Annotated in this window: 42 protein-coding genes and 3 tRNA genes (1 of these 45 running past the window's edge); 21 read left to right on the top strand and 24 right to left on the bottom strand. The window is 46.4% G+C overall.

Annotation, left to right across the window (positions count from 1 at the left end; all coding sequences use genetic code 11):
• The first annotated feature begins 41 nt into the window (after positions 1 to 41).
• The 4 genes from FS373_RS20090 to FS373_RS20075 all read left to right on the top strand — a co-directional run bounded on the left by FS373_RS20090 (position 42) and on the right by FS373_RS20075 (position 2,158).
• Positions 42 to 117, top strand: a tRNA-Lys gene (locus tag FS373_RS20090).
• Between the two features lie 55 nt (positions 118 to 172).
• Positions 173 to 248 (top strand) — tRNA-Lys (locus FS373_RS20085).
• Between the two features lie 56 nt (positions 249 to 304).
• Positions 305 to 380 (top strand) — tRNA-Lys (locus FS373_RS20080).
• Positions 381 to 1,003: 623 nt separating this feature from the next.
• Positions 1,004 to 2,158 carry a DcaP family trimeric outer membrane transporter gene (locus FS373_RS20075; RefSeq protein WP_144046180.1) on the top strand — a complete coding sequence of 385 codons (1,155 nt, stop codon included), beginning with the start codon at positions 1,004 to 1,006 and terminating at the stop codon, positions 2,156 to 2,158.
• A gap of 95 nt (positions 2,159 to 2,253) precedes the next feature.
• On the opposite strand, the gene FS373_RS20070 is transcribed toward FS373_RS20075, so the two are convergent.
• The 3 genes from FS373_RS20070 to acs all read right to left on the bottom strand — a co-directional run bounded on the left by FS373_RS20070 (position 2,254) and on the right by acs (position 6,458).
• Entirely contained in the window at positions 2,254 to 2,523 is a 270-nt protein-coding gene (locus FS373_RS20070; protein WP_013051073.1) for a GrxA family glutaredoxin, read from the bottom strand.
• 62 nt (positions 2,524 to 2,585) lie between these two features.
• Positions 2,586 to 4,364 carry a DEAD/DEAH box helicase gene (locus tag FS373_RS20065; protein ID WP_152830425.1) on the bottom strand — a complete coding sequence of 593 codons (1,779 nt, stop codon included), beginning with the start codon at positions 4,362 to 4,364 and terminating at the stop codon, positions 2,586 to 2,588.
• Positions 4,365 to 4,505: 141 nt separating this feature from the next.
• Positions 4,506 to 6,458, bottom strand: coding sequence for an acetate--CoA ligase (gene acs, locus FS373_RS20060; protein WP_144046182.1), 1,953 nt, complete (start codon positions 6,456 to 6,458; stop codon positions 4,506 to 4,508).
• Positions 6,459 to 6,635: 177 nt separating this feature from the next.
• Between acs and FS373_RS20055 the strand changes: the two genes are divergently transcribed.
• From FS373_RS20055 to FS373_RS20045, 3 genes are all read left to right on the top strand, one after another.
• Entirely contained in the window at positions 6,636 to 10,058 is a 3,423-nt protein-coding gene (locus FS373_RS20055; RefSeq protein ID WP_152830424.1) for a PAS domain-containing hybrid sensor histidine kinase/response regulator, read from the top strand.
• Between the two features lie 120 nt (positions 10,059 to 10,178).
• Positions 10,179 to 10,808: a fumarylacetoacetate hydrolase family protein gene (locus tag FS373_RS20050; RefSeq protein WP_144046183.1), complete on the top strand. Its 630-nt coding sequence runs from the start codon at positions 10,179 to 10,181 to the stop codon at positions 10,806 to 10,808.
• Positions 10,809 to 11,137: 329 nt separating this feature from the next.
• Positions 11,138 to 12,427, top strand: a complete 1,290-nt coding sequence (locus FS373_RS20045; RefSeq protein WP_144046184.1) for an NAD(P)/FAD-dependent oxidoreductase — start codon at positions 11,138 to 11,140, stop codon at positions 12,425 to 12,427.
• 89 nt (positions 12,428 to 12,516) lie between these two features.
• Here FS373_RS20045 and FS373_RS20040 read toward each other — a convergent pair whose 3' ends face one another.
• Entirely contained in the window at positions 12,517 to 13,176 is a 660-nt protein-coding gene (locus tag FS373_RS20040; RefSeq protein WP_144046185.1) for a response regulator transcription factor, read from the bottom strand.
• 223 nt (positions 13,177 to 13,399) lie between these two features.
• Complete coding sequence (locus FS373_RS20035) at positions 13,400 to 13,828, bottom strand: acyl-CoA thioesterase (RefSeq protein WP_152830423.1); 429 nt, start codon at positions 13,826 to 13,828, stop codon at positions 13,400 to 13,402.
• Between the two features lie 498 nt (positions 13,829 to 14,326).
• On the opposite strand from FS373_RS20035, the gene FS373_RS20030 reads away from it, so the two are divergent.
• Together FS373_RS20030 and FS373_RS20025 are read left to right on the top strand one after the other, a co-directional pair.
• Positions 14,327 to 17,725, top strand: coding sequence for a glycosyl hydrolase family 18 protein (locus FS373_RS20030; protein WP_152830422.1), 3,399 nt, complete (start codon positions 14,327 to 14,329; stop codon positions 17,723 to 17,725).
• Between the two features lie 270 nt (positions 17,726 to 17,995).
• On the top strand, positions 17,996 to 19,168 hold the full coding sequence (locus tag FS373_RS20025) for a lytic polysaccharide monooxygenase (RefSeq protein ID WP_144046188.1): 1,173 nt from the start codon (positions 17,996 to 17,998) through the stop codon (positions 19,166 to 19,168).
• A 71-nt stretch (positions 19,169 to 19,239) separates the two neighbouring features.
• Here the strand turns inward: FS373_RS20025 and FS373_RS20020 are convergent, their stop codons facing one another.
• Together FS373_RS20020 and FS373_RS20015 are read right to left on the bottom strand one after the other, a co-directional pair.
• Positions 19,240 to 20,304: a 3-deoxy-7-phosphoheptulonate synthase gene (locus tag FS373_RS20020; protein WP_144046189.1), complete on the bottom strand. Its 1,065-nt coding sequence runs from the start codon at positions 20,302 to 20,304 to the stop codon at positions 19,240 to 19,242.
• Between the two features lie 165 nt (positions 20,305 to 20,469).
• Positions 20,470 to 21,282: a pyruvate, water dikinase regulatory protein gene (locus FS373_RS20015; RefSeq protein WP_144046190.1), complete on the bottom strand. Its 813-nt coding sequence runs from the start codon at positions 21,280 to 21,282 to the stop codon at positions 20,470 to 20,472.
• Positions 21,283 to 21,408: 126 nt separating this feature from the next.
• Between FS373_RS20015 and ppsA the strand changes: the two genes are divergently transcribed.
• The 4 genes from ppsA to FS373_RS19995 all read left to right on the top strand — a co-directional run bounded on the left by ppsA (position 21,409) and on the right by FS373_RS19995 (position 28,074).
• Entirely contained in the window at positions 21,409 to 23,778 is a 2,370-nt protein-coding gene (gene ppsA, locus FS373_RS20010) for a phosphoenolpyruvate synthase (protein WP_144046191.1), read from the top strand.
• A gap of 116 nt (positions 23,779 to 23,894) precedes the next feature.
• Positions 23,895 to 26,951: an FAD-binding and (Fe-S)-binding domain-containing protein gene (locus tag FS373_RS20005; protein ID WP_152830421.1), complete on the top strand. Its 3,057-nt coding sequence runs from the start codon at positions 23,895 to 23,897 to the stop codon at positions 26,949 to 26,951.
• A gap of 119 nt (positions 26,952 to 27,070) precedes the next feature.
• Positions 27,071 to 27,523: a DUF1285 domain-containing protein gene (locus tag FS373_RS20000; RefSeq protein ID WP_152830420.1), complete on the top strand. Its 453-nt coding sequence runs from the start codon at positions 27,071 to 27,073 to the stop codon at positions 27,521 to 27,523.
• Positions 27,524 to 27,654: 131 nt separating this feature from the next.
• Entirely contained in the window at positions 27,655 to 28,074 is a 420-nt protein-coding gene (locus FS373_RS19995; RefSeq protein ID WP_144046194.1) for a MarR family winged helix-turn-helix transcriptional regulator, read from the top strand.
• Positions 28,075 to 28,599: 525 nt separating this feature from the next.
• Here the strand turns inward: FS373_RS19995 and FS373_RS19985 are convergent.
• Together FS373_RS19985 and FS373_RS19980 are read right to left on the bottom strand one after the other, a co-directional pair.
• On the bottom strand, positions 28,600 to 28,944 hold the full coding sequence (locus FS373_RS19985) for a hypothetical protein (RefSeq protein ID WP_152830419.1): 345 nt from the start codon (positions 28,942 to 28,944) through the stop codon (positions 28,600 to 28,602).
• Between the two features lie 206 nt (positions 28,945 to 29,150).
• Complete coding sequence (locus tag FS373_RS19980) at positions 29,151 to 30,185, bottom strand: Glu/Leu/Phe/Val dehydrogenase (protein ID WP_322619538.1); 1,035 nt, start codon at positions 30,183 to 30,185, stop codon at positions 29,151 to 29,153.
• 252 nt (positions 30,186 to 30,437) lie between these two features.
• Between FS373_RS19980 and FS373_RS19975 the strand changes: the two genes are divergently transcribed.
• A complete protein-coding gene (locus FS373_RS19975; protein WP_152830417.1) occupies positions 30,438 to 30,881 on the top strand; it encodes a DUF4826 family protein in 444 nt (147 codons plus the stop codon).
• A 109-nt stretch (positions 30,882 to 30,990) separates the two neighbouring features.
• On the opposite strand, the gene FS373_RS19970 is transcribed toward FS373_RS19975, so the two are convergent.
• The 6 genes from FS373_RS19970 to FS373_RS19945 all read right to left on the bottom strand — a co-directional run bounded on the left by FS373_RS19970 (position 30,991) and on the right by FS373_RS19945 (position 36,719).
• Positions 30,991 to 32,115 (bottom strand): cupin domain-containing protein, encoded by a 1,125-nt coding sequence (locus FS373_RS19970; RefSeq protein ID WP_144046198.1) that lies wholly within the window; start codon positions 32,113 to 32,115, stop codon positions 30,991 to 30,993.
• A gap of 86 nt (positions 32,116 to 32,201) precedes the next feature.
• On the bottom strand, positions 32,202 to 33,572 hold the full coding sequence (gene purB / locus FS373_RS19965; RefSeq protein WP_144046199.1) for an adenylosuccinate lyase: 1,371 nt from the start codon (positions 33,570 to 33,572) through the stop codon (positions 32,202 to 32,204).
• A 27-nt stretch (positions 33,573 to 33,599) separates the two neighbouring features.
• Complete coding sequence (hflD, locus tag FS373_RS19960) at positions 33,600 to 34,214, bottom strand: high frequency lysogenization protein HflD (RefSeq protein WP_144046200.1); 615 nt, start codon at positions 34,212 to 34,214, stop codon at positions 33,600 to 33,602.
• Positions 34,215 to 34,217: 3 nt separating this feature from the next.
• Positions 34,218 to 35,348 (bottom strand): tRNA 2-thiouridine(34) synthase MnmA, encoded by a 1,131-nt coding sequence (gene mnmA, locus FS373_RS19955; RefSeq protein WP_144048926.1) that lies wholly within the window; start codon positions 35,346 to 35,348, stop codon positions 34,218 to 34,220.
• 135 nt (positions 35,349 to 35,483) lie between these two features.
• Positions 35,484 to 35,960, bottom strand: a complete 477-nt coding sequence (locus FS373_RS19950; protein WP_144046201.1) for an NUDIX hydrolase — start codon at positions 35,958 to 35,960, stop codon at positions 35,484 to 35,486.
• Positions 35,961 to 35,999: 39 nt separating this feature from the next.
• Positions 36,000 to 36,719 (bottom strand): rRNA large subunit pseudouridine synthase E, encoded by a 720-nt coding sequence (locus tag FS373_RS19945; protein ID WP_322619537.1) that lies wholly within the window; start codon positions 36,717 to 36,719, stop codon positions 36,000 to 36,002.
• Between the two features lie 383 nt (positions 36,720 to 37,102).
• Here FS373_RS19945 and FS373_RS19940 point away from each other — a divergent pair, with 383 nt between their 5' ends.
• Positions 37,103 to 39,328 carry an NADP-dependent isocitrate dehydrogenase gene (locus tag FS373_RS19940; RefSeq protein ID WP_144046203.1) on the top strand — a complete coding sequence of 742 codons (2,226 nt, stop codon included), beginning with the start codon at positions 37,103 to 37,105 and terminating at the stop codon, positions 39,326 to 39,328.
• A 147-nt stretch (positions 39,329 to 39,475) separates the two neighbouring features.
• Here FS373_RS19940 and cspD read toward each other — a convergent pair whose 3' ends face one another.
• A complete protein-coding gene (gene cspD / locus FS373_RS19935; protein WP_005500728.1) occupies positions 39,476 to 39,682 on the bottom strand; it encodes a cold shock domain-containing protein CspD in 207 nt (68 codons plus the stop codon).
• Between the two features lie 244 nt (positions 39,683 to 39,926).
• Here cspD and clpS point away from each other — a divergent pair, with 244 nt between their 5' ends.
• Both clpS and clpA read left to right on the top strand, forming a co-directional pair.
• A complete protein-coding gene (gene clpS / locus FS373_RS19930; protein ID WP_144046204.1) occupies positions 39,927 to 40,235 on the top strand; it encodes an ATP-dependent Clp protease adapter ClpS in 309 nt (102 codons plus the stop codon).
• Between the two features lie 37 nt (positions 40,236 to 40,272).
• Entirely contained in the window at positions 40,273 to 42,531 is a 2,259-nt protein-coding gene (gene clpA, locus FS373_RS19925) for an ATP-dependent Clp protease ATP-binding subunit ClpA (protein ID WP_144046205.1), read from the top strand.
• Between the two features lie 105 nt (positions 42,532 to 42,636).
• Here clpA and infA read toward each other — a convergent pair whose 3' ends face one another.
• From infA to aat, 3 genes are all read right to left on the bottom strand, one after another.
• A complete protein-coding gene (gene infA / locus FS373_RS19920) occupies positions 42,637 to 42,855 on the bottom strand; it encodes a translation initiation factor IF-1 (protein WP_005500725.1) in 219 nt (72 codons plus the stop codon).
• 138 nt (positions 42,856 to 42,993) lie between these two features.
• The gene (locus tag FS373_RS19915; RefSeq protein ID WP_144046206.1) at positions 42,994 to 43,707 is read right to left on the bottom strand and encodes an arginyltransferase; all 714 of its coding nucleotides are present in this window, start codon (positions 43,705 to 43,707) and stop codon (positions 42,994 to 42,996) included.
• The gene (aat, locus tag FS373_RS19910) at positions 43,697 to 44,407 is read right to left on the bottom strand and encodes a leucyl/phenylalanyl-tRNA--protein transferase (protein ID WP_322619536.1); all 711 of its coding nucleotides are present in this window, start codon (positions 44,405 to 44,407) and stop codon (positions 43,697 to 43,699) included. Before aat ends, FS373_RS19915 begins: the two co-directional genes overlap by 11 nt.
• A 55-nt stretch (positions 44,408 to 44,462) precedes the next feature.
• Between aat and FS373_RS19905 the strand changes: the two genes are divergently transcribed.
• Positions 44,463 to 44,945: a glycine zipper 2TM domain-containing protein gene (locus tag FS373_RS19905; protein ID WP_152830416.1), complete on the top strand. Its 483-nt coding sequence runs from the start codon at positions 44,463 to 44,465 to the stop codon at positions 44,943 to 44,945.
• A gap of 72 nt (positions 44,946 to 45,017) precedes the next feature.
• Here the strand turns inward: FS373_RS19905 and FS373_RS19900 are convergent, their stop codons facing one another.
• The gene (locus FS373_RS19900) at positions 45,018 to 45,389 is read right to left on the bottom strand and encodes a hypothetical protein (RefSeq protein WP_152830415.1); all 372 of its coding nucleotides are present in this window, start codon (positions 45,387 to 45,389) and stop codon (positions 45,018 to 45,020) included.
• A 276-nt stretch (positions 45,390 to 45,665) separates the two neighbouring features.
• Here FS373_RS19900 and FS373_RS19895 point away from each other — a divergent pair, with 276 nt between their 5' ends.
• Complete coding sequence (locus FS373_RS19895; RefSeq protein ID WP_144046209.1) at positions 45,666 to 46,418, top strand: Nif3-like dinuclear metal center hexameric protein; 753 nt, start codon at positions 45,666 to 45,668, stop codon at positions 46,416 to 46,418.
• 86 nt (positions 46,419 to 46,504) lie between these two features.
• Here the strand turns inward: FS373_RS19895 and FS373_RS19890 are convergent, their stop codons facing one another.
• On the bottom strand, positions 46,505 to 47,683 hold the full coding sequence (locus FS373_RS19890) for a serine hydrolase domain-containing protein (RefSeq protein ID WP_152830414.1): 1,179 nt from the start codon (positions 47,681 to 47,683) through the stop codon (positions 46,505 to 46,507).
• Positions 47,684 to 47,970: 287 nt separating this feature from the next.
• Between FS373_RS19890 and FS373_RS19885 the strand changes: the two genes are divergently transcribed.
• Positions 47,971 to 48,612, top strand: coding sequence for a Type 1 glutamine amidotransferase-like domain-containing protein (locus tag FS373_RS19885; RefSeq protein WP_152830413.1), 642 nt, complete (start codon positions 47,971 to 47,973; stop codon positions 48,610 to 48,612).
• Between the two features lie 90 nt (positions 48,613 to 48,702).
• On the opposite strand, the gene FS373_RS19880 is transcribed toward FS373_RS19885, so the two are convergent.
• The 3 genes from FS373_RS19880 to pdsR form a co-directional block, all read right to left on the bottom strand.
• Positions 48,703 to 49,881: a cystathionine beta-lyase gene (locus FS373_RS19880; protein ID WP_144046212.1), complete on the bottom strand. Its 1,179-nt coding sequence runs from the start codon at positions 49,879 to 49,881 to the stop codon at positions 48,703 to 48,705.
• A 158-nt stretch (positions 49,882 to 50,039) separates the two neighbouring features.
• Positions 50,040 to 52,436 (bottom strand): proteobacterial dedicated sortase system histidine kinase, encoded by a 2,397-nt coding sequence (gene pdsS, locus FS373_RS19875; protein ID WP_229381165.1) that lies wholly within the window; start codon positions 52,434 to 52,436, stop codon positions 50,040 to 50,042.
• Positions 52,437 to 52,485: 49 nt separating this feature from the next.
• Positions 52,486 to 53,178, bottom strand: a complete 693-nt coding sequence (gene pdsR, locus FS373_RS19870) for a proteobacterial dedicated sortase system response regulator (RefSeq protein WP_144046213.1) — start codon at positions 53,176 to 53,178, stop codon at positions 52,486 to 52,488.
• 288 nt (positions 53,179 to 53,466) lie between these two features.
• Here pdsR and pdsO point away from each other — a divergent pair, with 288 nt between their 5' ends.
• Positions 53,467 to 53,994: the 5' portion of a sortase-associated OmpA-like protein PdsO gene (gene pdsO / locus FS373_RS19865; protein ID WP_185977017.1), read on the top strand. 210 nt of this gene lie beyond the right edge of the window; only the first 528 of its 738 coding nucleotides appear in the window; its start codon is at positions 53,467 to 53,469; its stop codon lies off the right edge, out of view.

The raw sequence follows: 53,994 nt of genomic DNA, 5'->3' as shown, positions 1-53,994 counted from the left end.
TTGCTTCAAGGCAAATGAATTCAGAAAAGCAATACCAGAAAGGGCCGTTAGCTCAGTTGGTAGAGCAGTTGGCTTTTAACCAATTGGTCGAAGGTTCGAATCCTTCACGGCCCACCACTTCTGAGGTGGATTTGCTTCAAGGCAAATGAATTCAGAAAAGCAATACCAGAAAGGGCCGTTAGCTCAGTTGGTAGAGCAGTTGGCTTTTAACCAATTGGTCGAAGGTTCGAATCCTTCACGGCCCACCACTTCTGAGGTGGATTTGCTTCAAGGCAAATGAATTCAGGAAAGCAATACCAGATAAGGGCCGTTAGCTCAGTTGGTAGAGCAGTTGGCTTTTAACCAATTGGTCGAAGGTTCGAATCCTTCACGGCCCACCACTCCTTGGTGGTCACCTTAACTCTGGTTCAAATCGATTTTCCTTTCTAAAATTTAGTTCTTATATAATCTACCCAATTAGTGATTCAGAAAAGCAATGCCAAAAAGGGCCGTTAGCTCTGTTGGCTTCTTATAAGTGCTTGGTTGTATATGAAAAGGCAGTTGGCTTTACTCATTAGGCCAATTGGTCGAATTCTTCATTTTAGGCAGCAAGAAGCCACCACTTTTTTAGTGATCCCCCTAATTCTGGTTTAAATCGATTTTCCTTTCTAAAATGTTAGCCCTTACATAATCCACCCAATTAGTGATTCAGAAAATTAAGCAATGCCAGAAAGAGCCGTTAGCTCAGTTAATGGTTTTTTATAGGAGCGCAGCAGTCTTGGTATTAACTCTTATTACATACAAGGGGGCGAATCCTTCACGTTCGAATAGTTCAAAGCCTTGTACTTAACGCTACAGCATTTCAGAGATAGCATCTCAAAGAGAGTGCCCGATAAAAGCGGTAGCTTATTACTTCAGATCTCGCTGTTATACTTTTGTCTTATAGACGTATTGCCAATGTTGTTCGATTGTTATCTAGTTCATATTATTGTAAATAATATAATAATGTTACGGGAGAGAGATAATGAGACAAGCAAAGATGAGCCTTGTGGCCATGGCGACTATGCTAGCAGTCAGCTCAGGGGCACAAGCAGGTGATACAGAGTTTAAATTTGGAGGTTATGTCAAAGCTGATGTGATGTTCAGTGATTACAGTAATGGCGCTCCTGATTCCGGTAACCTGTCCAGACAGTTCTATGTTCCTGGTACCATATATGGTGATGCTAGTAACGGCAATGAAGTTGTAGACTTTCAGGTTCGTGAGACCCGTTTCAATTTTAAGACCAGCACAGATCTCGACGGCCATAAACTCACGGGTTTTATCGAACTCGATTTTATGACCCATACCGATGGTAATGAGCGAGTATCTAACAGTTATTCTCCTCGTATCAGACAGGCTTTCGTCAGTTTTGACAACTGGACAGTGGGTCAAACCTGGACAACTTTCCAGAATCCCGGAGCACTTCCTGAGAACCTGGACTTTGTCGGTGCAGCAGAAGGTACACCTTTTGTTCGTCAGACTATGGTGCGTTATACCAATGGCGGCTTCCAGTTCGCGATAGAGAACCCAGAAACCACAGTGAACAGTTATGCTGGCAGCAGCGGATCAAGTTCCCGTATTACCAGCGGCAGTGGCATGGTACCAGATTTTGTGGCTCGATATAATTTCAAGACTGAAGGCGGCGCGAAATTCACCGTTGCGGGCTTGGCGAGACAGCTAAACGTTGAGATAGATAATCTCGATACCCAAGAGATGGGTTATGGTGTGAGCTTCACAGGGGTCATTCCTGTTGGTGACGATGACATTAAGCTCTCTGCTACCGCTGGCGATGGTTTAGGCCGTTACATGGCGCTGAACTATGCTAACGCCGGTGTATTAGATGCCAACGGTGAAATTGAAACCATCAGCTCTTATGGTGGCTTTGCTTCATATCGTCATTGGTGGACTGATCAGTGGCGCTCAAGCTTCACGCTTTCGGGCTTTAAGGCTGACAATAATGAAGCACTAACGGGGGGAGGGGTAAACAAAGAATCTTATTCTGCTTATGTAAACTTACTCTATTCACCGGTTAAGCCTATGACAGTGGGTGTCGAGTATATGTATGCAGAGAACACCAAACAAAATGGGGATAATGGCGAGTTAAATCGTGTCATATTCTCTGTGAAATACGTGCTCTAATATCAATCGATACATCCGTTTATAAAACAGTAAGATCAAAAAAGGAGGCTTAGGCCTCCTTTTTTAGTTGAGAATTGAGAATGCAATCTTATACGTTAAGCCGGAGCTGAAAGTAATTGATTGTCTCTGACATACTGTTCAAACTCAGTGCAACCACCGACATGTTCTTTGTCGATGAAGATCTGTGGGACAGTTTCAACAGGCTTACCGACTGTTTTTTCAAGATCCGCTTTGCTAATCCCTTCTGCATGGATATCGATATACTTAAACTTAAAGTCATCGCGAGCTTCAACGAGTTGCTCAGAAAGTTGTACCGCTCTAACACAGTAAGGACAGCCTGGACGGCCAAAGATTACGACAAACATATTAACTCCTGAAAATTTAGTCGCTACTTTTATACCATAATCGTGCTTAAATTGCATATTCTCTATTGAAGAAACTTATTCTCAGTTTGGTAGCGGCCTTGATAATCGAAGAAGGTTTCCTGCAGATCCCAACCCTTTTTATGCTTTTTGAGTAGCAACATATCTGGTTTACGAAACAGGTCTCGGGTTGCAATAACTTCTTGTACCTTGCTGTATCTTGGATGCTTTAGCCCAGGTGTTCTGGTGTGCGACAATACGAATATGGCATAGAAAGCGCGGATCTGCGCTTTGGTTTGAAAATTGAAGTACTGACAAAAATCGTTACCGTCGGTGTCTATGTATCTGATTTTTAGTCTGTCCTTATCCTCTTCGAATAACATGGCGTCACATTTAAACAGATGATGATGTTTCTGCTGCAGTACCTCTTTGAGGCGTTTATCGGGATCGATCAGCACGGCATCGCAGCTATGACAGATCTTAGCGGCAATATCATTTTCTTCACCGCAGTTTGGGCAGACTTTAGATCTAAACCTGAAATCACATTGCTTCTTCTGGCCACCTTGTTCGATTAACGCCTGACAGCGTCTACCGAAGTGCTCGATGATGTCGCCATCGTCATCGACCAGGCCCCAGAAGATATTAGCGAAATCGCACACTGGGCAATGTACCTGTACAGGAACAGATTTACTGTTCGGTTTATTTTGACCCACTTCAGGAAAGTAGAGATCGTAGCCGTTAGCGGCATAGTCAATGATGAGGCACTCAGATTTTCCCTCGCATATTCTCAAGCCCCGACCGACCATCTGCTGGAACAGGCTCACCGAAGCTGTCGGACGTAGAATGGCGATAAGATCCACATGAGGCGCATCGAAGCCTGTGGTTAATACCGCGACGTTTATCAGGTACTTAATCTTCCTGGCCTTAAATTGCTCAATCAGGCTATCGCGCTGCTCGGTACAGGTCTTGCCTGTGATCAGCGCGGCTGACTCTGCAGATAAGAGTTTGAGTATCTCTTCGGCGTGGCGTACTGTGGCGGCAAAGATGATCACGCCTTGTCTGCTAGCGCCTATCTGCACCAGTTGTTTAACGATGGCCGTGGTTGCTCGGCCGCAATGGCTGAGTAGGTCATTGACTTCGGCTTCCTGATATTGGCCGCTAGTTGAGGCTTTAAGGGAACTGAAATCATATTGGGCACTGAGACCATCGAATATTTTAGGTGTGCTCAGGTAGCCGCGTTTTATCAAGGGGCGCATGGGGAGCTCGAAGATGCATTGCTCAAACACCGCCTTGTCCAGATTGCCAACCTTGCCATGATAGTGGTGACGATAGATCCAACCGAGATCGAGTCGGTAGGGGGTTGCTGTGAGTCCCAGCAGCCTGATTTTGGGATTGATGCTCTTGAGGTGTGTTAGCAGCTGTTGATATTGGCTGTCTTTATCCTGACTTATCCTGTGACACTCATCTATGATCATCAGGGAAAATGGGCTGCTAAACTTCTCCGGCGCTCTTACCGCAGATTGAATGCTGGCGACTATGGTTTTGTCTTCGGTGGATTTTTGCTTCAAGCCGGCAGAGTAGATCCCGGCGGCCGTGGTTAATATGCCGACTTTCTCGGCATTTTGTGCAACCAGTTCTTTGACATGGGTCAAGACCAAGACTCTGCCATTGGCGATTCGGGCCAGCTCGGCAATCACTATGCTTTTACCCGCTCCCGTAGGTAGCACCAGTACTGCTGAGTCCGGGCTTGCCTTGAAGTGTTTTACCGCCGAGTCGACCGCTTGTTGTTGATAGTCTCTTAATTGCACAAAAATCTGCTGTTCAAAATACCGATGGCAAAGCATATCAGTGGGATGATTGAGTCGCTATGTTTCCCGTTAATTAATTTGCCACTCATTAATTTTATTGGGACAATAAAAAGCCCCTCATGTGAGGGGCTAGCAAGATTACTGTCTATCTTCGAATCATGACTCGCTGTAAATCAGTTATTCGCTGCGGTTCAGACGAGACTCAATCAAGACATCGATCACAGCCGGATCGGCTAGTGTCGATGAGTCACCTAAGTTGGTCACTTCATTGGCTGCAATCTTTCTCAGGAAACGGCGCATGATCTTACCCGAACGAGTCTTAGGCAGGCCGCCAGCCCATTGAATGAGATCCGGTGTCGCCAGGGCGCCAATCTCTTTTCTCACCCATTTTCTCAAGTCTTGGCGAAGCTCTTCAGATTCTACCGTGCCTCTGGTTAGCGTGACATAAGCGTAGATACCTTGACCCTTGATGTCATGGGGGTAACCCACAACAGCGGCTTCTGCCACACTTTCATGTGAAACTAAAGCGCTCTCTACCTCGGCGGTGCCGAGTCTGTGGCCAGATACGTTGATCACATCATCGACACGTCCCGTTATCCAGTAATAACCGTCTTCATCACGTTTAGCGCCGTCACCGGTGAAATACATGCCGCGGAAGGTCTTGAAGTAAGTCAGTGCAAATCTGTCATGATCACCAAAGACGGTACGCATCTGTCCGGGCCAAGAATCGAGTATAACCAGGTTGCCTTCGGCTGCACCTTCTATGATGTTACCCATGTTATCGACAAGGGCTGGTTGTACGCCGAAGAAGGGGCGGGTAGCCGAGCCAGGCTTGGTATCGATGGCGCCAGGAAGCGGGCTGATCAGAATACCGCCGGTTTCGGTCTGCCACCAGGTATCGACGATTGGACACTGCTCGTGACCTATGACTTCGTTATACCAGCGCCAAGCTTCTGGATTAATGGGTTCACCCACGGATCCCATGATGCGCAGTGAGCTGCCATCGAATTTATCAAATTGTTCCTTGCCTTCTGCCATCAGAGCGCGAATAAGAGTCGGTGCGGTATAGAGTATGTTGACTTTATGGCGATCGACAATTTCACCCAAACGAGAAGGTGTTGGGTAGTTAGGTACCCCTTCGTGGATCAGTACGGTTGCGGCATTGGCAAGCGGGCCATAGACCATATAGGAGTGACCGGTGATCCAACCCACATCTGCGGTACACCAGTAGACTTCACCGTCTTTGTAATCGAACACATATTCATGGGTCATGGACGCGTAGACCATGTAACCACCTGTAGTATGTAACACACCTTTAGGATTACCGGTTGATCCCGAAGTATAAAGCAGGAATAGAGGATCTTCGGCGCCCATCTCTTCGGGTACGCAATGCTCAGAAGCTGTTTCCATGACAGTATCCCACTTGATGTCACGGCCTTCTTCCCAGTTGATATCACCACCGGTACGCTCGAGAACGATGACACGCTCTACACAAGTCACATCAGGGTGTGACAGTGCCTGATCTATATTGGCCTTGAGCGGAATAATGCGACCTGCACGCACGCCTTCATCGGCGGTGACGATAACCTTAGAGTTACCATCTATGACGCGTGTGGCAATGGAGTCCGGTGAGAAACCACCAAATATCACTGAGTGAACCGCACCAATGCGAGCACAGGCCAACATGGCAACGGCAGCTTCCGGGACCATAGGCATGTAAATGGTGACCACATCGCCACGTCTCACACCTTGGCTTTTTAATGCATTGGCAAACTTACACACATCTTTGTGTAATTCACCGTAAGTAATGATGCGTTGATCTTTAGCATCATCGCCTTCCCAGATAATGGCGACCTTGTCGGCATTTTTTTCAAGGTGACGGTCTAAGCAGTTGGCTGAGGCGTTGAGTGTGCCGTCATAGAACCAATTGATTGACAGGTTATGATCGTCGAATGAGGTTTTCTTTACCTTAGTGAAGGGCTTAATCCAATCGATGCGTTGGCCGTGTTCTCTCCAGAAACCTTCAGGATTCACAATCGACTCTTGGTACATCTTTTTGTATTTTTCTTCGTTTATATGTGCGTTTGCAGCGATTTCGCTGGGAACTTTATAGAGAGACTGCGTGCTCATGGGGCTTCCCTTATATCTAATGAGATTGGGTTCAGTATGTAGGTTTCGGGGCTATTTGCTCTATTAGACCTTGGTCTAGTACAAAAATATCCTTTGTTTTTAGTCTGTTGTCAATAAACTCATGTCTGGATTTAATCTTCTATTTAACGCACAATGAGCATAAAAAATGAGAGTCATATGAATCTGACCATAGTGGTTGGCGTTATTGCCGTTTTTTATGTTTGTCTGCTCTTCCTGCTCGCGTGGGGGGCGGAGCGTTGGTTCAGTAAAATAACCAAGAAGATCCAGGTGTGGATCTATGGCTTGAGTCTGGCTGTTTACTGCTCATCCTGGAGTTTTCTCGGCACTGTTGGCCAGTCGGCCCAAGACCTCTGGTCTTTCTTGCCTATATTTATCGGCCCCATCCTCATCTTTACCTTAGGCTTTGGCCTGCTGCGAAAGATGGTGATTGTCTCTAAAACCCATAACATCACTTCGGTGGCGGATTTTATTGCCGCCCGATATGGCAAATCTCAACTACTCGCGGTAATCGTCACCTTAATTGCGCTATTTGGCATCATGCCCTACATCGCCTTGCAGCTTAAGGCCATGGTATTTAGCCTTAATCTGTTTCAGCCCGATGACTCTCCCTTCGATGGTGCCCAGATATCCTTGATTATCACAGCTGTACTGGCCGTGTTTGCCATCTTATTTGGTACCAGAAAACTCGATGCTACCGAGCATAATCCCGGCATGATGTTGGCCATAGCCTTCGAGTCTTTGGTCAAGTTAGCGGCATTTTTACTCGTCGGTGCGGTGATAAGTTTTGGTTATTTCGATGGTTTCGGTGATATCTGGCGCCAGGCGGCGGAGCGAAACTTGATCAGCGAGCCCAGCCTCAGAGTGGAGTCCCTGATGCCTCAGCTCTTGGTGGGAATGGCGGCTTTCCTGTGCATGCCCAGACAGTTCCATGTGATGATGGTGGAGTGTATGGATGAGAAAAGTCTATTAAAGGCCCGCTGGATATTTCCCATCTATCTATTGCTGTTTGGCTTGTTTGTCGCGCCATTAGCCTTAGCTGGAAAGCTGATTTTAGGGGATTCGGTAGCCGCCGATACTTATGTGATTAATTTGCCTTTAGCCTTAGATCAACCCATGTTGGCCGTTGTGGCCCTGCTCGGTACACTTTCGGCTGCGACCGGCATGGTGGTGGTGGCAGTGGTGACCATCAGCGTGATGGTGAGTAACGAATGGTTGGTGCCTATCATGTTACGCACCGGGAAAATTAAGCAGAAAAATTTCAGTCAATTTTCTCAGTTTTTACTCAATGCCCGCCGCTTGTCGATCATTGTCATCTTAGGCTTAGGTTATTTCAGCTATCTCACCTTTATGGACAGCGACTCCCTCTCGGCGCTGGGGATGTTATCCTTCGGCGCTTTCGCTCAACTGGGGCCTGCGCTCATAGGTGGTATGTATTGGAAGCATGGCAATCGCTCTGGGGTGTTACTTGGTTTGCTTGTTGGCTTCGGTCTCTGGTGTTACATCTTAATCAAGGGAGCGTATGATGCCAGCGGTGTGTTTGGTAGTGACTTTGGTCTGCTGGAGACGATTAATCCCAATGTAAGAGATATTTTAACCGCCTTACTCGCCAACTTAGCTTGCTATATCTTAGGCTCTATCTGGTTTAGGGCTGGGGTATCGGAGCGTATTCAAGCCAGTGAATTTGTTACTCCCGGGGAGTTGAAGAATAGCAGCAGCCGCAAGGGAGCACCCATCTCTCAGCAAGATCTTTTGATCCTGGCGAGCCGCTTCGTTAGCCCGACTCGCGCCTATGAGAGTTTTTCTCGATTTTCCGAAGAAGCAGTGAAGAGTGACAGTTGGCATAAGGCGGCTCCTGCCGAGCTTATCGCCCACACTGAGCATATTCTGGCAGGGGTATTAGGCGGCTCGAGTGCAGCCTTGGTGATGGATTCTGTGTTGCAGGGCAGGGATCTGGCACTCGATGAAGTGTTTAATCTGGTCGATGAAGCCTCTTCCAAGATAATTCTCAGCCAAGACATGTTGCGCGGCGCCATAGAACACGCCTATGAAGGCATGAGTGTGGTGGATAAAGACTTAAATCTGGTCGCCTGGAATCATAAATACTCTGAGCTATATCAATACCCGCCAGGTTTCCTCAAAGAGGGAATGCCCATCAGTGAGGTGGTGCGTTTTAACGCCGAACGTGGTTTTTGTGGTGTGGGTGAAATAGAGGATCAGGTTAATAAGCGGGTGCAGCACATGATAAACGGCACCGCCCATGTGTCGGAGCGAGAGAGGCAAGACGGCAAGGTGATCAAAATACAGGGCAATCCTATGCCGGGTGGTGGTTTCGTGATGACCTTCACCGATATTACTCAGTATCGTGAGCACGCTAAGGCCCTGCAGGAGGTGAACGATTCTCTGGAGGCGAGGGTGAAGGAGAGGACCTATGAGCTGGCGATGTTAAACAGTCAGTTATTGGAGTCTAAAGCTCAGGAAGAGATGGCTAATGCCTCTAAGAGTAAATTTTTGGCAGCAGTGGGCCATGACTTGATGCAGCCCTTGAATGCGGCGAGATTATTTACCGCCTCCTTGTCTCAATATCCAAACTTAGATCAGGAGAGCAAGACGACACTCTCCCATGTAAACAGCTCGCTCAAGATTGCCGGTGAGCTGCTCACGGATTTGCTGGATATCTCTAAGTTGGATTCGGGTGTGGTGGATGTCAATCGTCGTGACTTTGCTATCTCAGAACTGCTCGATGGCTTGGCGGTAGAATTTGCTGCCATGGCCCAAGATTATCAGATCAAGTTCAGTATGGTGCCAAGTATAGCCTCCGTTAACTCAGATCTGAGTCTGCTCAGGCGGGTATTGCAAAACTTTTTGACCAATGCCTATCGCTATGCCAAGGGTAATCGCGTCTTGCTAGGCTGCCGTCATCGGGGAGATTATCTTGAAATCCAGGTACTGGATACGGGGTGTGGTATCGATGAGAGTGAAATTTCGGAGATTTTCAAAGAGTTTAAGCGTTTGGATAACCCCACCAGTAAGAGCGTCAGCGGCCTGGGTCTTGGTTTAGCGATTGCCGATCGGATCAGCAGAGTATTGGAGCATGAGATCAAGGTGGATTCAATTCTTGGTCAAGGTTCAGTTTTCTCAATCAGAGTCCCTATGGGCAAAACAATTACTGAGACGCAGGTGAAAAAAACGGCGGCCATGATCCAGCCTTTAGCCGGTGTTAAGGTATTGTGTATCGATAATGAAGAAACAATTTTAGCGGGGCTGGAGAGTTTACTCAGCCGTTGGCAGTGTGAAGTGATCTGTGCCACCGATCTTGCCGATGCCAGGATTAAACTGGGTCTCAAGGGGGTCGCACCAGACATCGTATTAGCCGATTATCATCTGGATAATGATGAAAATGGTGTCGATGCTATGGATGGCATACGTGCCCTATATGGTAGCCATCTTCCCGGCGTACTTATTACTGCCAATACCAATAAAGAGCTGGTGGATGAAGTTGAGCGTAAAGGGTATCGCTATATGGCGAAGATGGTGAAGCCCGCCGCGTTGAGAGCCTTAATTTCGAGTCTGGTTAAATAATACCAAGATTGAGGGCTGAATATGCCAGCTTGCAATGTGATCGTCAGCTCTTATCGAGTCGTCCTTTTATGAAGGTGTTTTGATAGAATAATGTGGGCCTATTTTTTGGAGTGGAGCTAGATGAATACAGTAGTCGTCAATAATAGAGTTACAGTCGATAAAAGAGTGGTAAGGCCTTCGAAAGTCGTGTGTGTGGGACGCAATTATGTCGAGCACATTAAGGAACTCAATAATGAGGTACCCGATGAGATGGTGCTATTTGTTAAGCCAAATTCGGCGATCTCAACTGAGTTGGTGAGTTTTCATCAAGAGGCGATACATTATGAGGCCGAGTTATGTTTTGTGGTTGAAAATGGACAATTTAGTGCCGTAGGTCTTGGGCTAGACCTCACCAAACGTGGTTTGCAGAGTCGGCTCAAAGCCAAAGGGCTTCCCTGGGAGAGAGCCAAGGCATTTGATGGCTCTGTGGTATTTTCTGAATTTGTTGCCATTGAGAGTGTAAGTGAGAGCCTGACATTCGAGCTGATGATCAATGATGTAAGAATACAAGTTGGCACTATCGCGTTAATGCTGAATAAACCCGAGCAAATCTTGGCCGAGATACAGAGTTTTATGAGTTTAATCGACGGCGATATCGTGATGACTGGCACGCCGAAGGGGGTTGGAGTCGTTAACAGAGACGATAAGTTCAACGCTAAGCTTTACGATAAAGAGCTGTTACTGACACAAGCTTGTTGGACGGCTCAATAAGTCCCGTATTCTACCTTCTTTAAAATTGTTTAAGCCTGTTTAAGGCAAGACGCTCAGTCTCGCCTTTCTGTCGACTGCTTTCTGTTGCTACTTTCTGTTATTAAGAAGTGCCCACTTACGTAAAAAATAAATGACTCTAACTAGGGCCTTTATGTTTGAACTGCCTTCACATGGCCTTGAAGAGGTCATGTCTCTCGCTATTTGTAAAATATTTCAATCAGTGTGTTGACGAAAAAATAGCCTGGTATATACTTAAATTTTTTACGCGTGTAAAAAATGTAAAACAACCGAAACAGAAAGATTTGCCTTAGCAAACAGACGGAGAGCCTATGCCAGAACAACGCTGTGATTCTTACTACAACGCCACCATCAATGATGAAACACATTATCCTCGGCTGGAGGAAGACATTCGGGTCGATGTGGTCATCATAGGCGGCGGGTTTACCGGCGTTGCGACTGCGGTGGAGCTAGCGGAAAAAGGAATAAAAGTTGCCATCCTAGAAGCGAACAAGATAGCTTGGGGCGCTACCGGGCGTAATGGCGGCCAGGTGACCGGCAGTTTGTCCGGTGATGCCGCCATGACGAAACAGCTGCGAAATAGCATAGGCACCGAAGCGGAAGATTATGTCTGGGATCTCAGGTGGCGCGGGCATGAGATCATCAAGAGCCGGGTAGCCAAATATAATATCGACTGCGATCTCAAGTTTGGTCATCTGCATACCGCTTACAAACCTGCTCACATGGCAGAGATGGAAAAGACTTATGAAGAAGCGCTCTTAAGAGGCATGGGTGATGAGGTGCATCTGTTGTCGAAGCAGGAGATCCCTGACTATCTGGAGACGCCCCTGTACCATGGCGGACTACTCAATAAACGCAATATGCACTTACATTCGGTAAACCTGTGTATCGGTGAGGCGCGGGCGGCAGAGATGCAAGGTGCATTGATCTTCGAGCACTCGGCTGTCATTGATATCTGTGATGGTGACTTAGCAGTAGTCAAAACTGAGCATGGCTCCATCACCGCCAACAGCGTACTATTAGCGGGAAATGCCTACCATAAACTGGCACGCAATAAACTCAGTGGCCTCTTGTTTCCCGCATCTTTGGGCAATTGCGCCACGGTAAAGCTCTCTGCCGATGTCGCTAAGGCGATAAATCCTCATGATGTTGCTGTGTACGACAGTCGGTTTGTGCTCGATTATTATCGAATGACGGCGGATAACCGGCTTATGTTCGGTGGTGGTACAAATTACTCGGGACGGGACTCTAAAGATCTGGCAGCTGAATTACGCCCGGCAATTGAGCGGACATTTCCTCGTCTGAAGGGAGTCGATATCGAGTTCGAATGGACAGGTATGGCCGGTATCGTGGTTAATCGTATTCCACAGCTGGGTAAAGTATCGGCTAATGTTTTTTACTGCCAAGGATACTCGGGTCATGGGGTGGCCACGTCCCATATCATGGGGGAGATCATGTCCAAGGCAATCATAGGTCAGCTAACTGAATTTGACTTGTTTGCCGGGATGAAACATATCCGCATTCCCATGAATGAATGGCTGGGCAATCAGGCTATGGCACTGGGGATGACTTACTACCGGATGATGGAACATTTTCGTTAATGTCCCCACATTGAGTTTCTATGCTAATCCATAAACTAAAAAGCCAATCTAAATAGATTGGCTTTTGCTTCAATTACGTCTGAGTTTGACTAGAGCTCTACTTTTTCCATCTCTAACTGCTGCAACGAGATAACGGCTTGGGTGCGATTTCTCACGCCTAACTTACGAAATATCGCTGTGGCATGAGCCTTGATTGTGGCTTCCGATACACTTAAGTCATAGGCAATTTGCTTATTGAGTAAGCCTTCGGCAAACATCTGCAGCACCTTGTATTGTTGTGGAGTGAGATCGGCAAGCTTACTGGCCACAAGAGCGGTAGCATCTTCCTTTATCTCCTGTATCTCGGCATGATCCGGTAACCAAATATCCCCATAGAGTACCGAGGCCAAGGCGGCAGCCAGTGTTTCCATCGAAGATGACTTAGGAATAAATCCTGAGCTACCATAATGGACGGCACGGCTGATGGTCATATTATCTTCATGGGCGGAGATAACGATGACTGGAAGATCGGGAAAGTGGGTTCGCAGATGAATAAGGGTCGAATACCCGTGGGAGCCAGGCATCTGAAGATCTAACATGACTAAATCATAGGCCTGCTGTTTATTTTCAAGCAGGCTCTGAAGTGCATCGGCACTGTCTGCTTCGAACCAGTTGGTGTTTGAGAAGGGACCACTCAAGGCTTGTCGTAAGGCGTTACGAAACAGCGGGTGGTCATCGGCAATAATAATGTTTAAATTTTCTAGCTTCATGGCTTTATATTTTATTTCGTTGCGCGTGAAGATTACATCAATGTAACAGAAAAAGTATGGGGGGGACTATTGGTTTATGGGTATTTGGCGGTGATTTAGCCTTAAAGCCCGATTTTATTCGACTTCGGTCTAACTAGAGGCATACGGAGTTTCAGGGGATGAAAACTATCGGGACAATAATCTGGTCATCAAGGCAGTGATTATTGTCACCGCCTTTTATGATTTATGACCCTTGCGTCCAGACTTGGGTGGGTTGTCTGTCATCATCTATGGCAACGAAGGTGAAGACGCCTCGAATAGCATGCTCTCTGTGGTCTCTATACATGTCTTCGACAAAGATATTCACTTCGACTTTTAAAGAGGTATTACCCACATGGATAACCCTGGCGATGATTTCGGCCAGGCTGCCAGCAGGAATAGCCTTTTTAAAGTCAATCCTGTCCGAGCTCACTGTAACCAGAGGCTTACGGCAGAAGCGAGTGGCGGCGATAAAGGCGGTTTCGTCCATCCAGGCCAAGGCTTCGCCACCAAAGAGGGTGTTGTGGTGGTTGGTGATGGACGGAAATATGGCCTTGATGACACGGGCTTCGGATTGTTCTATACGGGCATTCATCATTGGTGAGCGAGATTCGGGCGTTTGGGATAATGGCATACGGCAACCTAAGGTTATGCTAGTTCAATATTGGCGGAATATAGGCGGAGAATTATAGTGAAACTTCCTGTCTAAAGGAATCATTATTAAACGAGTGTTTTATTGCCGTTTTTAAAACCGATTATCTATGATTTAGCGGTGTCATTTGTTAAAAAATAAGCTGATATTGAGCTTATTTAACCTGAGTTGATTGTATTTAAAATAATAAATACGCATCTATTTCGCATAGTTCATCGCTTGTGGCGTATTTGTTAGTCTTTGAAAAATAAATGAAAAGTTAGCTAAGTTATAAGAGGTGATTTTATTATTATATTAAACTAATAAACAAATTCAGAATATGAGTGTAGTTTAAATAGTATCCAAACCACTTCATAACCAATGGCTTGAAGTGAGCGGGTGTAAATACCGATGAAGTTATCTTGCCGTTATGGTTGTTGAGTTTTGTTGTCTCTGTATTTAGGTATTTCGGTACAACTAAATAATAATAGGAATAATCAAATGAGTAACAAAACTGCATATTTGGGCAGGCGGCACCGCCTCGCTTTATTAATAAGCACATCGCTTTTGAGTCAAGCCGTGGTCAGCCAAGCTTACGCTGTCGATTGCCAAGGGGTCGCACCTTGGCTAGCCGATACCGTGTATGCCAGTACCACACAGGTCACAGAGAAAAATACCCTCTTTCAAAATAAATGGTGGACCACCAACGAGTCACCAGCGGATGCCGGTGAGTGGGGGGTGTGGGGGGTGTGGGAAACCTTAGGTCAATGCGATGGAGCCTCAAATCAAGCGCCTGTGGTGAACATACTCGCGCCTCAAGCAGGTAGTACAGTCAACCTAAATGATTCGATGGTGCTTAACGCCGAAGCGACCGACAGTGATGGCACGGTAGACAGCTTGATGTGGACGGCGAACAATATTCCGGTGACCAGCCCTTGGTTAGCACACCTTCAAGGCGCCGTGGTATTGAAGGTCACCGCTACCGATAATGATGGTGCATCGACTGAGCAGCTGGTTAATATTACTGTGGTGAATAACCAGAATTTATCGCCTGAGACAGCTATTATTTCGCCAATTAATGACAGCGCTGTCACATCCGGAGACTCGATTCTTATTACTGCAAATGCATCGGATCCCGATGTTGGCGACAGCATAGCTAAGGTTGAGCTGCTTGTTGACGGCGTGGTTGTGAGCACAGATACTAGCGATCCCTATGAGTTTAGCTGGATTGCTAGCTATGCGGGAGATCATAGTCTGCAATCGCGTGCATTTGACTCTCAAAATGACAGCGCTGTCTCTGCGTCAGTCAATATAAACGTTACAGCGGCCAATCAGCTGCCGAGTGTTGAATTAACCTCTCCGAGTGCCAATTTCAATTTGGTTGTCAATGGTGAACTGTCTATCGGTGCCAATGCCTTGGACAGTGATGGTGATATCGTCTCGGTGAGCTTCTTCGCCAATGGTGTCTTGATAGAAACAGACACCCTAGCGCCGTATTCGACTCTGTATAGCACAGCGCAAGTGGGCGATCTGTCTATTACGGCCGAAGTGACCGATAACCTGGGGGCGAGTGCGCTTTCGAGTGCCATTCTTGGTTATGTGGGTGATAGACCGACAAGCCATGAAGCCTGTCGTCCCGATGGTTTAGAAGGGGATTCAGTTTATTGTGATATTTATGATGAAAATGGTCGTGAGAAGATGGGCGCCGATCATGCGCGCCGCGTAATTGGTTACTTTACCTCCTGGAGAAATGGTACCAACGGCCAGCCAAGTTATCTGGTGAACGATATTCCATGGGATAAGATCACCCATATTAACTATGCATTTGCCCATATCGATGGCAATAACAAGGTATCGGTTGGTGATCCAAACAGTTTGGAAAACCCCGCAACCAGCATGACTTGGGCGGGAGTGGTCGGCGCCGAGATGGATCCTGAGTACAGCTATAAGGGACATTTCAACCTGCTTAATAAGTATAAGAAGTTGCATCCTCAGGTGAAGACCTTGATCTCAATCGGTGGTTGGGCCGAGACCGGTGGCTATTTCGATGATACTGGTAACCGTATTGCCAGTGGTGGTTTCTATGAGATGACCAAGACACAAGCTGGGATCAATACCTTTGCCGATTCTGTGGTGGAGTTCTTGCAAACCTATGGTTTCGATGGCGCAGATATTGATTATGAGTATGCCACCTCGATGGCTAAATCCGGTAATCCCGATGACTTTGCCGTCGCCGATCCGCTCAGAGCGACCCTATTTGCTCAGTACGACACCTTGATGAAAACCCTGCGTGAGAAGCTTGATACTGCCGGTAAGCAAGACAATAAGCACTACATGCTTACTGTTGCCGCCCCTGCATCTGGCTATTTGCTGCGCGGCATGGAAGCGTATCAGATGACGCGATTCCTCGATTACGTCAACATTATGAGTTATGACCTACACGGTGCCTGGAACGATTTTGTCGGCCATAACGCCGCGCTTTATGATACCGGCGAAGATGCCGAGCTGGCATTTTGGGATGTGTATTCGACTGCGCAATATGGTGGCATTGGCTACCTCAACACCGACTGGGCCTATCATTATTTCCGCGGCGCCATGCCAGCGGGCCGTATTAATATAGGCTTACCTTACTATACCCGAGGTTGGCAAGGAGTCACTGGTGGGTTAAACGGTCTGTGGGGTAAGGCGGCATTACCTGATCAAGCCTCTTGTCCATCGGGTACCGGTGAAGGCGACAATAATTGTGGTTATGGTGCTCAGGGGATAGATAACCTCTGGCACGATCTTGATAAAAACGGCAACGAGATGTTCGCCGGATCTAATCCCATGTGGCATGCCAAGAACCTGGAACAGGGCATAACCGGCAGTTACCTTGCCAGCTATGGCCTAGATCCTATCAATGATCCTGCCGATGAACTGACGGGAACTTACGAGCGTCATTACGATAATGTCGCCCAGTCTTCCTGGTTATGGAATCCATCAAAGCAAGTCTACCTGTCTACCGAAGATGAGCAGGCGATGAATACTAAGGTTCAGTATGTGGTCGACAAAGGTATCGGTGGCGTGATGTTCTGGGAGCTGGCCGGTGATTTTGACTGGTATCCAGAGCGTAACTCTGGCCAAGGCGAGTATTTCATCGGTGAAACGATGACAACGATTGCCTACGATAAGTTTGCCAGTGCGACGCCTTACGGCAATACCGTCAGCAACTCTCCTGCGCTGGCTAACGCCTTAGCCTTGAGCGCGAACTTGTCGGGTTACAAGGTGGGTGACAGTAATTATCCCATTACGCCGACACTCACCATCAGCAACAACAGCCAGAGCACTATACCTGGCGGTGCCGTGTTTGAGTTTGATATCTCGACGTCGACGTCATCTCAAATAAGCGATCAATCGGGCATGAACTTAGCGGTTGTTACCGATGGGTCAAACGCGGCTTCGGGTAACGTCGGCGGCCTGGAAAATGATTTCCATCGGGTTCGCTTTACTTTGCCTAGCTACAAGTCTATCGCGCCTGGTGCCGATTTTGGTGGCACGATTAAGTATTACTTACCTGTGTCTATGCCTTCGAACTTCACCGTGTCATTTGATGGGGTTACCTATGACTTTGGTCAAGCAGGGAGCACAGTGCCGGGTGAATGTGAGCTGGATCCAACGGCGCCGGGTTGTGGTGATACCACACCACCAATATCTGATTCATGTCGTGATGCCAATATCGAACCGTCCGTTATCCCGGCTTATCCGAACTTCCCTCAAACAGACTGGGCGGGAAATCCCAGTCACGCCACTGGTGGAGACAGGATGAAAGATGAGACGGCCGTATTCGTTGCGCTTTGGTGGACCAATGCCAAGCCAAGTGCCTCGAGCGGCGATTGGGACTTTGTTTGTAACCTGAACTAGGTGATGAACTAAGTCATTAACTGCGTAAGTCATCAACTGAATCAGTTTTTTAATTAAATAACTGATTGGCTAAGCCAGTATTTGAGTGAACCAAACTAAAGGAACGGTTCGCTTAAATACTGACTCCAGATCGCTGCAATGGACCTAAGTCGCGACAGAGCCGCTTATTCAGGCAATCAGTATCAGGCCAAGTGGTGGCTTTTCCCTTGTATTACCCGTTTTTGATTGAGGCAGACTCAGTGGTACTGCCTAATCGATGAGTGAGAAACAATGAAAAACTCAATTCAAATTATCATCAGTCTCGGCCTGACAATGGCCTTGCTAAGCAGTCAGCTCGTTCAGGCTCACGGTTTTATGGAAAATCCTAAGGCGCGTCAGCAGTTTTGTGTCGAAGCGGGGGGCTATTGGTGGCCCGAAGACGGCTCGGCCATCCCGAATCTGGCTTGCCGGGTGGCTTTTCTTGCCAAGGGCACTAAACCTTTCGTGCAAAATAACGAATTCTCGGTCAATGTTATCGATTACCACAATATCGAAGCGGTAAAACTGGCTATCCCGGATGGTCAGCTCTGCGCCGGTGGAGACATTGACAAGTCCGGCATGGATATCGCCTCACCATACTGGCAGCGTAGCCTGATCACCCCGGACAGCGAGGGTCATGTGACTGTGACTTTCGATGCTCATACTCCCCATAACCCCAGTTTCTGGGAGTTTTACCTGTCCGCCCCCAGTTTCGATGCTGACACGGAAACTCTGAGTTGGCAAAAACTCGCGCTTATTGCCGAGGTGAGCGATGTTGCTGTCACCAGTCTCGATGGCCGTAATGTGTATCAGATAAGGGTTCCTTTTCCTCGAGACCGCCTTGGTGCTGCGACCTTGTATACTCGATGGCAGCGTGAAGATGCCGCTGGTGAAGGTTTTTACAATTGCAGTGATATTACCATAGTAAATGAGACTCAACCTTTGGAGTGGACCGAGTTAGACCAATATATCGTCAACGGTTTAACGGCTAATGAAGGTGATGAAGTCTGGTTCCGTCTGTTTAGCCCCCAGGGGGATGAGTTGGTGTTTGAGAAAATTACGGTAGAGCAGTCAAACCTGGCCACTGAGATATGGGCTAAACAGCTTTCACAGCAAGTGTCGGCTCAATATTTTTCAGTAATACAAGTGGGAGTTAAATCTAGTGGTGATGCAATTGTCTATTCAGAGGATCTGGCTCTTAATAAAGTGTGGGTTAACCAGTTAGGACTCACCTTCAGGCTGGATGTGAAAACGCCCACTGAGCCACCTAAAACATGCACTCAGTCTCCATGGGATGAGTCTGGTACCTATAACAGTGGCGATCTCGTGGTATATGAGTCACTCAGCTATCAAGCCAAGTGGTGGACTCAGAATGAACTTCCATCCGCGTCGGGCGTGTGGCAGTTATTGGGAGCGTGTCAATGATCTTGATGGATTTTTAGATCAAAAAAAGGCTTCTTAGCAATGCTGAGAAGCCTTTTTTACGGGATTAGCCTTTACGAGCTAAGTTTATTTATTCTGTCTCTCGACGCTTTAGCGAGAGAGCGAAGCAGTTTCTCTGAGTCTTCCCAATGCAAACAGGCATCTGTGATGCTCTTACCATAGACCAGCTCCTCACCAGGGATCACCTTCTGGTTACCCTCTTCGATGAAGCTTTCGGCCATGATACCTGCGATAGCCGTCGAGCCTTCATTCATCTGTTTGATGATGCTGTCGGCGACGATGAGTTGCTGGGCATGTTTCTTCTGGCTGTTGCCGTGGCTGAAGTCGACAACCATACGATGGGAAACACCTAAGCTTTTCAGTTGCTCTGCAGCGGCATTAACGTCTTCGGCGTGATAGTTAGGTTGCTTACCACCCCGTAGAATGATGTGGCCAAATGGGTTACCACTGGTGCGATAAACCGCCATGGCGCCATCTTTATCCGGAGAATAGAAGATGTGCGGCTCTTTCGCAGCGCGCACGGCATCGATGGCAATATTGATGTTGCCGTCGGTGCCATTTTTAAAACCAACCGGGCAAGATAGGGCCGATGCCATCTCACGGTGAATTTGACTCTCTGTGGTGCGCGCGCCGACAGCGCCCCAGGTAATGAGGTCGGCGATATACTGACCGTTCACCATATCGAGGAATTCGGTTGCGATAGGCAACTTGAGTTCGGTAATTTTTTGCAATAATTCACGGGCGAGACGAAGTCCCTTGTTGGCGTTGAAACTGCCGTCGAGATCGGGATCTGAGATGAGTCCTTTCCAGCCGACTGTGGTTCTGGGCTTCTCGAAGTAGACGCGCATCAGGATACACAGATCGTCTTTCAGCTCCATATGCAGTTTTGCCAAGCGCTCCGCATATTCTACGGCCGCCTTGGTGTCATGAATTGAGCAGGGACCTATAATAACCAGCAGTCTTGGGTCTTCACCGGTTAAGATAGCTTCGACTTCGCGTCTCTGTTGAACCAGGTAGTCGGCAGCCTCTTGGGTGAGGGGATATTCAGAAGCTAATTTAGCCGGAGAAATTGCCTTACATAATAAAGTGGTGCGTAGTTCGTCTGTTTTAATGGTCATTCATTGTACCGAGCGTTCGTAAGGGCATTTAGCCTGATTGCTTCGGATTATAACGAATAGTTTAAAGATGCACAGCGCCTTAATCACGAAAAGTGAGGTTAATTTCGGCTCTCTGTGCATATAAGTTGCCAAATAAGTGAATATTTAAGCAGTTTCAGCCCTACATCAGAACATATGACGTTTCAGTCCGGTGACATCGAGGATCTTAGTGGCTATCTCTTCGACCGAATGATTGGTGGTGTCGACGTAGGGGATACGCTCGCGTTTGTACATCATCTCTACCTCTTTAACTTCGATACGACATTGACGCAATGAGGAGTAACGGCTGTTCTCCATGCGGCTCTGGCGTATCTCATGGAGGCGTACCGGATCTATGGTTAGACCGAATAGTTTTTTCTTATTTCGTTTGAGCTCAGGGGGAAGTTTGAGGTTATCCATGTCATCTTCGACAAAAGGATAGTTGGCGGCTTTAATACCGAACTGCAGCGAAAGGTAGAGGCTGCTTGGGGTCTTACCACAACGAGACACACCTAATAGAACTAGATCGGCACTATCTATGTTCTTTAATGTCTGACCGTCATCATTATCCATGGTGTAATTGATGGCTTCTATTCTGGCCTCATAGCCTTCATTATCCTTGCCGTGAGTTCGATGAACCACGGGAGAGGCTTTCATTCCCAATTGTTTCTCCAATGGGGCCACAAAAGTGTTCAAAAAGTCATAATCTATGCCTTCACTGCTGAAGATGATGTCTCGAATCTCAGGTTTGACGATAGAATGGAAGACTAAGGGACGTTCACCTGTTGTAATAAAACAATCATCTATTTGGGCTTTAATTGCTTGAGCTTTAGCTTCTGTTTCGACGAATGGAATTGTAAGTGCATCAAATTCAACGGGAAACTGTGAGAGGACTGCATGGCCAAACACCTCTGCTGTGATGGCGGTACCGTCTGAAATATAGAAAACTTTACGTAACATTTTGACCTCTTGTAGTAATAAAATTACAAATAAAATTATAGATTTACGCTTGTTGCGATGGAGTGTAAAATGCCGCTGCCCTCCTGTGAAGGGGCCACACTGAAATAAACTTGCGGAGATAGAACTGTGCAGCAATATGTACTCTGGTATCAAGAATTAGGCATGGGTGACGTCAACAAGGTCGGCGGTAAGAACGCTTCTCTTGGAGAGATGATTAGCAACTTAGCTAATGCAGGCGTTCAAGTGCCTGGCGGTTTTGCCACCACCTCTTACGCGTTCAACGAATTCCTTGAACAAAGCGGACTGAACCAGAAGATATACGACATTCTAGATATTCTAGATGTAGATGACGTGAACGCACTCGCTACAGCCGGTGCACAGATCAGACAATGGGTGATAGATACCCCATTCCACCCCGAATTTGAGCAGGCCGTAAGAGATTCTTACGACAAGCTTTCCTCTGAAACTAAGGATGCATCTTTTGCGGTTCGCTCATCGGCGACAGCAGAAGATATGCCCGATGCTTCATTTGCCGGTCAGCAAGAAACCTTCCTTAACGTTAAAGGCTATGACGCGGTTCTGGTAGCGATGAAGCATGTATTTGCCTCCTTGTTCAACGATCGCGCTATCTCTTATCGTGTTCACCAAGGTTACGACCATAAAGGTGTCGCCCTGTCAGCCGGTGTGCAGCGCATGGTTCGCTCTGACACCGCCGCTTCTGGTGTTATGTTCACCATGGACACCGAGTCAGGCAATAATGATGTGGTATTTATTACCTCTTCATTCGGCCTGGGTGAAATGGTTGTTCAAGGTGCGGTTAACCCGGATGAGTTTTATGTCCATAAGCCCATTTTAACGGCCGGTCATCAAGCCGTTGTTCGCCGCAATATCGGTAGCAAGCTCATTCAGATGGTGTATTCCGATGATGAGGCCCATGGCAAGCAAGTCAAGATTGAAGACGTTGCCGCCGATAAGCGTCGTCAGTTCTCTATCAATGACGATGAAGTCATGGAACTGGCTAAACAGGCCATGGTCATCGAAAAGCACTACGGACGTCCAATGGACATCGAGTGGGCTAAAGATGGCAATGATGGCAAGCTTTACATCGTTCAGGCTCGCCCTGAGACTGTGCGTTCTCGTGAAGATGTGCAGTTGATTGAGCGCTATCATCTTAAGACTAAGGGTGAGGTACTCTGTGAAGGCCGCGCCATCGGTCATAAGATAGGCAGTGGTGTGGCTAAGGTTCTGTCTTCAATCGCAGACATGGATCAGATTAAAGAAGGTGATGTACTGGTTACTGATATGACGGATCCCGATTGGGAACCTATCATGAAGCGCGCCAGTGCCATTATCACTAACCGTGGTGGTCGTACGTGCCACGCGGCGATCATAGCCCGTGAATTAGGCGTGCCTGCTGTCGTAGGTTGTGGTGACGTGACTGAGCGTATTAAGACCGGTCAAAAAATCACAGTTTCTTGTTCTGAAGGAGATACTGGCTTTATCTATGAAGGTATCCAGGACTTCGAAGTCACTTCATCTCGTGTAGATTCTATGCCTGATCTTCCAATGAAGATCATGATGAACGTGGGTAACCCGGACAGAGCGTTCGACTTTGCCCGTCTTCCTAATGCCGGCGTTGGTCTTGCACGTCTTGAGTTCATCATCAACCGCATGATAGGTATTCATCCTAAGGCGCTACTCGAGTTTAACCAGCAAGATGCTGCGCTTCAGGAAGAGATCAACGAGATGATAGCGGGTTATTCATCGCCGGTTGAGTTCTATATTGCGCGTCTGGTTGAAGGCATGGCGACTATCGCATCGGCTTTCTATCCGAAGAAAGTGATTATTCGTATGTCTGACTTTAAGTCGAACGAGTACGCTAACTTGGTCGGTGGTGATAGATACGAGCCTGAAGAAGAGAACCCTATGTTAGGTTTCCGTGGCGCTAGTCGCTACATCTCTGATTCTTTCCGTGACTGTTTCGCACTCGAGTGTGAGGCTATCAAGCGTGTGCGTAATGAAATGGGTCTGACTAACGTCGAGATCATGATCCCATTCGTTCGTACTTTAGGTGAAGCGGCTCAGGTGATTGAACTGCTTAAAGAGGAAGGTCTGGAGCGCGGTAAAGATGGTCTTCGCGTCATCATGATGTGTGAACTGCCTTCTAATGCACTGCTTGCCGAGCAGTTCCTCGAGTACTTCGACGGTTTCTCTATAGGTTCTAACGATTTGACTCAGTTGACGCTAGGTCTGGATCGCGACTCAGGTATCATCAGTCATCTGTTTGATGAGCGTGACGAAGCTGTTAAAATCCTGCTGGCTATGGCCATTAAAGCCGCTAAGGCTAAGGGTGCTTATGTCGGGATTTGTGGTCAAGGACCTTCAGATCATGCCGATTTTGCTGCCTGGTTAGTGGAGCAAGGCATCGATACTGTTTCACTGAACCCCGACACTGTGATCGATACCTGGCTGTATTTGGGTAAAGCACAGAGTTAATTATTCTTTACATAGAATAAGCTAATCTTAAAAGCCGCTATATAGCGGCTTTTTTTTGTGTCAGATTTTTATATAATAGCGGTATAATTACATAAATATAATAGACAGAAACATATATGTTACCTAACGCTAAGTTGCCCAAGTTATCACATGAAAACACCCTCGAGCCTGAATACCTTGCCTTCTTAATCGCACTCGAACGCAGTGAGTTCAGCGGTGACATAGACAAGCGTTACAGTGCACGCTTAGCTCAGGCAACCGATAACTCTGTCTATCAATTTCTACCCCAGGCTGTTCTTTACCCCAGAAATCAACAAGATGTTGCCCTTGCCCTTTCGCTTGCTTCACGAAAAGAGTTTGATAGCGTGGTATTCAGTGCTCGTGGTGGCGGCACCGGCACCAATGGTCAGTCACTGACCCATGGTTTGATTTTAGATCTGTCCCGCTACCTCAATAGCGTGCTGGAGATCAATGCCGAGGAGGGCTGGGTGAGGGTAGAGGCCGGTGTGGTCAAGGATGCCCTCAACGATGCGCTCAAGGATCATGGCTTCTTTTTTAGTCCAGATCTTTCCACCTCCAACCGTGCCACCATGGGGGGCATGATAAATACCGATGCTTCCGGGGCTGGCTCGCTGGTCTATGGCAAGACTTCCGATCATGTACTCGAGCTATCCAGCGTGTTATATGATGGCAGCGTATTGAATACTTATGCAATTAAGCGTGAAAAACTGAAAAATGTCGAAGCGCTCACTAATAACCCACTAGGTCAGCAATTAATCGCTAAGATTGCCGATATGTGCAGTGTCAATCGTGGTGAGATAGAAACGCGTTTTCCTAAGCTCAATCGATTTCTCACCGGCTATGATCTAAAAAATGTCTGGAATGATGAACTCACCGAATTTAACCTGTCGCGTATTTTAACTGGCTCCGAAGGGACCTTGGCGGTGATCACCGAGGCTAAATTGGATATTACGCCTCTGCCTGATGTCCGCATGATGGTCAACATCAAGTATGACTCGTTCGAATCTGCGCTGCGTCATGCTCCCGAGCTGGTTAAAGCCAACGCGACAGTGGTAGAAACTGTCGATTCTAAGGTCCTCAATTTAGCGCAGCAGGATATTATCTGGCATTCTGTCTCAGACTTGATTAAAGATGTTCCTGGTAGTCGTATCGATGGCCTGAACATGGTGGAGTTTGCCGGTGAAAGAGAAGAGGTTGAAGCGAGAGTATCAAAACTTATCTCCAGCCTAGATGCCCAGCTAGCGGCAGGTTCTTGTGGCTTACTTGGTTATCAGCAGACCAGTGATAAAACCAGTATCAATATGATCTACGCCATGCGTAAGAAGGCGGTTGGCTTGCTAGGGGCGATGAAGGGGCGACGTAAGCCCATAGCCTTTGCCGAAGATACCGCCGTACCGCCGGAGAAGTTAGCCGACTTTATCATGGAATTTAGAGCCCTGCTCGACAGCCATCAGCTTCAATATGGCATGTTCGGTCATGTAGATGCCGGGGTATTGCATGTGAGGCCGGCGCTGGACATGTGTGATATCAATGACGAGAGGTTATTGAAGCGAGTTTCCGATCAAGTCGCTGAGCTAACCCTTAAATATGGCGGCCTTATGTGGGGCGAGCACGGTAAAGGAGTGCGCGGTGAGTATGGCCCGGCGGTATTTGGTCAGCATCTGTATGGCTTGCTCGAAGAGGTGAAGGGATTGTTCGATCCCCATAATAAACTCAATCCCGGCAAGCTGGTGGCGCCTAAAGGCACTGGTGCCTTGATCTACAATGTCGACAGTGCCAAACGTGGCAGCCTAGATCGACAGATCCCGATACAGACTCGAAATGCATTTCCCGATGTGATGAACTGTAATGGCAATGGCCTGTGTTTCAACTACAGCAGCTATTCACCCATGTGCCCTTCATTTAAGGCCACAGGTGACAGAGTCCAGTCGCCGAAAGGTCGTGCGGGTCTGATGCGAGAGTGGCTTCGCCTGCTTGAGAAAGAGGGGGTGGATGTCGTAGAGCTTGCGAAGCAAAAACCTCAGGGCTTGCTACAGAGGGCACAAAATAGCTTAAAAGCTAAGAGTGAATACGATTATTCACACGAAGTCATGGAGTCGTTGAAGGGCTGTTTAGCCTGTAAGGCCTGTGCATCTCAGTGTCCGGTTAAGGTCGATGTGCCTAAGTTCAGGGCACAATTCTTCAATATCTACTATCAAAGGTATCTGCGTCCGGCAAAAGATTATCTGGTGGCCGGCATCGAGGACTCTTTACCCTTGATGGCCATCGCGCCCAGACTCACCAATGCACTGGCGCAAAACAGCGTCAGTCAATGGGTGATCAAGAAATCCTTGGGTTATGTGGATGCGCCGGCTTTATCTGTGCCTACTCTGAAGCAGCAATTAGATGGTCATGCTTGCAGAGGTTATGATCTTGAGGCGCTGGAGGCGATAGACGATGATGAACGTCATCAATATGTCTTGGTGGTTCAAGACCCATTTAATAGTTTCTATGAGGCCGACACGGTTTACCATTTCATCAAGCTCATTGAAAAAATGGGGCTTAAGCCTGTGTTGCTGCCTTATAAACCTAACGGTAAGCCCATTCATATCAAGGGGTTCTTGGATAAGTTTGCCAAGACTGCTCAATCATCGGCAGATTTTCTGACCAAGTTGCACGCATTGAACATGCCCATGGTAGGCGTAGATCCGGCCATGGTATTGTGTTATCGCGATGAGTATCGGGAAGTTTTAGGTGATACCAGAGGCAATTTCGAGGTTAAACTGTCCAGCGAGTGGCTGCTTGAGGCGATAAAAACCATGCCCGAGGTAGGGGAGGCGCTCAAGAACACCAGTTTTACTTGGTTTAGTCATTGTACTGAATCGACTGCTAAGCCAAGTACTGGCGCCGAATGGAAGACGATTTTCTCTCACTTTGGTGCCAAACTTGACACTGTGAGTCTAGGTTGTTGTGGCATGGCTGGCACTTATGGCCATGAACTCGAGAACAAGGAGCGTTCTAAGTCCCTGTATGATATGTCATGGGAGCAGGCCATGAAGGCCGTGCCTCAGGAGCAAATATTGGTTTCGGGTTACTCTTGTCGAAGCCAGGTGAAGCGTTTTGGCGGTTTCAAGCCGAGGCATCCCGTGCAGGCGTTATTGAGCTTAATTTAATCATTGTTGAGTATGAGATAAAAAGGCTAGGTTACCCTGGTCTTTTTATTAGCCTTTCCACTGCCCTTTCTATTGGCCTTTCTACTGGTAATAAGGGGAGGGCGGCATAAGGAGATGAGATGAGTAAAACATCGGAAAATAGCAAGGCAGATAAAGTCGGTAGTGCATTGAAGCAGTTGAGGCAAGATAATGCCCTATGCACTGAAACTGTGTTATTTCATATCGACAATCAGGGGCAATGGTTTTACCAAAATGAACCCCTACCGACAAAATTTGCTCGTCTGTTCAGTAGTATTCTTCAGCGTATCGATGCAGAACATTTTTTGATCACGCCGGTTGAAAAGCTTAAGGTGTCGGTGGAATCTGTTCCTCTCATTATTGTTGATTATCAAGCGCTAGAAAGCGGCAGTTTTGAGCTGGTGACAGGCCTGGATACTTACTTTAATATTGAGGGTGTGAGCGCCTTTACCATTGAAGAGGATGGCGTCTTCGTTGAGCTATCTAATGGGCTGGCGGCCAAGCTCGGCAGGGCTTGTTATTACCGATTCGTAGAAGAGTATGTTCTTGAGTGAGCTGGTATAAAGAAAATCTAGGTTAACGCTTTGATGTTATATCGTTTTCATAATTAGTTTTGAGTATTGCTAGTTTCTTGTGAGCTTAGTGGTAGTATTAAATTAGGTTCTTATTGAATTGGAGGTGCTAGTTGAAACATTATGAAAGTCTTGGCTACTTGGTATCTCACTTGAATATTGACCTGCAAAATGCACTGGATGAGAAACTCAAACGATACCAACTCGATATTAAGCTTTGGCCGGTTCTTTTTGCTCTTTGGCAAGAGGAGGGGATAACGCAAACTGAGTTATCTAAGCGTTGCGATGTTGCTAACTACACCATGACTCGGTTATTAGACCAACTTCAGACACAAGGTTTAATCCATCGCCACCAAGAGGCCGACAATCGTCGTGCTTTTCAGATCTTTTTAACCGACATTGGCAAAGCCCTAGAACAAGATTTAATCCGTGAAGCCGAAAGGGTCAATGATAATTTTCTGGTCAATTTGTCTGAAGATGAGCAAGCGTCTTTTATCCTTATGCTCAATAAGATCAATCGCTTTCCCACCTGATCGGTTAAGATACCTGCCATTGGTCACAATAGGCACAGCTTCAAATGTCAAAATCCACTGTAATACTCGTCTTTTCTCTTATGCTGAGCGCATGCTCTGTTAATATTCAGAAAACTGCCGAACCGTCATCCATAAAGCGGGTGAGCGAGAAAAATACTGCCCAAATTTATGTCACTAAGGTCGAGCTTGCAAGGGGTTACACTCTGGTGGTGTCTGAAGGCCCGTTGGAACCGAGATCTATCGGAAGTGTTACCGTAAACTGTATCGGGATTTAAGCGTAGGAGACTTCGTCTCTGCAGTGTCATATCCCAGAGATGGGACGATATTAACGTCGTTATTGATTGAACATGGCACTCATAAACAAAAGCTGTCAATTACCACCATCACGGCAGGCAGTGGCAATTACCAAACTAGCCAGCTTATCTGCATCCAAGGTGAAAAGCTCAGCCTTTGCTAGCTCAGAGCGATAGAGGTGTATCCATCACCTTACTGGTTTAGTCTGATCCCTCTTATTGAATAAAGTGATCAATTTAATAGCAGCAAGAGTAAGCCTGACAATGTGGTGAAAATGACGAGATTTTGCAGCAACTGTCTACTCTTGCTCAGGTTCTCTTTCCCCTGGTGAATGCTAGTGATTAGACTGTTACTCTTATAAATTCGACAGATCATCTCTTCGGATGTTGGATCTATAAGTAATTGAAAACGACAGGGATTACCATCATTGAGCCGGATGTTGTGTTCACTGTTATGGCCAAAATTTAGTTTTCTTGAAACCCGTTTCCCATTGACAAAAACTTGCTCTAAACCACACCAGTTACTGGCCTGAAGTTCTATCATGTCTTGGTTGAGATCATACCTGAAAGTCACCATAGCATTTTCCTATGCGAGTAAACGAGCCTCTAAGTTAAGCTGACAAATATGACATTTTCCAGTACGGTTTGATTAAATTTCTATGTCTGACTTGTATCTATTTGCCTGCATTGAAAATTTATTTTTAGAAATAAAAAATGGGACAAAAAATTAATTTTGTCCCATCAATATAGTGAAAAAATCTGTAGTAATTTTACCGATATTTCCTATTTTTTTGCCGCTTCGATGATCTTGCGGGCCATCTCATCGGCAATAGAAGCGGTAGTGCGATCTTGCTCATCAGATGCAGTAAAAATAGTCATCAAGGTGTGGTAGATTTCTTCGACTTTTTTAGTCGATGCATTGGCATCATAGTCTTTTTCGAAAGAGACATTGATGATGCCACCGGCATTGATCACATAATCCGGCGCATAAAGAATCTCCAGTTCTTTTAGCTTCTCGCCGTGACGTGCTTCGGCTAACTGATTATTGGCACAACCTGCCACTATGCTGGCCTTAAGCAGTGGGATAGTCGTATCGTTAATCGTTGCGCCCAGAGCACAAGGGGCATAAATATCGACATCTTGATGATAGATATCTTGAGGAGCAACGACTATGGCACCAAATTCGGCGGCTGCCTTATCTAGAGAAGCCTGATGTATGTCAGTGACGATTAGCTCAGCCCCTTCCTCATGGAGGTGACGACACAGGTAATAACCGACATGGCCCACACCTTGGACAGATATCTTGAGTCCTTTGAGTGAGTCGACACCTAGCTTATGCTTCGCCGCCGCTTTTATTCCTAAAAAAGTACCCAATGCGGTGAAAGGTGATGGATCGCCACTTTTTCCTTCGAGTCCTGCCATGTAAGGCGTTTCTTCATGAGCGATCATGATATCTTTGGTCGACACCCCGACATCCTCTGCGGAGTAATATTTCCCCCCCAGAGCGTCGATGCAGCGACCAAAGGCGCGAAATAGGGCTTCACGGTCTTGAAGCTTAGGGTCTGCGATGATGACAGACTTACCGCCTCCCATGGTGAGGCCCGCGAGGGCGTTCTTATAGGTCATGCCACGTGATAGGCGTAACACATCGTTTAATGCCTCATCATCAGACTCATAATTCCACATCCTACAACCGCCAACGGCTGGCCCAAGATTGGTGTTATGAATGGCAATGATGGCTTTTAAGCCACTTTCCTTGTCTTGACAAAATACGACCTGTTCATGATCGTCGAAAGAGATATGATTAAATACAGCCACGTACTGTTCTCCACTTGGGGATGTAAACGCCAGAGCTCAAAGAGATGCTCCGACGGCTTGTTATATTTATTGCAGAACGATAGCATTTAGCGATACTCTCAACAAAGTAAAGATTCGGATTAATTGTGATCTGTGTGGCAATCTAGCTTTCCACTTTACGTCAACGTAAAGTAGTAGTGGTTTTAATGTCCAAATTGCATTAGCCAGCGAAGCGAAATCAATATGTTTACAATAATAAGATAGGAATTCAGTATGACGGAACAAGCAGTCGATCAAACTCAAGCGCTAACAGCAGAACAACAAGAAGAGCTGAGACAGGAGTGGATCAGAGAGCATTTTCAAAAGGCGAATAAATTCTTAGCTGAAAAAGGCATCATTCCTAGCAAGGTCATAGCCGATGAGAGCCGTTACCTGGCGCCCTACGTCGCGGTTTGGAAGATGCAGTCTAAGCAGCCTAAGAAGCAGACTTTTTGGGTGATGTCTGGCGATCTACCCTCGGATTATGTTGATGTAAAAGTGGCGGCAACAGCCCGTGAGGCATTGCGTCACTTCTCTATGATGTGGCAGTTGAAAGCGGAAAACTTACAAAAAAGTGGCGCCACAAGAGAGCCTACTCAAGCTAAATTTGCTCAACTTTTGGTCTCTAGAGCCGAAAGTTTGTACCACATTCATAACGATGAAAAACTCTGGGGCTAGTGGTAGATTATTCTCTGTTTTAAACACTGCACATAAAAATGGCACCTTATTTGAGGTGCCATTTTTGATTCTGCTAGCTTTACGTGAGCTAAGCCTAAAGGAACTCAGCTTAAGCTAGATAGTAATAGCCTAAGTTAAGCATAGTGAGCAGAAACTTTGTCACCTCTGCTGAGCGGATTAAGCCGAGCACTTTATCATTATCCAGACTCATCTGATTGGCGATATAGCTCAGCTCATCTTGGTCTATGTTTAACTTGAACTCCTCACCGTTAATGAATAAGCGTGATTGAGTATCGTCCTCGAGACTGATAACTTTTAAGCCTCCAATTCGGACTAACTGAGCACCTTCCGACAGGGCAGAGGTTAAATCTGCCGTCGAGTAATCTTGCTCTGGCTCGCACAAGTCCAACTCGAAACGGTTCTGACTCAGCAGTTGGCCTAACATCTGCTGGTAATGCTGAGGCTGTGCTAATAAGTCTTTGAGCAGATCCAGTATTCCTGTTTGATGGTCTATGGAAAGACTCGCTGGAAACTCAGGCTCATTTGCAGAGATAAAACGCTGTAAGCCCGTGTTGGTATCAAGCAGATGATCCGCCAGTCCACTCATCAGCTCTTGCTGACTCGGTGCTCTAAAGCCTATGGAGTAGCTCAAGGCCGTTGTGATAGTTTCCCCTCTGTGTGGGTAGCCAGGGGGGATATACAGCATGTCGCCTTTTTCCAGCACCACATCGATAATAGGCTCGAAGTCGTCGATGAGTGCGGTATGGGTATCGCCACCACGGGGAGAGTAATCTCCTCTCGCACCCACTTTCCAACGGCGTGTCCCATCTCCTTGAAGCAGGAAAACGTCATAGTTATCGATATGAGGTCCGACGCCGCCTCCAGGTGTCGCAAATGACACCATGAGGTCGTCGAAGCGCCAATCTGGGATGAATCTGAAGGCTTCGACTAATGAGACTGAATCCGGGTGCCAATGATTGACGGCTTGCACTAACAATTGCCAATTATCTTCACCAAATTGATCATATTCTTCTATGGGGCCCTGAATGATATCCCAGCCATCGCCTTTGGTTATGATAACCCGAGAGGAGAGCTCTTCTTCGCAGGCGAGACCCGCAAGCTCATCGGCGCTGATAGGATCGATAAAATCTGTGAAGGCATTTTTGATGACTAAGGGGGTCTGCTGCCAATGCTGTGCTAGGAAGTCTTGAGTATTGATATTCAGTTTATACATAGATGCTTATTGATAAGGTCATAAAAAAGGCGGTAAGGATAAGCTTACCGCCTTTGGTGTAGTTTGTCTTATAGACTATTAAAGCGTTACTTTAGTTCATCTACGAAGGCTTCGGCGCGGCCAATGTAGTTGGCTGGCGTCATCTTCTTAAGTTCAATTTTCACTTCAGCTGGAAGCTCCAGACCCTCGATGAATACGGCTAACTGCTCGCCATCGATACGCTTACCGCGAGTCAGCTCTTTAAGCTTCTCATAGGGCTTCTCGATGCCGTAGCGGCGCATCACGGTTTGAACTGGCTCTGCCAATACTTCCCAGTTTTTGTCCAGCTCGGCTCTAAGCTGAGCTTCGTTAACTTCCAGCTTGCTGATCCCTTTCAGGGTTGACTGATAAGCGATCAAGGCATGTGCCATGCCTACGCCTAAGTTACGCAGCACGGTAGAGTCGGTAAGGTCACGTTGCCATCTCGATACTGGCAGCTTAGCGGCTAAGTGCTGCATCAAGGCATTTGCTATGCCTAAGTTACCTTCCGAGTTCTCGAAATCGATAGGGTTAACCTTGTGAGGCATGGTTGAAGAACCAATTTCACCGGCTATGGTTCTCTGCTTGAAGTGGCCCAGTGCGATATAGCCCCAGATATCACGATCGAAGTCGATCAAGATAGTGTTGAAACGGGCGATGGCATCAAACAGCTCGGCGATATAATCGTGAGGCTCAATCTGAGTGGTGTATGGATTCCAGTTTATGCCCAGACTTGTGACGAAACGCTCGGATAATGTGTGCCAATCGACTTCAGGATAAGCTGATATGTGAGCGTTGTAGTTACCCACGGCGCCATTGAGCTTGCCCATGATTTCGACCGCTTGGATCTGCTTAAGCTGACGCTCCAGACGAACTACTACGTTGGCCATCTCCTTACCTAAGGTCGAAGGTGAGGCGGGTTGACCATGGGTACGGGACATCAGTGGCACTGTTTTGTGCTCGACTGCGAGTCCCTTGATGGCATCGATAACCTTCTGACAGTAAGGAGCCAGCACTTGCTCGCGAGCTTCGGTTAGCATCAGAGCATGAGACAGGTTGTTAATGTCTTCCGAGGTACAGGCAAAGTGAACAAACTCCCCGATAGCGGCCAGTTCGGCATTATCGGTAATCTGCTCTTTGATGAAGTATTCGACCGCTTTCACATCATGATTAGTGGTCGCTTCGATAGCCTTAACTCTCAGTGCATCTTCTTCACTGAAGTTATCTTTAATTTGATCCAGAAGGGCTAATGCCGTTTCGCTGAACGGTGGGACTTCAACTATTTCTGGGCAGCTGGACAACAGCTTTAGCCAGTTTATTTCGACTTGAACACGGTACTTGGTCAGGCCGTACTCGCTGAAAATCCCTCTTAATGAGGCGGTTTTACTACCATAACGACCGTCTACGGGAGAGATAGCAGTTAGTGCGGAAAGTTCCATTAGAAGCTCCTTAATGAACTTGACTTATTATAGGGTGAGGCTTTTTTTAGCTATATCGACTATTGTTTTTCTGGCGAAGACAAGGTGTCTACGCTTGCCTCCTAATTGGCGCCATAATACTGCGCTGCGCATGGCAGAGAGTAATAGGGCTCGGATTTTTTCCTGTACCTGAGACTGTTTCAGATATTCAGGGTTACCCGATATCTGGATTTTAGGACCTAAGTTACTGATAATATCGCTGTAGATGCCAGCAAAATTGGCAACTACCTGTTCATCTGTGATGGCGAAATGGTGCAGTTGACGGTGCACCTGATTGATTCTTTCGGCCAGGATCCCCATAGCATTACCTCGGGACAACTTGCGTTCCAGAGCCAAAATGCCAATAAGGTAACGTGTGACCTCTACATCTTTCTCTTTGCCGTCGCCTAACTGATTGACTATCAGTTGATAGCCTTTTCTTAGGGCAACTTTATCTGCGTAGACATCTGATGTGCTCTCAGGTTCAGTGACTAAGACCGTGTTCAGGCTGGCTGCGAGACTATCAGTATCAGCACTTCCGTGTCTGGCAATATGTTGCACCTGGGCGATGGCCTGTAAGATACCTGCGAAGGCCATTGTGCGTTCATTTAGTTGCTCGTTCACGGATTACTCTCTGATTAATGAGTCGATGATGCCGCCGCCTAAGCAGAGCTCACCAGAATAGAAGACAGCCGATTGGCCTGGGGTCACGGCCGCAACAGGTTCATCAAAAAGGACTCTTATTGTGTCTTCGCCTTTATCATTGGTTTCAAGGAACAGGGTGCAGGCTACGTCTCGTTGACGATAGCGGGTTTTTACCGTGATTTTTGCTTCATTGATGGGGCCTTTTCTGTCGACCCAGTGGAGCTGATCAGCATAAAAACCCACGGACATTAATCTCGGGTGAGTGCCACCTTGGCCGACGACTAAGACATTTCTGTCCATCTCTTTATCGACAACATACCAAGGGTCGTCATTACTGTTCTTCATTCCGCCGATACCTAGGCCTTTACGCTGGCCTAAGGTGTGGTACATGAGTCCCTGGTGCTTGCCGATGACTTCGCCTTCTGCAGTTTCTATATTGCCGGGCTGGGCAGGTAAGAAGGTGCTTAAGAAGTCGGTGAACTTTCGCTCGCCGATAAAACAAATTCCGGTACTGTCTTTCTTGTCATGGGTGATGAGGCCCATCTCTTTGGCTATCTCTCTGACTTCACTCTTCTCGAGCTCGCCCACGGGGAAGAGAGAACGGGCAATCTGCTGATGACTGAGCGTGTAGAGGAAATAGCTTTGATCTTTATTGCCATCGACACCACGTAGCATCTGACTTTGACCTGTTTCATCGCTGCGGCGTACATAATGCCCCATGGCGATATAATCGGCGTCGAGAATTTCATCGGCAAACTCGAGAAATGCTTTGAACTTGATCTCTTTGTTACAGATGATATCTGGATTTGGAGTTCGACCAGCCTTGTATTCGGCTAGGAAGTATTCGAACACATTGTCCCAATATTCGGAGGCGAAGTTGACGGTATGGAGCTTGATGCCAAGCTTGTCACATACAGCTTGGGCATCTTTTAGATCGTCTGCAGCAGCACAATATTCATCGGTATCATCTTCTTCCCAATTTTTCATGAAAAGGCCTTCGACCTGATAACCTTGCTTAAGTAGCAAGTAAGCCGAGACTGATGAATCAACACCGCCGGACATACCGACAATGACTTTTTTACTGCTATTTGCTGTGGGTTCGATAAATGCCATAGATCCTAAAACCATTGAATGTGTCTTTAATCGCTGATTTACTTAGAGAAGAGCCCATGAATCAAGCACAAAATTCTGCGTTGACCGTTTTCAAACAATGAGCAAAATAAGCGACTTTTTCGGGGACGTATTCTATCACGCATTATTGTTCGGGGCTAACTTGAGATAGTCATCATTGAGCACTTCCAGCGGATAGTGAATTTTATTCAGGAAATCATCTATGCAAGAGAGCACTAGCGGGCTTCTCAAACGGCTTCCCAGTGCCGAAATTTCAGCATAGGTCAACCAATGTGTGTCCTGAATTATCGGATCTTGTGGTTGAGTCTGGGCACAGTCTTCGAGTGTCACATGAAAGGTGAATCGTAAGAAGGTGAGGGATTCATTGGCAGAAAACTGATAAATGCCCGTTAGGCCTTGGGGGATTATTTCGAGCCCAGTCTCTTCCCGAACCTCTCTCTGGCAGGCCTGAAGCAAACTTTCTCCTAGCTCCAGGTGACCTGCAGGTTGGTTATACCGTCGTTGACCTTGGATAAGCTCTTCGACAATCAGATATTTACCCTGGGACTCTATGATGCAGGCAACAGTTACATTGGGTCTATATCTAGGTGTCATTTCAATGCCCTCAAGGGAGTGATTGTAAACTTGTCTGTGTTAGCCTTTGGCTTTCATATCCAGGATCCGGTATTGGCCGATATCGATATCGTCCAGACTCCATTGATCTATTTTATAACGGATCAGTCTGAGGGTGGGAAAACCAATATGGGCGGTCATGCGTCTCACCTGTCGGTTGCGGCCTTCACAGATCTGTATCTCAAGCCAGGTGGTCGGAATATTTTTACGTTCACGGATAGGGGGCTCTCGGTCCCATACTCTGGGTTCTGAGATGATGGATATCTTAGCGGGTAGCGTGATGCCATCTTTCAGTTCTACACCGTCACGCAATGCCTGTAGCGCTGCTTCATCCGGTGCGCCCTCCACTTGAACCCAATAGGTTTTGAAGGTTTTTTTCTTCGGCTCAGTGATTTTTGACTGCAGTTTTCCGTCATTGGTCAGTAGCAGTAGGCCTTCACTGTCTCTGTCTAGACGACCGGCGGCATAGACATCTTTCACGGGAATGAAATCCTTGAGGGTCTTTCGGCCTTGTTCATCGGTAAATTGACAGAGTACATCGAAAGGCTTGTTGAACAGAAGGATCACTGGATCTTTAGCTGCGGGCTTGCTTCTGGTGGGTTTTCCAGCTTTCGCCCCCAGGGTACTGTGCTTCTTATGAGTGCTGACTTTCTTCTTATCACCCCAAGTAGAGATTTTATCTGCTGAGGACTTAGCACGGGTTTTTTTTAACTGTTGTTGATGAGGAATAGTATGACTCACTCTGGCTATCTTCTGGCATAGTATGGCTTGATGCGAACATTGTACTTGGCATTCGCCATTAGTGGAATTTGAAAATTGTCAGGAATGTTTTATGATGTTGGCCATTAAAATATGATCTATCTCAAAACGTCATGTTGTTTTGAGAAGTTCAACGCAGGTATTTACGCGTTAATATAGGCGTTAAAGTCTTATTACTGCAAGGGAGTACCTAATTTTGAGTCATAGGGTTTACTCTCTATCTAGCTTGCACAAATTCAGTTGCCCACCCTGAGGTGGGAGACTCAATGATGTATTTATAAAAAACTGTATTTAAATAAAAAGCAGTATAAAAAATAATCAAAAGTATCTTAAATTCTTATTATTAATATAATGTAGGACGGAAAATGACCGATAACTCATCAACCATTATTTATACTGAAACAGACGAAGCCCCCGCGTTAGCGACCCTGTCTCTGTTACCTATTATTAAGACGTTTACACAAGCGGCTGGTATCAATGTTGAAACCCGTGACATCTCATTATCGGGTCGAATCATTTCACTCTTTCCTGAGAAATTGACTGAGTCGCAAAAAATTGCGGATGCACTGGCTGAGCTGGGTGAGCTTGCGGGTAAACCCGAAGCCAACATCATCAAACTTCCCAATATCAGCGCGTCAATTCCTCAACTGAAAGCCTGTATTCTTGAGCTACAACAGAAAGGTTATGATATTCCTTCATATCCCGATGAGCCGACTAATGCTGCAGAGAAAGATGTTCAAGCCCGTTACGACAAAATTAAAGGCAGCGCCGTAAACCCGGTGTTACGCGAAGGCAACTCAGATCGTCGTGCGCCAGGTTCTGTTAAAAAATATGCTCAGAAGCATCCGCACTCTATGGGAGCTTGGTCTAAAGACTCTAAGACTCACGTTGCACATATGAATGAGGGTGACTTTTACGGCAGTGAAAAATCTGTCACTCTGACTGAGGCAACTCAAGTCAGTATCGTCCTTAAAACGAAAGAGGGCGGTGAGCAGGTATTAAAATCTGCACTTCCTTTGAAAGCGGGCGAAGTGATCGATGCTTCAGTGATGAGTAAGCAGGCGTTACTCGCGTTTTTCGAGCGTGAAACTCAAGATGCTAAAGCGCAAGGCGTGCTGCTTTCTTTGCATTTGAAAGCCACCATGATGAAAGTATCGGATCCTATCCTTTTCGGTCATGCGGTTAAGGTCTACTACAAGGACTTGTTTGCTAAGCATGCAAGCCTGTTTGAAGAGCTGGGTGTCGATGTGAACAATGGTCTGGGTGATATCTACGCTAAGATAAGCACATTACCAGCTGAGAAAAAAGCCGCGATAGAAGCCGACATCGCGGCTATCTATCAGACGCGCCCTGAACTGGCTATGGTCGATTCAGATAAGGGCATTACTAACTTGCACGTGCCTAGTGATGTGATCATAGATGCGTCTATGCCTGCCGCCATTCGCACCTCAGGTATGATGTGGGGACCGGATGGTCAGCCTCAAGACACTAAGGCCATGATCCCGGATCGTTGTTATGCCGGTGTATATCAGGAAACTATCCAATTCTGTAAAGAAAACGGTGCCTTCGATCCAACCACTATGGGCAGTGTGCCTAATGTAGGCTTGATGGCTCAGAAAGCCGAAGAGTATGGTAGCCACGATAAAACATTCGAAATATCTGCCCCTGGCAGTGTGAATGTTATCGATGCTAATGGAAACACGCTTTTATCCCACGATGTTGAAGCGGGTGATATCTGGAGAATGTGCCAGGTTAAAGACGCGCCTATTCAGGATTGGGTTAAGCTTGCAGTCAAGCGTTCACGCCTATCGAATACACCTGCGGTATTCTGGTTAGATGAGAAACGCGCACATGACGCTCAAATCATTAAGAAAGTGAATCAGTACCTTGGCGATCATGACACGGATGGCCTGGATATTCGTATCTTGTCACCCATAGAGGCTACTCGTTTCACCCTGCAGCGCACTAAAGATGGCTTAAATACTATCTCTGTGACGGGTAATGTTCTGCGTGATTACCTAACGGATCTGTTCCCCATTCTTGAGCTGGGTACCAGTGCTAAGATGCTTTCTATCGTTCCCTTGATGAATGGTGGCGGTCTGTTTGAGACTGGTGCGGGCGGAAGTGCACCTAAGCATGTACAACAGGTCGAGAAGGAAGGGCACCTGCGTTGGGATTCATTAGGTGAATTCCTGGCCTTAGCCGCATCGTTAGAGCATCTGAGTCAGACGACTAACAATGCTAAGGCGCAAGTACTGGCTGATACACTCGATGTGGCTATCGGACAGTTTCTCGATCAGAACAAGTCACCTTCTCGTCGAGTGGGGCAGCTGGATAACCGTGGCAGTCATTTCTATCTTGCCATGTACTGGGCTCAGGCTGTCGTTAGCCAGTCACAAGATGCTGAGCTTAAGGCGCAGTTTGCTGAACTCGCAGAAGCTTTGGCTAGCAATGAAGACAAGATTGTTGATGAGTTAAATTCGGCGCAAGGCAGCCCTGCAGATCTGGGCGGATATTATCGTTTAGATCCTGTAAAGGCTGCTGCCGAGATGCGTCCGAGTGCGACACTTAACGCTTTGTTTGTTTCTTAAAGTAGAAATCTAAGCTGAGGTCGATTTACCGTTTCGGCTTAGTTTTAGCCTGTCATGGCTCGAAAGCGTCAATAGGTTTTGGGTGTGAAAATCAGGCAATAAAAAAGGCAGGGAGCTCCCTGCCTTTTTTTGATCTTGGCCACTAAATTAATTAATTGTTGATATTACTGACGCGTGCATACCTTTTGGACCCGCTTCTACTTCAAATTGAACTGGTTGGCCTGCTTTTAGAGTTCGATAGCCTTCCATTTCAATGGTAGAATAGTGTGCAAAAACATCTTCACCGCCAGCATCAGGGCAAATAAACCCGAATCCTTTGGCGTTGTTGAACCATTTAACAGTTCCGTTTGCCATACTTCCACTTCCTTCTGTTGTTTACTTACCAGTAAGATAGTAAAACTAAATGAGCGGGCTGATCCACCGCTTGTTGAACAGAATGAAAGCAGTTCGTATGTAAGTCAAGCGCATTTTAACAAAGAATCAACATTTAAGTTGAAAATTTGTATCAATTAGTGTGTGAGATATGAGATGTTGAGTAAAAGGTTCAAAATTTTTATATCGATTGGTACAAGCCATGACAAGAGGCTAATATTGAAACATGGGTAAAGTAGGAAATATTGAACACGTAGAAGAGCGTGTTGAATCGGAGTTGATGCCACCTTCGATGTATAAGGTAGTGTTAAACAATGATGATTATACTCCGATGGATTTTGTGATTGAAATATTACAACTTTTCTTCAAGAAAAATGAACAGGAAGCCACAGATATCATGTTGGCTATCCATCATCAGGGCAAGGGAATTTGCGGCGTTTTTTCATTTGGAATTGCAGAAACTAAGGTTGCTCAGGTAAATCAATTTGCAAGACAAAACGAACATCCGTTACTGTGTTCTTTAGAGAAAGCCTAAATTTAGGTTTGTTACGTTGTATATTTAGGGGGTGCTTATGCTAAACAAAGATCTCGAAGTCACCTTAAACCTGGCGTTCCAGCAAGCCAGAGATGCGCGTCATGAGTACATGACGGTAGAACATTTATTGCTGGCCTTGATTGACAATCCGGCTGCTCAAGAGGCATTAGTCGCTTGTGGTTCGAATTTGGACAAGTTGAGGGAGGAGGTATCCAGCTTCATTCAACAAACCACGCCCATCATTGCTGATCCTGAGGATGATAGAGAGACTCAGCCTACACTAGGCTTCCAGAGAGTGCTTCAGCGGGCGGTGTTTCATGTACAGTCTTCGGGCCGCAATGAAGTCACGGGTGCCAATGTGCTGGTTGCTATTTTTAGTGAGCAGGAATCACAAGCGGTTTACTTATTACGAAATGCCGAAGTCACTCGACTCGATGTAGTCAATTTCATCTCTCATGGAGTGTCTAAGAACGAAGGCGACTCGGCAGCGAATCAAGAGCGAATTGAAGATCATAGCGAGTCAGAAGAGGAAAAGAGCAAGCTTTCTCAGTTTGCCGACAATCTCAATGAGCGCGTAGAACAAGGGCATATCGATCCCCTTATCGGACGCAGTGAAGAGATTGAACGTGCGATTCAGATCCTTTGTCGCCGCAGAAAAAACAATCCGCTGCTGGTGGGGGAAGCGGGGGTGGGTAAGACGGCAATTGCCGAGGGACTTGCCTATCGTATCGTTAAGAATGAAGTGCCGGAAGTGATGAGTGGTGTCACAGTCTATTCCTTGGATCTCGGGGCTCTGTTAGCCGGAACTAAGTACCGCGGCGACTTTGAGAAGCGCTTCAAGAGTCTGCTTAAAGAGCTTGAGAGCGATGAGAAGGCGATCCTGTTTATCGATGAAATCCATACCATCATAGGTGCCGGCGCAGCGTCGGGTGGGGTGATGGATGCGTCTAACTTGCTAAAGCCTTTGCTGTCTAGCGGTCGGTTAAGATGTATGGGCTCGACCACGTTCCAGGAATATCAGAGTATTTTCGAGAAAGATCGTGCCTTGGCCCGACGTTTCCAAAAAATTGATGTTAATGAACCTTCCGTGGCTGAGACGACCAAAATATTGCGTGGACTAAAGTCTAAATATGAAGAGCATCATGGGGTGAGGTACACCATGGCGGCTTTGAGTGTTGCGGCTAAATTGTCTGATAAACACATTAACGATCGTCATCTGCCCGATAAAGCCATCGATGTTATCGATGAAGCTGGTGCCCGAATGGCGATGCAACCCGCGAGCAAGAGAAAGAAGACTATCGGTCAGGGTGAGATTGAATCAATTATTGCTAAGATTGCCAGAATACCTGAGAAGTCCGTATCAGCCACTGACAAAGATATGCTGAAGAACCTAGACCGTAACCTTAAGATGGTGGTGTTTGGCCAAGATAATGCGATTGAAAGCCTTAGCGCTGCGATTAGATTGTCTCGTAGTGGGTTGAGCGGCGAAGAGACACCCGTTGGTAGTTTCTTGTTCGCAGGTCCTACCGGTGTTGGTAAGACCGAGGTGACCAGTCAATTGGCTAAATGTCTCGGGCTCAACCTGGTCAGGTTCGATATGTCCGAGTATATGGAGAGTCATACTGTGTCTCGGTTGATCGGCGCTCCTCCTGGTTATGTTGGCTATGATCAGGGAGGATTACTTACCGATGCGGTGATTAAAAATCCGCATTGTGTGGTGTTACTCGATGAGATTGAGAAGGCGCATCCGGATGTTTATAACTTGCTGTTGCAGGTGATGGACCATGGCACCCTGACGGACAACAATGGCAGGAAAGCGGATTTCAGGCATGTCACCCTAGTGATGACCACCAATGCGGGTGTGCAGGAGACTGTACGCAACTCCATTGGCTTTAAGCAGCAAGATCATAGCTTAGATGCATTATCTGAGATCAATAAGATTTTCTCTCCGGAATTCAGAAACAGGCTAGATGAGATTATCTGGTTTAATCATTTGGATATGACTGTCATCGCTAAAGTTGTTGATAAGTTCTTAGTGGAGTTGCAGGCTCAACTCGATGATAAAGCCGTGACTCTGCATGTCAGTGACGAAGCGAGAACCTTATTGGCTGAGAAGGGCTACGATAAGTCTATGGGAGCTAGGCCTATGGCAAGGGTAGTTACTGAGCTTATTAAGCGACCGCTGGCGGATCAGATATTGTTTGGTGATCTGGAGAAAGGAGGCGAGGCACATGTCGATGTCGTCAAGAAGGAAATTGTGATCACGACCGACAGAGTGGAAAAGGTGCTGAACTAGTCGGATAAAAAAAGAGTAAAAAAAAGGCTGCAATTGCAGCCTTTTTTAATACGATAAACTAAAAAAACCGGTCTGGCCGATTTTAAAAATTTTGTGATAGCTAACTTAGCGTGAACGGAAGACGATGCGACCTTTGCTCAAATCGTAAGGGGTCAGCTGAACTGTCACTTTATCACCCGTTAAGATACGGATGTAGTTTTTACGCATTTTGCCTGAGATGTGTGCAGTCACAACGTGACCGTTCTCTAGCTCTACACGAAACATTGTGTTCGGCAAGGTTTCAAGGATCGTGCCTTGCATCTCAATGTTGTCTTCTTTCGCCATTAATCAGTTATCCTGTTAGCCTTCAAATGTTAAAAACGGGCGTATCATGCCGCAATTTCGCCTTGCTGTAAAGAGCAGGTTAACTTATCGGTGTTAAATAGCGCGCTCCTTGGCCGCACATACTCAAAAACCAATAAATTATTTCTCATCAGGTGTTTGCAGCCAGCCCGAGCTGGTTAATATTTGATAGGGGGTATAGTCTCTTTTATAGTTCATCTTTCTCGATTCATCAATTTGATAGCCTAGATAAACAAAATCTTTTTTCATCAATTTAGCCAGACGACATTGGAGCAGAATGAGCAAAGATCCTAAAGAGCGCTTGTGTTCCTCGGGAGCAAAAAAGCTATAGATTGCCGATAAACTGTTAGGCAGAATGTCGGTGACAGCCACCCCTACCAGTTTGTCTGCATTCCATAGTTCAATAAATACCGGGTCTAGCCAACCAGAGCCAATGAAATGTTGATATTGCTCTTTGGAAGCCGGGTACATGGGCCCATCACTGTGCCTTTGATTGATATAAGTTTCGTACAAAGTATAGTGATAGTCGGCTTGTTTGCCGATTATTTTCCACACCAGATCTCTGTTGTTTTTCAGGGTTCTTTTTTGTCGCCTCGAAGGTGTGAAACTCGCGCTGGGTATACGAATGGGCAGGCAAGCGTTGCAATGGGGGCATTGGGGTTTGTAAATGGTGCCGCCACTGCGTCTAAAGCCCAGTGACAATAACTGCTCGAACAAGTTTATGTCGATACTCTCTTCCTGAAGCATCAGGAGTTGCTCCATTTGAGTGTCTAGGTAACTACAGGGAAAGGTTTTAGTTATCCCTACTGAAACTTGTTGTGATTTAGAGCTCAATATAAACCTCGTTGGGTAACCAAGTGTTGACTGAGACATCACCATCACGGAAACGCTTGAGTAAATTGATAAAATCTTTTCTTTTTAATGCCGTAGCGCCTAGAGAGGCTAAGTGTGGGTTCATCACTTGGGCATCGATTAATTTGAAACCGTTTCTCAATAGATGCTGATGCAACATCAGCATGGCTGCTTTAGACGCATTGGTTTGGGTGTGGAACATAGATTCGCCACAAAAGACCTTTCCTATGACTACGCCATATAACCCCCCAATGAGGGCGCCATTATCCCAAACTTCTACTGAGTGGACCTGTCCTTGCTGGTGTAGTGCCAGGTAAGCTTGCTGGATTTCATTGGTGATCCAGGTGCCATCTTGTGCCACTCTTGGCTGAGCGCAGCCCTTTATGACCTCTTCGAAAGCATGGTTTATGCTATAGGTCCAAGTTTGTTTTTTTAAATATTTTATTAAACTTCGACTGACTTTCATGCTTCCCGGGACAAATACTGCCCTAGGATCCGGTGACCACCAAAGGATAGGGTCATCGAGATTAAACCAAGGAAAAATACCCTCATAATAAGCATGGAGTAATCGAGCTGGTTGCAGGTCCCCCCCTATGGCTAATAGCCCGTTAGGATCTGTCAGTGCCAGTTCAGGTTCTGGAAACTGTTCGAATTGATGATTTAAATAGGACAGTGAGTTCACAATTGAGTAAGATTATCTTTAGTAGACCTTATTATAATTTAGCGGAAAAATGACTATGTTGAAACCTAGTTTTAATCTATTACTCTCCTTAGTGGTGGCTTTGACGGTCACATTTTCACTGAATTCCGCGGCAGCCTATCAGAGAGATCAAGCCGTTCCCGTAGAGAAAGTCCTTTATGGTGACCTGGTATCGGTGAGAAATATCACCGAGAAACAACTCATAGAAGATCAAAATCAAGGATGGAAAACCTTCGGTGGAGCCTTGATTGGTGGCGTTATTGGTCATCAATTCGGCGGCGGTAGCGGGCAAGATGTCGCGACAGTTTTAGGCGCCTTGATAGGGGCTGGCGTGGGTCATAGATATGGCGATAACTCTTATTACCAAGAGCTGAAACTTGTTGAACTCATGATCAAGCAGGAGGATGGCCAGCAGGTGATGATTATACAAGATCTCGATTCAGGCATGATATTCAACGCTGGGGATGAAGTGAGGGTCGTGTATCTTCAAGGAAGCGTTAGGGTCGATATCGCCATGTGATTTACCCGTATAGCCATAAAAACAAAAAGGAGCCTCAGGCTCCTTTTTGTTTTTATGACTTCAGAATAAAGATTAGAAACCGCGAGGTAACTGACCTTTTCCTGCTAGTTTTTCACGCCATAGCTCTTTTGGCGTCTTACCGCCTTTTGAGCTTGAAGTGGTCACGGCTTCGGCTCTAGTCTTCTTAGTCGGCGTTGTTTTAGCTGCCGCCTTAGGTTTAGCCGTCTCTGCAGCTGGTTTAGCTTGGGTTTGAGTCACTTCAGCAGAAGCTTCACCGCCACTTAGCTCGGTTAGCATAGTGTCGAGATCGCTAAAGCGTAATGACTTACCGCCATCGATTTTGTACCAGCTTCCTTTTTGTTCAATCGTTACAGTCGAACCTTGCTTGGCAGCAAGAGCAGACTCTAATGCGCTGATAACCTCTTCTTTGGTCAGTTTTGACATAGTAATAACCTATTTATTTTTTAATGTTAACTTGAAGGTTTGGACTAATTTTATAGGCTAAACCAGTAAAATGTCCAATTTTCACTGAAAATCGCCCGTATTTGCTGGTTTTTACGGCTTATTGACAGGTAATTGATAATTAACTTGATTTTAAACCAGTTAATTAAAGGTTGTTAAAATGTCACTTGGCTATTTTTTGAAGTGTGAGCGGGTTAAATCTGTGCCGGGATTAGTACATGGGTTACACTTAAACTGTATTTTTATAAGGGCGGTTCAATGACACGTAACGAGTTAGCAGAATATCTTGCAGAGTTTTTACAAGTGGGTAAGTTTAAAGATTATGCGCCTAATGGTCTGCAAGTTGAGGGACGAGCAGAGATAAAAAAAATCGTTACTGGGGTCACCGCCTGCCAGGCGTTGATCGATAAAGCCATCGCTCTCGATGCCGATGCGCTGTTAGTACACCACGGATTCTTCTGGAAAGGGGAGAGAGAGGTGATAACAGGCATGAAACAGAGACGGATAAAAGCATTATTGACCCATGATATTAATCTTTTTGGTTACCATCTTCCCTTGGATGCGCACCCCATGCTGGGCAACAATGCCGAGTTAGGTCGAAAGCTAGATATTTCGGACGCTGAGCCAGTTGAAGGAATTGCTCAAGGATTAATTTGGCAAGGACGTCTCGATACGCCTGTCTCTGCTGGGGTTTTTGCTAAATCTATCAGTGAGATACTTAATAGAGAGGCTCTGCATATTGGCGATCCAGCTGCTGAAATACAGAGTATTGCCTGGTGTACCGGCGGGGCTCAGGATTATATCGATGATGCGGCGAGCTTAGGCGTCGATGCATTTATCAGTGGTGAAGTGTCGGAGCGTACCTTTCACAGCGCTCTTGAGTTGGGGATACACTACTTTGCGGCGGGTCATCATGCGACAGAAAGGTATGGTATTCAGGCCCTTGGTGAGCACCTTGCGCGTGAGTTTGATATCGAACATGAGTATGTCGACATCGACAATCCTGTTTAGGTTTAGGCCTACTGGCTTAAGATTGATCCATCTTGGACTCAATAAACTAAGCAGTCGCAGACAGACCGCTTAGTTTATGATGAGTACTAATCGGTGTGAATACTTGTTTTTTTCTGCATGGCGATTTGAGCTTGTTGCCGAATGACGCTGTGCCAAAAACTTGCGCCTAATTTAGCTATCACTCTTGATTCACCATTGAGTAACATGGCCATGCCGACTTTTAACCGAGGAGAATAGGCGACTTCGGCGACATAACCTGCAACCCAACCTGCATGATATATTAATTTTTCCCCTTCAAAATCATACACACGCCATCCTTTGCCGTAATGAGCATCATTCAGATAAGCTTTCCATTCCCGGCGACGCAACTCTTTACTCGTTCGCACTCCCGGGGTTTGAATATCCGCCAATAAACTTGGGGATAACACATCTGGATTATTTCCCAGGTTAGCCATTAACCATTTAGAGAGATCGGTAATACTGGCATTAACCCCAGCGGCAGGCTCGACTTGATAGTAGTTAGGTTTTACCTTGACCTTTTTAAAACCCGAACGTGTCTTGATATGCGGACTGGCTCTATTATCTGTTGCCATAAAGCTCTCCATGCCTATTGATGCGGTATCCATATGTAGGGGCTCAAAGATACGCTTCTCCACCAAACTAGCGTAGCTGTCGCCAGTTTGTTGTTCGATCACAGGTTGGATGAAAGAAAATGCGATATTTTGGTAGCTATAACACGTACCCGGTGAACACATAGGGGTTAATTTTTTGAACTTAGGAATGATCTTCTCAAGTTTACCGTTGGCATTGAGAATATTGTCATAACTGTTTGGCATCAGGCCTGTGCTTTGTCCTATGAGGTGTCCAAGTTTAACTTGCTGACTCATTTGTGGATCGGCGAGGTGAAATTCGGGCATATACTTACGTAGTGGATCATCCCATTCAAATTTATTTTCATGAACCAGCATGCTTGCTAAGCTGCCCGCGAAGGTCTTTGATACCGAGGCGAGCCTGAAAACAGTGTCTGTGTTGATATTGAGACTAGCGCCTTTTTGGCGCTTGCCATAGGCGCTCATTTTTATAATTTTATTATTGTCGACAATAACGAAGGCGCCACCAGGTACCTTGTTTTTCTTCAATTGAGCATGAAATTGCGACTTAAAACTGTCACCGATAGCCTGATAGTCAGATTGGGCGAAACTTGTGGCAGAGAAGATTAAGCTGGCGAGGGGAAGAGTAAGTAAAAATAAAGACCAGTTGGACATGACGAAAAAATCCCAAAAATAAAATCTAAAGAAACAAAAGGCAAGATAATTGATCATGTTAGCAATAAATGAGGCCAACAAAAAACAGTCAATTGACAAAAATGGGTATTAATGAATCTTTTGTGTGAAAAATAAACGTTAAAGCGACAAGCAATAAACTGAAATCACAATTAATCTGAAAAACCTATTTTAGAGCGATTAGGTTATGGCAAAATAATGAGATGAGCTTGTAGCATTGTAGGTATGTGATTACTCTGGTTCATTCCTCAGATAATTAAGACATCGATATGAAGTTGGCATTGGTTAGTGATCCAAATACTGAAAATGGCCTTGCCGGAATAAAATATGTGTTGGATGCACAGGGTTCAAGCTCGAAACACATAGGCTATATCGCCTCACAGCCAGATCCTGCCAGAGATTACTACATACCTACTCAACACATGTACAGCAAGTTAGGTGATAGACTCGATTGTTATCTGGAACTGGAGTCAGGCTTCAATGAAGTTAGCTTGAAGCAGTTATTAGCGTGCGATGCGATTCACTTATCCGGAGGTGATACTTATCGTTTCCTCAAGTGGCTTAAATTTCGTGAGTTACTCCCCGTCCTTCATCAGTATGTGACTGATGGTGGCGCACTTATCGGTGTCAGTGCTGGGGCGATGATCATGACGCCCTCAATCGATACCGCGATTTTATGTGGCGATATCAACCACATGGGATCACAGGACCTGTCGGGCTTATCTCTGGTGCCATTTCATTTCGTACCCCATGTATTACTAGCTGAAAAAACATCGAATATGGCAAGGGAATTAGCCGCACTTTCTGCCGATTTATCACGAGTGTATTTTTGTGGTGATAATACCAGCCTGGTCATTATCGATGGAGATCTAGTTGAACTTGGTGAGCCATTCTCTTGGGTAATGAATTAGCTTATATCTAATCTATAATCTGTTTCTGAATCCTAAATTGAGCAGATATAAAAAAACCGCCAATAGGGCGGTTTCAGTGTGTAGCATATGTTAGCGGTTTAGCACTGCGTTAAACCGAACGAATCCCGCTTCTAGATCGGCGATCAAATCATCCGCATTTTCCAGACCTATGTGCAGTCGAATAAGAGGTTTACTGCTATCCCAGCTTGTGGCCGTTCTGATCTTGTCGATACCGAAGACGCCTAAGATCAGACTCTCGAACCCACCCCATGAGAAACCCATCTTGAAGTGATCCATGTTTTCCACCAAGGCGGTAACAGACTTAAGGTCGCCCTGTTTTAATACGAAAGAGAATAGGCCGTTGGAGCCACTGAAATCTCGTTTGAAAAACTCATGACCCGGACAAGTCTCAAATGCTGGGTGCCTTAAGTGATCCACTTCCGGGCGAGTCGCTAACCAGTTTGCCACTTTTAACGCGTTCTGTTCATGCTGTTGCATTCGCACGCCTAGGGTTCTCAGCCCCCTACTGGCGAGATAGACGTCATCGGGGGAGGTGCACTGTCCCATGAGATAGCTATTCTCTCTCAGTTGCTCCCAGTGCGTGTCGTTTGACGTCGCTGTGCCTAACATCACATCTGAGTGACCAACAATATATTTAGTGGCCGCTTGAATGGATATATCCACGCCCATCTCGAAAGGACGCGAATTTATCGGTGAGGCCCAGGTGTTATCCAGCATGACAATGAGGCCATGCTGATGTGCTATTGCGCTCAGGGTCGGGACATCCTGAATCTCCATGGTGACTGAGCCAGGTGACTCTAAGAACAAGACTTTGGTGTTCGGTCTGATAAGTTCTGCGATGCCTTCACCTATCATGGGATCATAATACGTGGTTTCTATGCCAAAACCTGCGAGCAGCTTGTTGCACAGATCTCGGGTTGGCTCATAGGCACTGTCGACCATCAACAGGTGATCGCCTGCTTTTAAAAATGATAATAGTGCACCGCTGATGGCCGCAGATCCAGATGGGTAGAGTGCAGTGCCGCTGCCACCCTCCAGTTCGGCGATAGCCGCCTGAAAAGCAAAGTGAGTGGGGCCACCACGTCTGCCATAAAACATTTCGCCGTTAGCGCGGTTCTTGGTGGCAAAACGCATCTCTTCCATAGTGTCAAAGATCATGGTCGATGCTCTAAATACAGGGGGATTGATCACACCCTTAGTCCATTTCTTGTCACGTCCAACGCTGATGATCTTGGTTTCTTTTTTCATAGGGCATACTTCCAGAAACGAGTAGGAGAAATAATGGGTTTTAGCCATCTTAACATCTAAATGGCTAAAGAGAAGAGTGAGTGCTGTTTGCTCTATCTCTGCTTTTTAAGATAGATAGATAGAGCGCTTCACCAACATTCAGTGAGTTATGATGATGCTTAATCTTTTATATAAGGCAGTGACACCAAGATCTCTACGCCTGAATTGACTAAATTAGCGCCAGCTTTACCGTTTTTATCTGGAGTCTGTAGATCTCTTGCCTTGATGGAGCCTTTGTGGAAGTCAGTGATAAGCCGGGCGATATAGAGTCCGAGGCCTAAATGGGGCTTATCTTGGGCTTTTTGTTGGCGTACAGAGACCATAGATTCGAAAATTTGTTCAGCCATTTTTTCGGGTAATAGGGGGCCGAAGTTTGAAATGGTCAGCTCTGCGTGCCTGTGCTTGGCCGTTAGGGTGACTGTAATGGGCGTATTGTCGGTACTGAATTCTAACGCGTTGGCAATCAGCTTATCCATGAGCTGAGCGATATACTCGGGCACACCACTCATAGTCAAGGGCTCCTGTATGATTGATACTAGGAATTCCTTGTTGGGATAGGTGAGCTGATAACCTTGCATACAACCTGAGATGACCTTGGATAGGGGAAATATGTCCACTTCGGCTTGAGATAAGCTCTCCTCCAGACGCGTGGCTTCACTCATGTTATTGAGGATCATATTGAGTCTGCTAACGCCTTCTTCCGCCCTATCGACGTATTTTCGGGTGTCAGGATCTAATTGTTGTAGGCTCAGATGCTCCAATGAAGAACGCACTACGGCCACAGGGGTTCTCAGCTCATGAGATAAGCGCGAAGACATATTCTCCAGGTAATGGGTGTATTGGCCCAGACGGCCGACAATACTGGCAAAACTCCTCGAAAGATCGCCAATTTCATCTCTGACTTCAGAGCCCTGGATGGTTTTTCTGATCCGGCCTTGGCTGTCTATGGCTTCTTCGGTTTCATCCCTGAGTTTTCTTATCCTGCTGGATATACTGGAAGCGAAAAAGAACAGGGCTAAGGTGCCCATGCTCATGATGGTCAGGATGACGTTAAATAATTTCTCTAGCGCCTTGTTACGCAGAGTACGAATGCCATGTGTGGTCTCCTCGGCTATCACCACCCCCATGACCTTATCGTCAATCCAGATGGGACTGGCTGCTGCCAGTATGACGGCTTTATTGTCCGGGGTTAATCGCCAGGTGGAGCCTTGTCTGCCGGCGAGTGCATTCTTGATGTGACTTCCTTTGAGAACGGTAGAGTCCTGCAGGGAGTCGATAAAATCTTTTGGTGGGGTGGTTAAGATTTTATAATAGAAGCGGTGAAGGTAGTCCCGCTTAAAGTGACCCCAAAACGAGTCATCGGGTGTGTCTTGGACAGTTCGAGTCCAGACACTGCTACTTGTACGAATGTCACCGGACTTGGCTAATACGCGTCCATGTTTATCGACTACCCAAATACGCGAACTGTTATGGCTCATCCCTTTGATGATGCTTTCTATTTCAGGAGAAGGCACCAGGACTGTACCCAAATTTTCTACATCATCGATGGCCGATGTGCCGACGATGGCATCCAGAGTGCGTGTCTGCTTATTATTGACATCATAGATGGCGAAACCCAGTTTGCTACCTACCATATCCAGCGGCATGCGTATCTCAACATTGTAACCGGCTTCAGTCTTAATCCACTTTCCCTGAATTTTAAGCTCTGGCGTGACAGGCATTCTTTTTTTAGGGTTTTCAGGCAGCTTATATGAACTCACCCAGCCATCTCTTTGAGTGGCGATGATATAGCGTTTGAATTTACCATCGGGAGCCAATGTGGCAATGGCCAGGTGGTCATTGACATCGATTTTGAGACTGTTGCTGCCACGATAGATCACATGAGGATCTGTCACTTCGAAGAAGGCGTAGAGGAAACCAGCATATTTACCTACCATATGCTTAAAACTGACGTTTAATGGAGCGTCGGCTGAACGTTTAAAGATCAGATGGTCTTCGCCATAATTGATACTTCGGTGGCGGTAAGAGGCCCAGTCACTCAATTTTCCATCGAGTTGAATGGGTCCGGCTAAAGGGTAAGCATATAGGTCGCGCCCCTGTTCTACCTGAGTAAGAAAACTGGCCTGTATGTCAAAGAGGCTAGGGCGTTCATGCAGTGCGGTTGCGAGCGCTTGCGTGGTGCCTTCGAGTGTTTTTTCCTGACCGTATCTCAGGTATTTTTCCATCTCCCACACATATTGATAGCCTAACCAGGGCAGGCAGAGGAGAAATAAAGATAAGATGGCGACTTTCGATCTCAGGCCTATGGGAGGATGAAATTTAGATAATTTGTGTTTCAGCAGAAAAAAGAGTTCGCTCAGCCTGTTCGCTATTTTATAAAATTTGGCCGGGGTTATCTTGACCAGTTTTGTTTTTAACCAGCCCCAATGCTTGCGCATGCTGTTTTTTGTCTTGCTAACGATGAGGAAAGCATACATAGAGGCTTTAGCTCTGATGTCCAAGAGGCGATATAACACTAGCGATACTCTTTGTTTAAACATATTAAGCGGCGTTGATTAGTCGAGCTTAGCCCTGAGGGTCCCATCGGTATCCCATACCATAAACGGTATCTATACAGTCGAAATCTGCGTCGAGGGCGAGGAATTTCTTTCTAATTCGTTTCACATGAGACGTGATGGTGCTGTCATCGACAAAAATTTTAGCTTCCTGCATTAATTCTTGTCGATTTTTAACATGCCCAGGGCGTTTTGCCAGTGCGTGCACCATCCAGAATTCGGTCACAGTGAGTTCAATATGCGTCTTGTTCCAATACACTTGCATGCGGTTGATGTCGATGACCAGCTTATCTCGTTCCAGCAGGTTTTCATCTAATATCTCTTTGCCCTGCAACTCTGCACGACGAAAAAGGGCGGCCAGTCTGGCAATCAAGTGTGGAAAACTGACATCCTTACTCAAGTAATCATCTGCGCCCAATCTGAGACCACATACGGTATCAAAATCACTGTCTCTGGCGGTTAAAAAGATAATAGGCAGGTTGCTCGACATGGCCCTGAGGGACTGACACAGGGTGAACCCACCGTCAATCTCATCTTCTAGCCCGATATCTATGATCGCCAGATCCGGGAGTCGGGTCAAAAAAGCCTGCATCGCCATAGGGCGATTAGCATACGCTTGGACGCTGTAGCCTTGCTGTTGTAATACTTCTTTATAGTTTTCGCGAATGGCGACTTCATCTTCAACGATGGCGATACGTTTCATGACCTTTAACCTTTTAAAGTCGATTATCTTGACACTAGCTAATTGATAATCGTCGGCAGCTTACTTTATTGCCGGATAACCCTGTTGGAGTGTGACTATACAGCAAAACAACGAGGTAAAAAGCCAACTTAAGTGATTGCCTTTTTGTTGCCACAATTGATACCCGCAATGCCATTTTTCCTCCCCGTCAAAGTCATCTCTATTCGTTTTAATGTTCATATCGAATTGAAGCGAACTCTTCGTTCACAGAACACATAAATAACATTAATGACAGTAGGAAATAATAAGATGAACAAACAATTGATTGCCGCATTAGTGATGAGCTCATTAACATTTTCGAACATGGGCTATGCATCAGACACTGAAAATCAAAGAGAGCACCATGAAGAGTTGATCGGCGTGGGCTCGGGAATTGTCCTAGGCGCGGTCGTCGGCGGGCCCATTGGCGCTATCATCGGTGCGTTTACCGGCGGCATTATCGGTAAGTCGGTTGGAGATGATACTGAGATAGAATCTCAACAGGTAAAGTTAAGCGAGCAAGAAACCACCATTCACCAACTCAATGAAGATAACCAGTCTCTGGCGCTTATCTCTAATCAGTATGAATCGGTGCAAGATGAACTGGCCGAACTCAAGTTGGCCAGGCAGCAGAAGTTGACGGAGTTAGAGCTGGGCTTAAATATTCAATTTAAGACAGGCTCTTCTCAGTTAGAGACACATTTCCAACCTCAATTGGATGAATTGGCGAGTGCACTGCAGATGTCTGATGACCTCAGGTTAGATCTTACCGGATATGCGGATCGCCGGGGAGAGTCG

It is taken from the genome of Shewanella sp. YLB-07, from assembly GCF_009377275.1.
This window is presented reverse-complemented; position numbering and strand designations above follow the sequence as displayed.

What these genes read in the sequence shown, in the direction of transcription:
- FS373_RS20075 (WP_144046180.1), top strand. Translation starts at nt 1,004, where the DNA reads ATGAGACAAGCAAAGATGAGCCTTGTGGCCATGGCGACTATGCTAGCA.
- FS373_RS20070 (WP_013051073.1), bottom strand. Translation starts at nt 2,523, where the DNA reads ATGTTTGTCGTAATCTTTGGCCGTCCAGGCTGTCCTTACTGTGTTAGA.
- FS373_RS20065 (WP_152830425.1), bottom strand. Translation starts at nt 4,364, where the DNA reads ATGCTTTGCCATCGGTATTTTGAACAGCAGATTTTTGTGCAATTAAGA.
- acs (WP_144046182.1), bottom strand. Translation starts at nt 6,458, where the DNA reads ATGAGCACGCAGTCTCTCTATAAAGTTCCCAGCGAAATCGCTGCAAAC.
- FS373_RS20055 (WP_152830424.1), top strand. Translation starts at nt 6,636, where the DNA reads ATGAATCTGACCATAGTGGTTGGCGTTATTGCCGTTTTTTATGTTTGT.
- FS373_RS20050 (WP_144046183.1), top strand. Translation starts at nt 10,179, where the DNA reads ATGAATACAGTAGTCGTCAATAATAGAGTTACAGTCGATAAAAGAGTG.
- FS373_RS20045 (WP_144046184.1), top strand. Translation starts at nt 11,138, where the DNA reads ATGCCAGAACAACGCTGTGATTCTTACTACAACGCCACCATCAATGAT.
- FS373_RS20040 (WP_144046185.1), bottom strand. Translation starts at nt 13,176, where the DNA reads ATGAAGCTAGAAAATTTAAACATTATTATTGCCGATGACCACCCGCTG.
- FS373_RS20035 (WP_152830423.1), bottom strand. Translation starts at nt 13,828, where the DNA reads ATGCCATTATCCCAAACGCCCGAATCTCGCTCACCAATGATGAATGCC.
- FS373_RS20030 (WP_152830422.1), top strand. Translation starts at nt 14,327, where the DNA reads ATGAGTAACAAAACTGCATATTTGGGCAGGCGGCACCGCCTCGCTTTA.
- FS373_RS20025 (WP_144046188.1), top strand. Translation starts at nt 17,996, where the DNA reads ATGAAAAACTCAATTCAAATTATCATCAGTCTCGGCCTGACAATGGCC.
- FS373_RS20020 (WP_144046189.1), bottom strand. Translation starts at nt 20,304, where the DNA reads ATGACCATTAAAACAGACGAACTACGCACCACTTTATTATGTAAGGCA.
- FS373_RS20015 (WP_144046190.1), bottom strand. Translation starts at nt 21,282, where the DNA reads ATGTTACGTAAAGTTTTCTATATTTCAGACGGTACCGCCATCACAGCA.
- FS373_RS20005 (WP_152830421.1), top strand. Translation starts at nt 23,895, where the DNA reads ATGTTACCTAACGCTAAGTTGCCCAAGTTATCACATGAAAACACCCTC.
- FS373_RS20000 (WP_152830420.1), top strand. Translation starts at nt 27,071, where the DNA reads ATGAGTAAAACATCGGAAAATAGCAAGGCAGATAAAGTCGGTAGTGCA.
- FS373_RS19985 (WP_152830419.1), bottom strand. Translation starts at nt 28,944, where the DNA reads ATGGTGACTTTCAGGTATGATCTCAACCAAGACATGATAGAACTTCAG.
- FS373_RS19975 (WP_152830417.1), top strand. Translation starts at nt 30,438, where the DNA reads ATGACGGAACAAGCAGTCGATCAAACTCAAGCGCTAACAGCAGAACAA.
- FS373_RS19970 (WP_144046198.1), bottom strand. Translation starts at nt 32,115, where the DNA reads ATGTATAAACTGAATATCAATACTCAAGACTTCCTAGCACAGCATTGG.
- purB (WP_144046199.1), bottom strand. Translation starts at nt 33,572, where the DNA reads ATGGAACTTTCCGCACTAACTGCTATCTCTCCCGTAGACGGTCGTTAT.
- mnmA (WP_144048926.1), bottom strand. Translation starts at nt 35,348, where the DNA reads ATGGCATTTATCGAACCCACAGCAAATAGCAGTAAAAAAGTCATTGTC.
- FS373_RS19950 (WP_144046201.1), bottom strand. Translation starts at nt 35,960, where the DNA reads ATGACACCTAGATATAGACCCAATGTAACTGTTGCCTGCATCATAGAG.
- FS373_RS19940 (WP_144046203.1), top strand. Translation starts at nt 37,103, where the DNA reads ATGACCGATAACTCATCAACCATTATTTATACTGAAACAGACGAAGCC.
- cspD (WP_005500728.1), bottom strand. Translation starts at nt 39,682, where the DNA reads ATGGCAAACGGAACTGTTAAATGGTTCAACAACGCCAAAGGATTCGGG.
- clpS (WP_144046204.1), top strand. Translation starts at nt 39,927, where the DNA reads ATGGGTAAAGTAGGAAATATTGAACACGTAGAAGAGCGTGTTGAATCG.
- clpA (WP_144046205.1), top strand. Translation starts at nt 40,273, where the DNA reads ATGCTAAACAAAGATCTCGAAGTCACCTTAAACCTGGCGTTCCAGCAA.
- infA (WP_005500725.1), bottom strand. Translation starts at nt 42,855, where the DNA reads ATGGCGAAAGAAGACAACATTGAGATGCAAGGCACGATCCTTGAAACC.
- FS373_RS19905 (WP_152830416.1), top strand. Translation starts at nt 44,463, where the DNA reads ATGTTGAAACCTAGTTTTAATCTATTACTCTCCTTAGTGGTGGCTTTG.
- FS373_RS19900 (WP_152830415.1), bottom strand. Translation starts at nt 45,389, where the DNA reads ATGTCAAAACTGACCAAAGAAGAGGTTATCAGCGCATTAGAGTCTGCT.
- FS373_RS19895 (WP_144046209.1), top strand. Translation starts at nt 45,666, where the DNA reads ATGACACGTAACGAGTTAGCAGAATATCTTGCAGAGTTTTTACAAGTG.
- FS373_RS19890 (WP_152830414.1), bottom strand. Translation starts at nt 47,683, where the DNA reads ATGTCCAACTGGTCTTTATTTTTACTTACTCTTCCCCTCGCCAGCTTA.
- FS373_RS19885 (WP_152830413.1), top strand. Translation starts at nt 47,971, where the DNA reads ATGAAGTTGGCATTGGTTAGTGATCCAAATACTGAAAATGGCCTTGCC.
- FS373_RS19880 (WP_144046212.1), bottom strand. Translation starts at nt 49,881, where the DNA reads ATGAAAAAAGAAACCAAGATCATCAGCGTTGGACGTGACAAGAAATGG.
- pdsR (WP_144046213.1), bottom strand. Translation starts at nt 53,178, where the DNA reads ATGAAACGTATCGCCATCGTTGAAGATGAAGTCGCCATTCGCGAAAAC.